Below are 57,177 nucleotides of genomic sequence, written 5' to 3'. Positions count from 1 at the left end.
CGCCGTCCGCCCGCAGCTGGAGGGCTTCCGGCTGTCCAAGGGCACGCTCCGGTTCACCCCGGACCGCCCCGTGCCCCTCGACGCGGTGACGACGCTGGTCCAGCGGCGCATGGAGGAGATCGCCGGCGACTGACCCGGCGTGAAGCTGACCGTGCGTCAGGCCGGGGGAGGGGGCGCCGTGGCGGGCGGTCCCAGCCGATCTCGCCGGCGGCGTCGCGCCACCCGCGACCGGAGCACGAGCGCACCGATGCCGAGGAGCAGGACCGCGCCCATCGCCACCGCGTGGGCGACCCACAGGACCAGCGTCGGCAGCAGGAACCCCACATCGGTCACCTGCCCCCGCGGGCCGACGCACACCATCGTCAGATCGGTCGCGGTGGCGCTGACCACCCGCTCGTGGCGGGCGACCACCAGGGCGTCGGGCCGGTCGTCGGGGCACAGCAGCGGGGCGGTCAGCCGCGCCTCGCCAGGCCACAGGTTCCACGTGAGCGAGCCGGTGAGGAGGACCGACGCGAACAGCAGGATCGCGACCAGCACAAGCGGGTTGGACCGGACGACGGGACCTGGTCCCGGGACCCCGGGCGCCGTCACGGGAGGTCCTCGAAGGCCAGCAGCGCGCCGTCACCGTCGAAGCGCGCCACCGCGTCGGACGGGGTCCCGTCCAGCCGCACCTCCACCGCCGTCGACGACCCCTCCCCCGCGATGACCGCCACACGGGCCACGGCGGCGGTTCCGGCCGGGACGCGGTCGAGGGCGAGGTCGACCATCGCGTCGAGCCGGTCGAGGGGCAGCGCGGCTGGGCGGACGGCGGGACCGGCGCCCGCGGCGGTGGTGGACGACTCGACCGCCCCGTCCCGCACCAGGGTGGTCCGGAGCACCCTGGGGTCCTCGGGGTCCCGGACGACCACCTCGACCCTGCCTGCTGCGGGGTCGGCCACGACGCGGTGGACGAGGGTGGCGGGGTCGTCAACGGCCAGGTCGACGGCCAGGGCCACGACGCTCTGGTCGAAGCCCCCGCCGCGCTCGTGCACGATCGCGTCGAGTCGGGCCGGGCTGATCGTGCCGATCTGGCAGCCGGCCACCGCGACGCACACCAGGATCCACCCCACCCCTGACCGTCCGCCGCGCCGCATCGCGGCAGGCTACTGCTCGTCTGCCACCTCGTGTGAGTGATCGTGCGCGGGATCGCGCGCATCGACGTGGGCCGGGCGGGGGCGTAGGGTGAGCCGCAGGTGGCCGGGCGCCGCTCGGCCGCCGTCGCGCGAGCCCGGGAGGTCCCGATGCCCAGACACCTCGTCGTCGCCAACCTGACCCTCGGCGGGCAGGCGCTCAGGGAGGTCCTCGAGCAGCGCGTGGCCGCCGGTTCGGCGCGCTTCCACCTCCTCGTCCCCGCGACGCCACCGGTCACCGGGTGGGGCGCCCACGACGAGGACACCGACACCGCCGCCGCCCGGGAGCGGCTCGAGAAGGCCATGGCGAGGGTGGAGGAGCTCGGTGCGGAGGAGGTGACGGGGGAGACCCGTCCGGCCCGCCCCGTCGACGTGATCGGCGACGTGCTCCGCGAGCAGGCGGACGACCCCTTCGACGAGATCATCCTGTCGACCCTTCCGGCCGGCCCGTCCCGCTGGTTGGCGATGGACCTGCCCCGTCGCGTGGCGCGCGCCCACGCGATCCCGCTCACCCACGTCGAGGGGCCGCCGGAGTAGCGGACGGGGCCCCGGGCTCTGCCGCCGGGTCCGGCGCCGGCGCCAGGGTCGCCTCGACCGTGATGACGTCGGCGCCCTCGGCCATGCGCACGCGCACGGTCCCCGCGTACCCGTACCCCGTCACCTCCCAGGCCTGGTCGCCGGAGACGGCGGTGCCACCATCCGCCATGACGCCCCCGGACGACCCGCTGACCGACCAGCGACCGGGCACCCCCTGCTGGAGGCCGTCGGCGTAGACGTCCGCCACCGCCTCGTAGCCGCGGTCGGCCGCGACCTCCCAGCGGGCCGACATCCCGCCGACGTCGCGGGTCACCTCGACCAGCTCGGCCCCCTCGGCGACGGGGAGCTCGGGTGGGAAGCCGTCGGGGACGTCGTAGCGCGGGGACGGGCGGAGCGCCGACGCCACCATCGCCAGGGCGGTGAGGCGGACGTAGACGTCCGGGTGGATCGATCCGTCCTCGGCCTCGATGCCGGGGAGCAGCTGCCTCGCCTCGGCGTCCAGCGCGGCGGCAGCCGCCTCGGCGTCGAAGGCCGGGCAGTCCTCGACGGCGGTCAGCGCCGACAGCTGCTCGAGGGTCCCGGGGTCCCGGTCCTCGAAGGCCGCGAGCACGTCGTCGACCTGCTGACGTGCGGCCGCGGCGCAGTCCTCGGTGGCGGCGATCGACGGACCCACGGCGGTCCGGTCGGTCCCGCCCGCGCACGCCGCGGCGACGAGGACGAGGACCAGCCACGCCCCACCCCTGCCGCGCGCACCCCCTCCACCCATGCGGTCGAGCGTACGCCGTCGGGGAGGGCCCTTGACGGCGTCGATCGCCGGAGGGTCATGAGTGTGCGACGCCCAGCCGCACATGGAGGGCTGTCACCTTCGTTCCGACGGGCGCAACGAAGGCGACGGACCTGTGGCCGGGACGGCCCGTCACGACCGAGGTCTGTCAGGTCCGTTCCGCTGTCGAGAACGTTTGAGACAGACCCCCGGTTCGCGGCCCCGGTTCGCGGCCCCGGTCCGCGGCCCCGGTCCGCTGGCCCGGTCAGCCCCTCCGGTCAGCCCCTCCGGTCAGCTCCGCCGTTCGGTCAGGTGGATGTCCACGGTCTCGCCGGCGTCCTTGCCGATCGTGCGACGAACCTCGGCCTTGACGGGCAGCTTGTGCCGGCCGTCGCCGAGGGCCATGAACGACGACTCGAACGGCGTCCCGTCCACCGTCCCGCTGACCTTCACGAGACCGCGGGTGCCGAAGTACTCCGCGGAGCCCTCCATGATGACGTAGGTCCAGCCCCCCGGCGCGGTGCTCCTCTCCAACGTGGCGGTGAACCGCCGGTCGAGGGGGCCGGGACCCGTTGACGTGGGGTCGGTGCTGCCCATCGCGTCTCCTCCTGCGCCTGATCACGAGCGTGCACCCGTCCTGACGATCCCACCACCCCCCGATCATCGGCGCGGTTCGGTGCAGGTGCGCGGTGGGCAGGACCGGGGGATGCGCACCCCCGAACCTCCCGTGGCCGTCATCGGCGCGGGCATCGTCGGCCTGTCCACCGCCCACGCCCTGCGGGAGCGCGGCATCGAGGTCCGGGTCTACGAGCAGGGGGTGCCGGGGAACGGGCAGTCCGGCGGGCAGTCGCGGATCTTCCGGCACGCCCACGACGATCCCCGGATGGTCGCCGCGGCCGCCCGCAGCCGGCAGGTGTACGACGAGTGGGCCGCGCAGCTCGGGATCGAGGCGGTGTCCGACGACGGCGCGGTGGCGATCGGCCCGTCGGTCGAGGAACGCCTCCCGCTCCTCGAGGACGCCGGGATCGACGCCCGCCGGATCGACGCGCGGGAGCTGGCGGCGCGCATCCCCCTGCTGGCCGGCTACGACGGGCCGGCGATGCTCGACGAGCGCGGCGGCTCCATCCGCACCACCGCGGTCATCACGGCCCTCGCGGAGTCCCTGGGCGACCGGCTCGTCGCCGACGAGGTCCTCTCGGTGCGGCACGTCGACGGGGAGGTGGAGGTGCGCAGCGGCGGCCGGACCGACCGCTACCCGCACGTCGTCGTGTGCGCCGGCCGGGACACCCCGCGGCTGGTACGCGACCTGGGCCTGACCCTGCCGGTCGAGCAGGCCGCTCACGTGCGCCTGACGTTCGCCGTCGAGGGTGAGCCCCCGCCGGTCCTGGCCACCCTGCAGGACTCGAGCGGGGCATTCGGCGAGACCGGCGTCTACGCCGCGGCGGTACCCGGCCACGGTGCCTACGCGGTCGGCCTGAGCCAGACCACCGGGGTCCGCGACGACGCGAGCCTGCTCGCCCCCGACGAGCTCGCCGACCTGGCCGACCGCGCCGCTCGCTACGTCGGGCGGGCGCTGCCCGGTCTGGACCCCGACCCGATCGACGTCCGGCACTGCTGGGTGACCCGGCTGCCCTGGGGCGACGACGGGCTGGCCGTGTGGCAGGCCGACGGCGTCCTCGTCCCGGCCGGCCACAACCTCTTCAAGCAGGCACCCGGGCTCGGCCGGGCCCTGGCCGATGCGGTTGCGGGGGAGGGGTTGGCGGACGACCTCCGACCGGAGGCGCGGCTGGGTGCGTCCTGATCCCTGCCACACCCGTCACCCCCACGGCCACGAGCGCGCCGTGGACCCGACGCACCCCTGGGGGTTAGGGTCCGTCCTCGCACCCGGATAAAGGGGGACGCGGTGGTCGAGCGGTGGACGACGGTGGGGACCTACGCCAACCGGGCGATGGCCGAGGTCGGCGCCTCGGTGCTGCGCGGTGCCGACATCCGCTGCCGGGTCGTGTCCGAGGACGCGGCGGGCATCGCGACGGGGCTGGGCGCACCCGGTGCCGAGGTGCAGGTGCCGTCGTCGGAGGCGGCCGACGCGTGGGTCCTCCTCGGGGGTGACGACGTGCCCGAGCCCGACGGGGAGGACCCCGCCGGTGGTCCCGAGTCCTCGACGCTCGCCTGGGCGGCGGTGCTGACCGCGGGCGGGCTGCTGGCCGTCCTGTTCGTGTGGGAGCTCATCGCCTACCTGCGCTGATCGACGGCGTCAGCGGCGTCGACGGCGCGCGCGAACGCGGGGTGGACCCCGCGGAGGTCGATCCAGGTCGCGTCCCGCCGGAGCACCGCGGTGACCAGCAGGCGCCGCCCGCGCCACCAGCGCGGCAGGCCGACCGACACGAGCCAGACCGCGGCGCCGCCGGCCAGCACCGCGCCGGCCAGCCCGAGGACCTGCGCGAGGCTGCTCGCCCCGCCACCCGTCCCGACGCGGACGGCGACCACCGCGACGACCGCGCACGAGCCCGCACCGACGAGCGCGGTGCGCCCGCGGCGCAGGCGCCGGATCAGGTCCTCGTAGACCGCGTCGAGCACCGGCACCTCCCCGTCCACGTGGGACTGCGCGCCGCCGGCCAGCAGGAACGCGAACAGCCCGCCGAGCAGCAGCACCCCCAGCGGGCTCGGCCGCCGGGCCCTGAGCTCCATCGACGTGTCCGCCGGCCTGCCGGTGACGACGCACACCGCCGGCAGCGCCCCGTCCGCGAAGTCCCGTGCGTCGACGACGACCGTTGCCATGGCTCCCCCTGGTGCTCTCTGCCGGGAGCCTACTCCGGCTCCCTGGTCCGCCCCGCCCAGAGCACGGCCACGAAGAACAGCCCGTAGGCGGCGAACCCCACCGCGATCCCGATCAGCACGGCGGTGCCGAAGGGTTCCTCGGCGACCTCGCGCAGGGCCTGGTCCAACCCACCGCCCTGGTCCGGGTCGTGGGTCACCGCGGTCACCAGGAGGAACCACCCGACAAGGGCGAACGCCACGCCCCGCAGGACGTGCCCGACCGCGCCCAGGACCACCAGGGGGCGTCTGACCCGATCGGTGAGGTCGTCGCGCAGCACCCCGGCGAACTCCCGACGTCCGCCGGCGACGGCCAGCGCGACCCCGGTCGCCAGCACGCCGACGCCGACCGCCCCGACGAGCCAGGTCCCCGCCGGCCATGACAGCACCCGCGAGGTCGTCTGCCCGGACCCTCCCGACGACGCACCGCCGATGCCCAGGGCGATCATGACGGCGTACACCGCCAGCAGCCCGTACGCGACCGCGTGCGTCGCGAAGACGAGTCGTCGGCCGACCAGGGCCAGCCCCTCGGCCTCGTCGTCCACAACGACCACGTGCACCGCACGGATGACCGCGTAGGCCGCGAAGCCGAGCGCGACGACGAGCAGCGCGACCGTGCCGAGGGGCGCCTCCGCGACCTCCTGGAGGGCACCCGTGGCACCGGCGTCCTGCCCGCCGCCCCCTCGGGCGACGCCGAGCACCAGGCCGGCCATGACCAGGAACAGGATCCCGCGGCTCGCGTTCCCGAACCTGCCGAGCCCCTCGAGCCACCGCGGCCGCACCCCGTCGGGCAGCCGGTCGTCGACGTCAGCCACCCCTCAGAGCCAGTGGTTGTCGTGCGCGGCGAAGAAGGCCTGGATCTCGTCGTGGCCCATGTCCGCCAGGCGCGCGATGCCCTCGAAGTAGGCCTCGCGACCGGCCCCCGGGGCGAAGTGCAGCAACATGCTCGCCGCCGCGCCCGAGCTGTTCCGGAAGCCGTGGATCCCACCTTCGGGTACGTGGGCGAAGTCACCCGGCCCAGCGGGCACCCAGTCAGCCCCGTCGAAGATCTCCACCGATCCCTCGAGGACGTAGAACGACTCGGTGATCGTCCGGTGGAAGTGGGGTCCCGGCCCGCCGGACTCCGGGCCCATCTCCCAGCGGTACAGGCCGAACAACCCGTTCGTGGAGGCGCCGGTCCGCAGGTAGTGGACGCGCACGCCGGTCGGGTAGGTGAGGTCGGGTTCGGCGTCGGCCCGGCGGATGGTGGCGGAGACCTCGCCGCCGTCGCCGGTGTACACGGGATCGGGGTAGCTCATCGGCAGATCCTCCGGTCTGTCACACCCGGTGTCTACCGTGTGTCCCATGAAGGTCCTGCACACCGCCGACTGGCACGTCGGCCGCACCATCCGCGGGCGGTCCCGTGCCGACGAGCACCGCGCGGTCCTGGCGCAGCTCGTCGCCGTCGCGCGGGACGCCGACGTGGACCTCGTCGTCGTCGCCGGCGACCAGTTCGACGTTCAGGCCCCCTCGCCGGAGGCCGAGCAGATCGTCTGGCAGGCGCTCACGGACCTCGCCGAGGTCGCCCCCGTCGTCACCGTGGCCGGCAACCACGACAACGGCCGGCGGCTCGAGGCGGTCCGCGGTCTGCTGAGCGCCAACGCGATCCACGCCGTCGGGCAGGTCCGCCGTCCCGAGGACGGTGGGGTGGTGCGGATCGAGGCCGCGGACGGCACGCCCGCGAACATCGGCCTGCTGCCGTTCGTCCACCACCGCTCGGCGGTACGGGCGGTCGACCTGCTCGACCCCGACTCCGGCGACGCCGAGTACGGCGCTGCCTACGCGGGCCTCTACGCCCGCTTCGCCGCCGCCCTGACCAAGGCCATGCCGCCGGACGAGCTCAACGTCCTCGTCGGCCACGTGACGTGCTTCGGGGGCACCCGCGGAGGAGGGGAGCGGGAGGCCCACACGATCGAGCGCTACTGCGTCGACGGGCGGGCGTTCCCCCAGCAGCTCGACTACGTCGCGCTCGGGCACCTCCACGTCGCCCAGCAGGTCGGCAGCGCCCCGCCGGTCCACTACTCCGGCGCGCCGCTGATGATGGACTTCGGCGAGAGCGACAAGCCCTGCAGCGCCACGATCGTCGAGCTCCGGCCCGGCCGCCCCGCCGTCGTCGACACCGTCGGACTCGACGCCGGCCGCCCGCTCCGCACCCTCCGCGGGTCCCTCGACCAGGTCATGGCGCTCGAGACCCCCGCTGACGACCCGTGGCTGCGCATCCTCCTGACCGGCACGGTCCCCGCCGGGGTCGCCGACACCGTCCGCGACCACCTGGGGGAGGGGGTCGTCGACGTCCGCCTGGACGACCGCGACACCGCCACCGGCCAGCCGGTCGGCGACCGGGTCGGCCGGCCCCCGCAGGAGCTGTTCGCCACGTTCCTCGCCGAGCGGCAGATCACCGACCAGCGGATCGGCACCCTCTTCGCCGACCTGCTCGAGGAGGAGCTCGCCGCCGAGGGCGGGGTCGAGGAGGTCGTCGATGCGTCCGCGTGAGCTGACCGTCAGCGGCCTGACGTCGTTCACCGACCGGGTGGTGGTCGACTTCACCGACGCATCGCTGTTCGCGCTCGTCGGTCCCACCGGGGCCGGGAAGTCCTCCATCGTCGACGCGCTGACCCTGGCGCTCTACGGTCGGATCCCCCGCCTGCACGCCAACGAGATCGCGCCGGCCATCTCCACGACGGCGTCGGAGTGCACCGTCGGCCTGACCTTCACCGTCCGCCGCCAGCCCTACCGCGCGGTGCGCACGATCCGCCGCACCAAGACCGGGGCGTCGACGCTCGAGGCCGCCCTCGAGCGCCTCGACGACGACGGCCGCGTCCTGACCACGCTGGCCGGCACCGCCGACGACGTGACGCTCGAGGTCGAGGCGCTGCTCGGCCTCTCCTTCGACGAGTTCACCCGCGCCGTCGTCCTCCCCCAGGGCGAGTTCGCGAAGGTGCTGAAGGCCAAGCCGGGCGACCGGCAGAGCCTGCTCGCCCGCCTGCTCGGCACTGGCATCTACGACCGGGTGAAGCAGCGGGCCGGCGCCCACGCCCGCGCGGCGTCCGAGCGGGCCCAGCAGACCGCGCACCAGATCGCTCAGCTCGGCGACGTCAGCGCCGAGCGGATCACCGCCCTCGCCGAGCGGACGGCCGCGCTCGACACGCTGCTCGAGCGCCTCACGGTGGACACCGAGCAGCTCGCCGAGATCCGCGATCGCTCCCGCGAGGCCTCCGCCGCCGCGTCGGCGGCCGCCGACCGCGTCGCCCGGCTGTCCGCGATCGAGGCCCCTCCGGCCGAGGTCGTCGCGCTCGCCGACCAACTGGCCGAGGCCGACCGCGTGCTCGAGAAGGCCCAGGGCGCGGTCGCCGACGCCGACGCCCAGCTGGCTGAGGCCGAGGACGGCGCCCCCGATCCCGAGCGCCTCGACCAGCTGAGCCGGACCATCGCCGCGCACGACCGCACCGCCGAGCTGACCGCGGCGCGGGAGCAGGCAGAGGCGGCGCTGCCCGCCCTGCGGACCCAGATCGAGTCGCTGGCCGCCGCGCTCGCCGAGGCGGAGGGGCGTGTGGCGGAGGCGACCGCCGCGCAGGGACGTGTGCACCGCGAGCACGCCGCCGTGCAGGCCGTCGACGGGCTGGCCCCCGGCGACGACTGCCCCGTGTGCGCGACCGCGCTGACCGATGACGCGCCGGCCTTCGCCACCGACGCCGAGGCGGGGCGCACCGCCGTCGAGCAGGCTGGTCGGGCGGTGACCGAGGCCGTCCAGGCCGTGGCCGCGACCCGGACGCGCCTCGAGCGGGCCCGCACCGACCTGGCCGACGCCACCGCCACCCGCGACCGGGCCGTCGAGCGCCACAGCGCCCACCTCGAGGCCCTCGCCGGCCAGCCCGGGAAGCCCGAGGCCGAGGCGGAGCTCCACGCCGCCCGCCAGCACACCCAGCGGCTGGCCGGCCTGCGACGCGAGGCCCGGCAGGCGCGCGACGACCTCCAGCAGGCCACCAGGGCCAGACAGCGGCTGACCGAGCAGGCCGGCGGGCAGTCCCAGCGGCTCGACCGGATGCGCCTGGCCGTGGCCGAGCTCGACCCGCCGGCGCTGTCCGGCGAGGTGGTCGCGGACTGGGAGCGGCTCCACGGCTGGGCGGCCGAGGCGCTCCCGGCAGCCCGTCGCGGTGCCGAGGAGGCGGCGGCGGCCGTCACCGCCGTCCAGGCGGAGGGCACCGAGCTGCGCAGCCGGATGGAGCAGGCCTGCGCCGCCGCCGACGTCCCCACCGGCGGCGGCGACCCGCGCGACCGCGCCGTCCAGGCCCGGGCCGACGCGAACGCCGAGGTGACCCGGCTGCGGCAGGTCGCCGAGATGGTCGCCGGCCTCCGCACCGAGGAGGAGGACGCACGCGAGCAGGCCGCGGTCGGGGGCGAGCTCGCGAAGCTGCTCCGCGCCGACCAGTTCCAGAAGTGGCTGCTCGACGAGGCGACCCGGACGCTGGTCCTCGGCGCCTCCGCGCAGCTGCAGACGCTGTCGTCCGGTCGCTACGAGCTGTCCCTCGACGGACGCGGGTCGATCCAGGTGGTCGACCTGGCCAGCGCCGGCGCCACGCGCAGCGTCCGCACCCTCTCCGGGGGCGAGACGTTCCTCGCCTCCCTGGCCCTGGCCCTCAGCCTGGCCGAGCAGATCGCGACCGCGGCGACCGGCCCGGTGGCCCTCGAGTCGCTGTTCATCGACGAGGGCTTCGGGGCGCTGGACGCAGAGACCCTCGACATCGCGACCGGTGCGATCGAGACGCTCGGCGCCGGCGAGCGGACGGTCGGGGTCATCACCCACGTCGCCGACATGGCCGACCGGATGCCCATCCGCTACGTGGTCAGCCGGACCGCGGCGGGCAGCCGCGTCGAGCGGGTCGAGGCATGAGGGGGCTGCGGTGAGGTTCCGATTGGACAGCTGGCGCTCGGACTACGCCTTCCCGTACGACCTGCGCGAACCGGACCCCGACGAGCCGGACGTCGACGCCGTCGACGTGACCATCGAGGCGCCCGCCCACGACTGGGCCGCCATCCGCCCCCACCCCGACACCCCACCCTTCGAGGTGGTGCGCTTCGTCGACGGGGTGCAGTGCTCGGACGCGGTCATCTGGATCGACGATCCCGACCGCCCCCACCCCCTCCCCGGCCTCGTGGCCAGCTGGGGCGCGGGGGTCATCACGTCCCGTCCCGGGGGGGCGGAGCTCGAGCGCATCGTGATCGAGCGCGGGGTCTTCTCCGACGCCCGCAGCCTCGGGCCGATCATCGCCGGCAACCTCACCTGGCGGCCGCGGACCCCCGACACCGTCGTCGAGGGGCATGCCCCCCTGCCGTCGATCGGCGACGGCGACCCCGCGGTGCTGCGGGAGCGGCTGGGCCTCGCCCGGCGCCGGCTGGAGGCCGCGGTCGGCCAGATCGCCGAGGACGAGTCCGACTCCCTGGTGGTCCACGACGGGCTGCTGCACGCCTCGGCGCGGCCGCTCACCGCCGTCGGGCTGGCCAAGCGGGCACACCGGATCTACCTGCCCGAGCCGCTCCGTCCGCTGCAGCGCACCCTGCGGCGCGGCGAGCGGACGCCGTTGTTCGGCACCGACGCCCAGCGGCGGAAAGTGTCGTTCTACCTGGCCCTCTCCGACCCGCTGCCGCCCGCCGTCGCCGACCCCGGCTCGTGCGTGGCCCGGATCGAGCTGTCCCTCGGCCCCCGCACGACGATCGGTGCGGCGACCGCCTTCGCGGACCGGGTCGCGGCTACCCTTCCGGCGTATGCGTCCGAACCGCACGTCGACCCGCGCGCGCCGCAGAACCTGATGCCGATCCGCAGCCTCGAGGCCGAGCTCCGGCGCCTGCTGGGCGCCCCGTCCATCATCCGGCCGCTCCTCGCGTCCGAGGCCGCGATCAGCCAACCCGGGAGCACCCGACCGGGCATCAGCCAGCGCGTCGCCGCGGGGTGACCCCCCGGCCCACGGGGGCCGCCGACGACGCGTCGTCTGCGGACCGGCTGGGTCCTCGGGCGCTCGGACGGGGTGCGGTCGTCCGCCCGGGGCAGCCGGCGCCCGACCGACTGGCTGCCGCGCCACGGGTGACGGTCGACCCGCAGGTCCTGGCGGCCCCAGAGGCGACCATCGACGTCCTGCACCGCCACTGGGTGGCCCGCACGCCGGTGGTCGTCGAGCTCGCCGTCGACCCCACCGCGCTGACGGCGCCGGAGCGGTCGACCGAGCCGGTGCACACCCACCCCGCCACGTTCGCGTTCCCCCGCGAGCGGCTCCGCCACCTGGTCTGGGCCAACACCGTCGACTGGCGCGACCGGCCGACCTGGTGGCACGCGGTCAAGGCGGTCCGCGCCGACCCGCGGCTGAGCCTCGGCGGCCCGGCCGACGTGCGCCTCGCCGACGGCACCCCCGCGTGGGTCGACGGGGGTCCGCGGGAGCCCGTCGACACCGAGCTCGCCGTCGTCCACCGCGACGACACCGAACGCGGACGGGCGGCGCCCCAGCGCCGTCGCCGCCCCGCCACCGAGGTCGAGGGGCTCGCCCCCGACCAGGCCGCCGCCGTGAACGCCTCGCTCGGTGCCGTCCGGGTCGCCGCGCCCGCGGGATCGGGGAAGACGCGGGTGCTGACCGCCAGGCTCCGGGAGCTCGTCGTCGGCCGCGGCGTCCCCCCCGACGCCGTCCTGGCGCTCGCCTACAACACCAAGGCCGCTGCTGAGCTCCGCCGGCGCAGCGGCACGGGACGGGCTGGCGCGGCGACGGTGCACTCCCACGCCCTGGCGGTGCTCCGCCGGCACGTCGGCGACGTGGTGGTGCTGGAGGAGCGCGACGTCCGCACCATCCTGTCCCGCCTCGTCGACCCCCCGCGGCGGGCGAACGTCGACCCGCTGCAGCCCTACATCGACGCCCTCGAGCGGATCCGCACCGCCCTGGTGGCCCCCGAGGTGGTCGAGGAGGAGCGCGACGACGTCGCCGACCTGCCCCGCGTGTTCGGCGCGTACCGCGAGCACCTGCGCCGCCGCGGGGCGGTGGACTTCCCCGAGATGGTGTACCGCGCGATCGAGCTGCTGCTCGCCGACCCGGGGGTCCGCGACGCCGAGCAGACCCGGGTCGGCCAGGTGCTCGTGGACGAGTTCCAGGACCTGACGCCGGCCTACCTGCTGTTCATCCGCACGCTCGCGAGCCCGCAGCTGCAGTGCTTCGGCGTCGGCGACGACGACCAGGTGATCTACGGCCACGCCGGTGCGACCCCCCGCTACCTGGTCGACTTCGACCAGCTCTTCCCCGGCGCGGAGGACCACCCGCTGACGGTCAACTACCGCTGCCCCGCGGAGGTGGTGGCAGCCGCCGTCCGGCTCCTCGACCACAACGCGGTCCGCCTGCCCAAGCAGATCCGCCCCGGACCCGGCGCGGCTGACACCCCCATCGCCGTCGAGCGCGTCCACACGACCGAGCAGGCGACGGCCGCGGGGGCCGCGGTCGCGGCAGCGCTCGCCCAGGGCGCGGAACCCGACGACGTGGCGGTCCTGGCCCGCATCCGCGTGGCCCTGCTCGGGACCCAGGCGGACCTCGCAAACCGCGGCATCGCCTGCCGCAGTCCGATCGGCGACTGGTTGCTCGAGCGCACCGGCGTCCGCGCTGCGCTCGCCTACCTGCGCCTCGCGACCGACGAGCGGATGTCCGGGGAGGACCTCGCCGAGGTCCTCCACCGCCCGCTCCGCCCGATCGCCGGCAGGATCCGCGACACCCTGCGGCCCCGGACGTGGACGCCGGACGCGCTCCGCCGGCTGGCTGACCAGACGCTCGACGGCCGTGCGCGACGGGCGTTCGCCGACCTCGCCCGGGACCTCGACTCCCTGCGCGCCCGCGCCCGCCGTCAGCCCACCACCGAGGTGCTGCGCTACATCGCCGACGTGATCGGGCTGGGCGAGGCGGCGGCGTCCCTCGACCACTCCGCCGGCGACCAGATCGCGGCCAGCCACCTCGACGACCTCGACGCCCTCATCCAGGTCGCCGACCACTGCCCCGACCCGGCGGCGTTCGGGCCGTTCCTGACCGGCGTCGTGCGCCAACCCCCCGTCGACGGTCCCGCCGTGACGCTCTCCACGATCCACAGCGTCAAGGGCCTCGAGTGGCCCCACGTGGTGGTCGTCGGCACGGTCGAGGGGGTCAGCCCCCACCGGCTGGCCACGAACGCACCCGCGCTCGAGGAGGAGCGACGCGTGTTCCACGTGGCGATCACCCGCGCCAGCCAGCAGCTGACCGTCGTCGCCCCCCGGACCGGGACCAGCCGGTTCGTCGCCGAGGTCCTCGGCGAGCCGACGCTCGTCGGCACGACCGCCGCCCCCCGCCCCACCGCCGGGCGCCCGACACCCCCGCGCACGGCGACGCCTCCCGCCAGGGGACCGCGTCCGGCCCGGTCGAGTCGTGCCAAGACCCCACCGGCGGCGACCCGGTTCCGCGCGGCGGAGGGGCTGGTCGTCAAGGCCTCCGGCGGCTTGGAGGGGACGATCGAGTCCGTCACCGACGACGGCGCGCTGGTCCGCACCGCCCACGGGTCCCTCCTGCGCCTCCGCTTCGGGTCGGAGGTCCGCGTCGACGGCGACTTCGGCACCCTCGTCAAGCCGTAGGTCTCACCGTCGGCCACCCTCCGCCGCACCTCAGGGGCAACCCTGACGGGGACATGTGCGGGAGGCCCCCGACAGACACCGAGGTGGCCGTTCCGTACCGTCTTGGGTGTCACGGAGGCCGTCCCGATCGGACGGCTCCACCCCACCCGAGTCACACGATGGAGACCCCTGCCATGACCGCCACCGCCGCACCGACCGCGCGCCGCCTGTACCGCTCGACCCGCGACAAGAAGGTCGCCGGCGTCTGCGGCGGCATCGCCGAGGCGATGGGGTGGGACGTGACCGCCGTCCGGCTCGTCGCCGCCCTCTCGATCCTCCTCCCCGGGCCCCAGGCGCTCGCCTACCTCGTCGCCTGGCTCGTCATGCCGACCGATCGGGAGGTCTACGGCTGGGACTCGTTCCGGTACGACTCCTCCTACGACACCGCCGAGGCCCCACCGGCCCCGCCCGTCGAGCCGGTCCCCCCGATGCCGACGCCGCCCCACACCGCCTGATCGTCTCCGTCCCTCCCCCCACGATGCCCGCGCACCGCGCGGGCCTCGTGCGCGTCGGGACGGCGTTCAGGAGGGGACCTGCGACTCCGGTGGGACGCGGCCCTTGAACTCGCGCATCGTGTCGTTGACGCCGAGGGCGTTGACGATCCGGTCGAAGACCCGCACCGGCAGGAAGTGGGCCGGGTACAGGAGGTTCACCGCGCGGGGCAGCGTCACCCGCCGCCGATCGGTGGCCACCGCGTCGATGACCCGGTCCGCCACGTGCTGTGCGTCGAGGATCGGCAGCAGCCAGGGCACCTTCGTCGCGACCCCGTCGAACATCCCGGTGTCGATGTAGAACGGGTTGACGATGGTCGTGCGGACGCCCGGCGCGAGCTCGGCCAGCTCCATCCGCAGCGACTCGTCGAAGCCGATCGCGGCGTGCTTCGACGCCGAGTACTCGACCAGGCGGGACACCCCGACCATCCCCGAGGCGGAGGCGATCGTCACGACGTGGCCCCGGTCCCGCGCGACCATCGCGGGCAGGAACGCCTTCGTGACCCAGAACAGGGCGAGGACGTTGACGCCCATCGTCAGCTCGATCAGCTCGTCCGGCGTCTCGAGCAGCGGCGCGCCGCCGCTGATGATCCCGGCGTTGTTCACGACGACGTCGGGGTCGCCGACCGCCTCGCGGACCTGGTCGGCCACCGCGGCGACGGCGTACCGGTCGGTGATGTCGACCTCGAAGGCGGCGTGCTCGCGACCCGTCGCGGCCTGCATCTCCTTCGCCACGATCCGCGCCCCCTCGAGGTTCACATCCAGGATCGCGACGGTCGCGCCGCGCGCGGCGAAGCCGAGGGCCATCAGCCGGCCGATGCCGGAGGCCCCCCCGGTGATCACGACGGTGCTCGAGCGGATGTCGGTCATGTGCGGCGGCTCCCTGCGACTGCTGGTAACACCGCAGTCTGCCCGACGGTGCCTGGCGCGGACAACCTCGACGCGGAAGAAGGGGTACTAGTCACAAGTGGCTATCGAATATGGTCTGTTCCGGCCATGGCGGCGTACGCCTCGACCGCGCAACCTGCGTAGCACCACCTGCTGGTCGGGGCGTACGCGGGAAGACGCGCAGTCACACGCCACCGGCCCGGTGCCCTGTCGAGCCTCCCGGAAGGTGTGCGGAGAATGAAGAGAGCTGTGTCCCGATCCGTCGTCGCGCTGGTCCTGGCCGCCGTCCTGGTCCTGGCGGCCGTGCCGGCGAGCGCCCAGGACGACGGCGGCCTCCCCATCGAGATCCCCGGCGTGGGGGAGATCACCGAGCTGGGCGACCTCATCGACATCCCCGGGCTCGATCCGCTGGACCCGATCCTCGACCCGGTGACCGGGATCATCGACGAGCTGGTCGCCGTGATCGACGACGTGCTGGCCGAGACGCCGCTGGTCAACCTCCTGGCGCTGCAGGGCGAGGACGCCATCGACGCCGCCGTCGCCTTCAGCCAGGCCACCTACGAGTCGAGCGGCACCGCCCTGATCGCCCGCGACGACCTGTTCGCCGACGCGCTGACGACCGGGGCGCTCCAGGGCATCTTCGACGCGCCGCTGCTGCTCACCGCCTCCGGCGACCTCGACCCGCGGACCGCCGAGGAGCTCGTCCGCCTCGGCGTCGAGCGCTTGGTCATCGTCGGCGGGGAGGACGCGATCAGCCCCCTCGTCCGCCAGAAGCTCGACATCGCCGGGATCGAGGTCGGCCGCGTCGGTGGACCGACCCGCATCGAGACCGCCGCGGACGCCGCGCTGCAGGCCGCGCCGGAGGCGACCACCGCGGTCCTGACCCGCGCCTACTCCACCGACGGCGATGACGCCCAGGCCTACGCCGACCTGCTGGCCGTGAGCCCCTGGGCTGCCCAGAACGGCTGGCCGGTCCTGCTCAGCCAGAGCGACGTCCTGACCGGGAGCACCCGCGACGCGATCGCCGAGTCCGCGCTCGAGGAGATCATCGTCATCGGCGGTGCCGCGGCGATCGCCGACGACGTCGTCGCCGAGCTCGAGGGGATGGGCCTGACCGTCCGGCGGGTCGCCGGCGAGACGCGCTTCGGCACTGCCACGGCCATCGCGGCCGAGCGTGGGTTCGCCGACTCCTCCGACGCCGACCGGCTGATCCTCGCCGAGGGGGCGAGCGTCCGCGACGACATCTGGGCCCCCGGCTTCGCGGCGGCCGCGCACGGCGCCCGCCACGACGCGCCGATCCTGTTGACGAACGACGCGACCCTGCCGGCCGAGACGATGCAGTTCATCACCGACGGCATCGCGGACAACCTGCTCGACGGCGGTCCCGCGGCGCTCTGCGCCAGCTTCGTGAACCCGCTGGCCTGCCAGGCCGCCGGCCTGCTGCTGCTCGGCAACCTCACCGACGCCCTCGACATCCTGGGGCTCGACCTGACCGACCTGGCCAACCTCGAGGAGCTGCTCGACTCCCTCGGCCTGGGTGACCTGGCCGCGGTGCTGGACGCCGCGGACGGCGTCGTCGACGGGGTCATCTCCGGCGTCGCCGCCGGCGACCTCGAGGCCCTCGTCGAGGCGCTGGCCTCCTCGGGCACCGAGATCGAGGGGCTCGTCAGCGGGCTGGTCGGATCGCTGCCCGGCGGCGACGGCGGATCTGGCGTCGAAGACGTCGTCGGCGACATCATCGACGGGGTCGGCGGCCTGGGTGACGTGCTCGGCGGCGCCGAGTCCGGGGACTCCCCGGCCGACATCGTCGACGGACTGCTCGGAGGCCTGGGCGGCGGCTGATCACCCCGCCCACGACCTCGCCCCCACCCGCGACCCGGCGTCCTGCACGCCGGGTCGTGGCGTGTCCGGGGTGTGGCGGGCGTCCGGGGACGATCAGAGGCCGGCCAGCCAGCGCTCCCCGACCCGCAGGCGCCGTTCGAGGTCCTCGACCGTCGCGTCGGCGATCCGCCGGATGCCGGCCTTCTTGTTCAGCTCGGCGTTGACCGCGCGGTGGTCCAGGTTCGCGCGTCGGGCCAGCACCCGCGCCAGGTCGGCGTTGCGCTGGCGCATCTGCGCCTTGGTGACGTGGCGGGCGGGTCGCCCCGCGCCGTCGACCGGGTCCGGTGGCACCGCCCCCGACATCGTCGGCGGCGGGAGCAGCTCCAGGGGCACCCCCTCGACGTCGGCCTGGGGGAACGGGTTGGTGTCGAACCACTCCGGCTCGGCGGTGTCCGTCGTCGCCGTGGAGGCGACCGCCTGGAACAGCGACATCTGCTCGGCGTCGTCGGCGAGCATCGCGGCGAGCGGATCCTCGACGCCGTCGCCCTCCTCCGCGTCCTCCTCCCGGCGCTTGAGGAGGTGCCGCCGGGCCTCGGCGATCCCGAGCGCGTGGGCGCGCAGGCGGGGGTCGTCGGGCAGGAACATGACCGACCGCTGGCCCCGCGTGTCGGTCGTCACCCGCACCAGCCGGCCGACGGCCTGGCGGAAGAACAGCTCGGTCGCGGTCGTCGTGGCGTACACGCCGACCCGCAGGCGGGGGATGTCCACGCCCTCCGACACCATCCGCACCGCCACGATCCAGGGCCGGGAGGACTCGGCGAACGCGGCGATCTTCGCCGACGCCGCCGGGTCCTCGGAGGTGGCGACCACGGCGTCGACGCCGCACCGCTCGCGCAGCAGGCGGGCGACGCCGCGGGCGTGCTCGGTGTCCATCGTGATCGCGAGCCCGCCGGCGGAGGGGTGGGTCCGCCGCACCCGCATGAGCGCCTGGTTGGCGCGGGTCAGCACCGTCGGCAGCCAGTCACCCTCGACGCTGAGGGCGGTCCGGAGGCGCTGGGCGGTGAGCGTCCGGTCGAGCTGGTCGGCGAACGTGGCCTGGTGGTGCGAGCCGTCCGGCGCCACCCACTCCATGTCCCCGTCCACGCGGGGGAAGTAGACCGGCCGCACCACCCCGTCGGCCAGCGCGGTGTCGTAGCCGTACTCGACATCCGGGACGGCCTCGTCCATCTCGTAGCGGACGAACGGGATCGCCTGGGTGTCGGACCTGAACGGCGTCCCGGACAGCGAGATGCGCCGCCGCGCCCCGGCGAAGGCGAGCGCGGTCCCGTCCCCCCACGCGCGCTCGTCGCCCGCGTGGTGGATCTCGTCGAGCACGACGACGCCGTCGGCCACCCGTGTCGCCAGGTCCGCCGCGGCGCTCGCCACCTGCTGGTAGGTCGTCACGATCCCGTGCATGTCCGCCCCGAAGGCGGTGCCCGGGACCCACTCCGGATCGAGGTGGAGGCCGAGGCGCGCCGCCGCCCCCGCCCACTGGACCTTCAGGTGCGCCGTGGGGGCGACCACGACCGCGGGACCGGGGCGGTCGGACAGCTCCGCGGCCAGCGCCGCCAGCGCGAAGGTCGTCTTCCCCGCGCCGGGGGTGGCCACGGCCAGGAAGTCCGGGTGCGGGTGGGCGGACAGCGCGATCAGGGCGCGCTGCTGCCAAGGGCGGAGGAGGAGTGCGGGCACGGAGGCACGCCAGGATGCCAGCCGCCCCGGACACCACCAACCGGCCGTCCACAGCCTCGACGTGGTGGCATGCTCTCGGCTGACGGACGCGGACGACCGCGTGGATGAGGTGGATCCGGAGGCCAGCATGGCGGTGTCGGGACGGGCGGTGTCGGGACGGGCGGTGGCGGTCGCGGTCGTGGTGGCGGTGATCGCGGTGCTGGGGGCGTCGGCGCCGGACGTGCCCACCGAGGGGTGGGGGTTCGGCCCGACCCCGGACGGCATGGTCATGACCGACGACCGGATCGACGACGACATCGACCGCCTGGCCATGTGGATCGACGACGAGACCGAGGCGGCCCTGCGCGACGCCGGCTTCATGCGTCGCGAGTCGCGGTCGTGGTACGCGGAGAAGCTCGGCGGCCTGGACGTCGTCGTCATCGCGGCAGCCGACCCCGAGCGGCTGCACGCGGCCTTGGACGCGGCGTCACCCGCAGGTCCGGGACGGCCCTACGACCTGATCCCCGGCGCGCTGCTCCGACCGCGGACCGGCCCGCTCGGCGACGGGGCGATCAACCACACCTACGAGGTGGCCTACGTCGACGGGCCCTTCCTCGTCCAGGTCGCCGGCTGGGGCTACAACATGCCGACCGCCCGGGTCTACACCGAGCAGGCCATCAGCGCCCAGCTCGAGGCGATGGGGTCCACGATCGCCTACGACCCGATCGAACGGGTGCCGGGCATCGCGACCCTCCCAGCCACCTGACGGCCGCCACCTGCGGCTTAGCGGTACCGCTTGGGCACGCGGCGCATCTGCGGGCCCTTCGGCATCGGCGCGTCGGAGGCGCGGAGCGCATCCAGCTTGCGGTGCAGCGGCCCGACCTCCTTCGCCTTCAGCTGGTTCGGCAACCGCGCCATGTGCATCGCCAGGCGCTGCAGGGACACCTGGTCGTCAGCGGTCCCCACGAACACCGCCTGCACCTCGACCTCGCCGGCCGCCCGCTCGAAGCGGCGCCGCTCCTTGGCCATCAGCTGGCGCAGCCGGGCCGGGGAGTCCCCCTCCGCGACCAGCACCACGCCGGGACGGCCGACGACCAGGTGGATCATGTCCTGGCGGCGGTTGAAGGCCACGGCCGGGGTGACCTGCCACGCACCGCGCATGTTCTGCAGCACCGCCGCGGCCGCACCCGGCTGCCCCTCGATCGAGGACAGCTGGTAGCGCTGCGCCTTCCGCCCGAGGACGATCAGCGCGGTCAGGATCGCGAACAGCACACCGATCGGGATCCACAGCCACATGGGCCCGAGGAGCACCCCGAGCAGCACGAAGGCCACGAGGGTGAGGCCCACCGCGCCCGCCAACGTCGGCACGAGCGAGCGGTCGTTGGCGCGCACGACGTTGAACGTCGTGAACAGCTGTCTGATCTGGTCCATTGGTGACGAACTCCTTACGGGAGCCAGATGCTAGCGGCGTCGCGAAAGGCTACGGACCGCGGCGCGGTTGAGCCGGCCACACCACACCTACCGAGGCGGTCCCCGCACATGAGCACCACAGCCAAGTCCCTCATCGCCGTCGCAGCCGTCGTCGTGCTGGCGGTCGCCTTCTGGCTGATCCGACCGCTGTTCGTCGACACCGTCGTCGACGAGGAGTTCCCCGTCTCCTCGAGCGCGACCGAGGACGGCGACGCCGCCGGCGGCACCGCAGGCGAGGACGAGGCCTTCCCCCTGTCGGCGGGCGCCGAGGTCCCCGACGACATGACCCAGGAGGAGGTCGAGGCGGAGATGGAGGCCGCCGCGGCGGCACCGGACGTCGAGGAGGTCGAGGACATGCCGGAGGGGGAGCCGACCGTCCTCTCGACCGGCAGCTTCGGCGGGGCTGACAGCGCCCACTCCGGCGCCGGCACCGCGACGATCTACGCGCTGGCCGACGGCAGCCACGTGCTCCGCTTCGAGGACTTCGAGGTCACCAACGGCCCGGACCTGCGGGTCTACCTGGCCCCGCTCGACGCCGATGGCCAGCCCCACGTCGGGGAGGGGGCCGTCGAGCTCGGACGGCTCAAGGGCAACATCGGCAACCAGAACTACGACATCCCCGCCGACGTCGACCTGAGCCAGCCCCTGGGCGTCGTCATCTACTGCCAGCCCTTCAGCGTGACCTTCGCGACGGCACCCCTCGCCGCCTGACCCCCGCCGCCCGACCAACGCCGTCTGCTCGGCACCACCTCCCACACCTCGCCGTCGCGCGGGTGCACACTCCCCCCATGACCTCGACGCCCCCCGCCTGTGGCGGGGGGCGTCGCCAACTCCGGCGCTCGGCGATCCCGCGTGCGCTGGCGGTGCTCGTCGTGGTCGCGGCGATCGCGACGGGCTGCACCGCTGCAGAGGAGGAGCTGCCGCGCTGGGCGACCGCGACCGCTCGCCCTGCCCCCGAGCCGAGCGTGGACGCCCCCGCGACGGCGCCGGGCGACGACCTGCGCGTCACCGAGGTGATCGGCACCGAGCCCGTCACCGTCGAGGTCGGCCCAGAGGACGTGTCGTGGAGCATCGGCGTGATCGCCCCCACGGCCGACGAGCTGGTCGGCATCCGGCGGGTGGTGGACCCGGCCGGTGAGGTCCGCTACCTCGCCGACCTCCGCAACGAGCTGCTGCTCGTCGACGAGCTGCACCCGCGCGTGCTCGCGGACGCCGGGGCGGTCGGGTTGTACGTCACCTCCGAGCCGGGCGCTCCGCTCGCCGCCGGCACCTGGACCGTCGACGTGGTCGCGAACGCCGGCACCCCGACGTCGCGGGTGGTGGTCCGCTCCGCCGCGGACGTCGACGCCGCGCCGCAACGCCTGGACGTCGTCGTCTGGGCCACCGCGGAGGTGCCTGAGCCCGCCGCGCTGGCCGCTGCCTGGCGGGCGGCGGCCGACGGGGTGCTGGGCCCGCACGGGATGGCGATCGGCCGCCTCGAGGTCGTGCCGGCGCCGGAGGGGGCCGCTGGCCCGTTCCGGACCCTCGGCGTCGACGGGCTCGCCGCACCGGTCCACGCGGCCTGCGACGCGGCGGCCGAGGCGACCGGCGCCGACCCCCGGACCGCCGTGGTCGTCCTCAGCGAGCGGATCGGGGAGGGGGTGCTGACGGCGGCGGCCGGCGCCGGCCCCGGCGGGGTTGCCTACCGAGCCCCGGACGGCGACATCGAGGGGTACGCCGTCGCCACCCCCGGCACCCCGGTCACCGGTCCGGCCAGCCACGCCTGCGTCGCGGTCAGCGCCGGCGACGACCCGACCGCGGTCGGCCTGGTCGCCCTCCACGAGGTGCTGCACCAGGCCGGCATCACCCGCCACACCACCGAGCGGACCGGTCGGGACTTCGACCGGCTCGCCGACACCCCTGAGTGCCCCCTCGATCCCCATGACGCCGACGGCGACCTCGAGGTCACCCGAGCTGAGTGCACCGGCCTGGACGCGGACAACCTCATGTTCTGGGCCGTCGGGGGGACCGCCCTGACCGACGACCAGGCCTGGCGGATCCGGCGCCACCCCCTCCTCCACCCCGAGGGCTGAGGGCCCGCCCCGGACCCACGGATCGACTCCGACGTCAGCCCGCCCCAAGGCTTCCGGATGACCCCCGGGCACGGATCGACTCCGCAGCAGGCCGGCCTGGAGGTGGTCGATGCACATCCGTGGGAGGAACCCCAGGTCAGGCGCGTTCCCTGACGCGACGCGGAGTCGATCTGTGGGATCACGGAGTCGATCCGTGCCCCAGGGGAGGGTGAGGGGCGCACGCCCCCGGACCGGTCAGTCGAGGGCCGGGATGCCGCCGCCGGTCTGGACCGCCCACAGCGCGGCGTACCGCCCGCCGGCGGCGACCAGCTCGTCGTGGGTGCCGGCCTCGACGATCCGGCCCGCGTCCATCACGTGGATCCGGTCGGCATGGACGATCGTGGACAGCCGGTGGGCGATCACGATGGTGGTGCGGCCCCGTGCCACGGTGGCGAGGGAGCGCTGGATCGCGGCCTCGGTCTCGTTGTCAACTGCGGACGTGGCCTCGTCCAGCAGCAGGATCGCGGGGTCCCGGAGGATCGCGCGGGCGATCGCGAGGCGCTGGCGCTGCCCGCCGGACAGCTTCTGGCCGCGCTCGCCGACAACGGTGTCGTACCCCTCGGCCAGCTGCTCGACGAAGCCGTGGGCCTCCGCGAGCTCCGCCGCCCGCCGGACCGCCGCGTCGTCCGCCGACGGGTTGCCGTAGCGGATGTTCTCCGCGACCGTGCCGTGGAACAGGAACACGTCCTGGCTGACCAGCCCGAAGCGGCTGCGCAGGTCGTGCAGCCGCAGCTCGCGGACGTCGACCCCGTCGATCCGCACCGCCCCGCCCGTGACGTCGTACAGGCGCAGCAGCAGCCGGATGACCGTGGACTTCCCCGCCCCGGTGGCGCCGACGACGGCGTGCAGCTCGCCGTCGGGGACGTGCAGGTCCAACCCCTCCACCACCGGCGCGCTGCCCGGGTAGGCGAAGGTGACATGGTCGAGCTCGACCTCCCCACGGACCGGCTCGGCCAGCGCCCGGTCGCCGTCGGCGATGTCCGGCTGGTGCTCGAGCAGGTCCATGACCCGCCGGGTCGAGGCCATCGCCCGCTGGTACTGGTCGAAGACCTCACCGAGGGCGGTCAGGGGCCACAGCAGCCGCTGGGTGATGAAGATCAGCGTCGAGTAGACCGCCACCTCCATGACCCCGTCGAGGGTCTGGAACGCGCCCAGCACCAGGATGGCGGTGAAGCTGAACAGGATCGCCATCCGGATCAGCGGGATGAACGCCGACGACGGTCGGATGGCCCGGTCGTTGGCGGCGACGTAGTCCGCCGAGGCGGTCCGGACCCGCTCGATCTCGCGGTCCTCGGCGGTGAAGGACTTGATCGTCGCGATGCCGCCGAGCGCGCCGGCCAGGGTGGCGTTCAGCTCCCCGACGTGGCGGCGCACCGACGCGTACAGCGGCTCGAGGAGCCGCTGGAACCGGAAGCTCCCCCACAGGATCACCGGCATCGGGGCGAACGCCCACCAGGCGATGGAGGGGGCGACGACGAACATGTAGCCGCCGATCGCCACGACCGTGACCGCGACCTGCAGGATCTCGTTGGCCCCGCGGTCGAGGAACCGCTCGAGCTGGTTGATGTCGTCGTTGAGCACCGCCATCAGCCCGCCGGTCGACGCCTCGGCGAAGACCGCTTGGTCCTGGCCCATCACGTGGGTGAACGCGTCGACGCGCAGGTCGTGCTGGATCCGCTGGGCGAGCCGGCGCCACGACACGGCGTAGAGGTACTCGAAGATGCTCTCGAGGATCCACACCACCGCGCTCAGCACGGCGAGCGCGACCACCTGGGAGCGGACGTCCTCCACGCCGAACGCCGAGAGGAACGAGTCCTCCCGCCGCACCACCACGTCGACGGCCACGCCGATCAGCAGCGGCGGCGCGATGTCCATCAGCTTGTTGCCGACGCTCATCAGCGACGCGTAGACGATGTAGCCGCGGTGATCGGTCGCATGGCGCCAGAGGCGCATCAGCGGGTGCATGGCGCCAGTCTGCGCCCTGGGTCCCCACCCGGCAGATCCACCGCGGGAACCGTCGATCGACCGGGTCCGTTCACCTCCCGTTCACCCCGGGGGTTTCCAAGGAGCACCCCGACGCCCTAGCTTCCAGCCGTCCCGCAACACCCCCGATCGAACGAGGCAATACGCATGACTGCACGAACGCGCCCACTGGCGCTGGCGGCACTGGTGTCGCTCGTCGCGGCGCTGCTGGCCGCCGCCCCACTGGTCGAGCCCGCAGACGCCGCGAATGACTTCAGCCAGGTCGAGAGCACCCGCGTCGCCGGCGACGACGCCATCGGCACGGCCATCGCGCTGGCCGAGACGGCGTACGAGTCCGCAGAGACCGTCTTCCTGGCCCGCGCCGACGACTACGCCGACGCGCTGACCGGGTCGACGCTGGCCGCCGCCGCGAACGCCCCCATCCTGTTCACCGACTCCGCGTCGCTCTCCGAGGGCCTCCTGCCCGCCGTCCAGCGCCTCGGCGCCGGCGAGGTCGTCATCCTCGGCGGCGTCGCCGCCGTCAGCCAGGACGTCGAGGACGAGCTGACCGGCGCCGGGCTGAGCGTCCGCCGCGTCGCCGGCGACACCCGCTTCCAGACCGCCCTGCAGGTCGCCGGCGAGCTGATCGGCGAGCAGATCCCCTCCACCGTCTTCTTCGTCGAGGGCGAGAACGCCGACGCGACCCGCGGCTGGCCCGACGCGATCAACATCGCCGCCGTCGCCGCCGCCACCGGCCAGCCGATCCTGCCGGTGAACGCCGAGTTCGTGCCCGAGGTCATCCAGGGCGCCTGGGACGCCTGGGCCGCAGAGGGCGCCACCGGCATCATCGTCGGCGGCACCGCCGCCGTCGGCGAGGACGTCGCCACCGCGCTGCAGGGCGAGGCCGAGGACCCGCTCGCCCGACTGGCCGGCGACTCCCGCTTCGGCACCTCCGCCGCGGTCTACAGCTACGCGGTCTCCGAGGCCCTGATGGACCCGTCGGTCCGCTACGTGATCCCCGGCGGCTCGTTCGTCGAGGGTCTCGCCGCCGGCGCGGTCGCCGGTGCCCAGGGCCACCCGACCGTCATGGTCGACTCGGTCGACCCGGCGGGGTCCCCGCAGACCATCGAGCTGCTCGGCTCCGCGCTCGACACCGTCGACAGCCACGTCCTGGTCGGCGACGCCGACGCGATCAGCGAGTCGGTGGCCGACGCCATCGGCGCAGCCGCCACCCCGGCGGAGGTCGACGCCGACGTCTGCCTGACCCTGCTGCACCACAACGACGGCGAGTCCCAACTGCTGGGCACCGGCGCCGACGAGTCCTTCGGCTCGCTCGCACGCCTGGTGACCCTGGCGAACGCCGAGCAGGCCGCGGCCGAGGAAGCCGGCTGCGCTGCCGTGACCGTCACCTCCGGCGACAACTTCCTCGCCGGTCCCGAGCTGAGCGCGTCCGACCCCCTCGCCGAGGAGGGTCAGATCCTGGACGCGATCGGCCTGTCCGAGGTCGGCTACGACGCGCTGGCCCTGGGCAACCACGACTTCGACTTCGGACCGGACTTCGCGGCCCGCTTCATCACCTCCTTCGAGGGCGAGGACGCCCCGCCGTTCCTGTCGGCGAACCTCGACTTCTCCGAGGAGCCGGCGCTCCAGGCGCTGGTCGACGAGGGGCGGATCGCCCCGCGGGTCACCGTCGACGCCGGCGGCACCCCGGTCGGCATCATCGGTCTGGTCACCCCGGGCCTGCGGTCGATCTCCTCGCCGCGCGACGTCGTCGTGCTGCAGAACATCGTCGAGATCGTCCAGGGCGAGATCGACGAGCTCACCGCCGAGGGCGTCGAGCACATCGTCCTGATCAGCCACCTGCAGGGCCTGGGCGAGGACTTCGACCTGATCCCGCAGCTGTCCGGCCTGGACGCGGTCGTCGCTGGTGGCGGTGACGAGGTCCTGGCCGACCCCGCCGACCCGCTGGTCCCCGGGGACACCTTCAGCGTCGCCGACTCCTACCCGGTCGAGCTGACCGACGCCGACGGCGAGGTCGTCCCGACCGTGACCACGGCCGGCGACTACAAGTACCTCGGTCGACTGACCCTGTACTTCGGCGAGGACGGCGAGCTGCTCGCCGACACCCCGTACGACGACGGCACCTCCCGGATGCTGCGCATCGCCGACGAGTCCCTCCCCGGTGGCGTCGCCCGCGACGAGTCGGTCGTGGCGGACGTCGAGGCGCCGGTGCGCGAGTTCGTGGCCGACCTGGCCGAGAACGTGATCGCGATGTCCGAGGTCGCCCTCGACGGCGCCCGTCCGAACATCCGCCAGACCGAGACCAACCTCGGCAACCTGGTCGCCGACGCCCACCGCTTCATCGTCGGCACCTACGGCGGCGAATTCGGCATCGACACCAGCCAGCCGATCGTCGGCCTGCAGAACGGCGGCGGCATCCGGAACAACTCGGTGATCCCCGCCGGGGACATCAGCGAGCTGACGACCTACGACGTGCTGCCGTTCGCGAACTTCATCGCGGCGGTGCCGGACTTCAGCGCCCAGCAGCTGAAGGACGTGCTCGAGCGCGCCTACTCCGACGTGGAGAACGCCAACGGCGCCTTCGCCCACGTCTCCAACCTGGTCATCGAGGTCGACCTGTCCCAGACCGCCCAGGAGGTCGAGACCGACGACGAGGGCACCGTGACCATCACCACCCCGGGTGAGCGGGTCCGGTCGGTCACGCTCGCCGACGGCACCCCGCTGGTCGCCGACGGCGAGGTCGTCGACGGTGCTCCCGCGGTCACGCTCGCGTCGATCGACTTCAGCATCCGCAACGGCGACGCCTACCCCTTCAACCTGGAGGAGGGGGAGTTCACCCCCGTCGGCGTCTCCTACCAGCAGTCGATCGCCGAGTACATCCAGACCCCCGTCGAGGACGGTGGACTGGGCAACCTCGTGAGCGCTGAGGCGTACCCCGAGGGCGGCGAGGGCCGCATCACCATCACCGGCGAGGCTCCCGCGGAGTAGGCAGCCCCACCGATCCAGAGCACGACGGGCCCCGGCGATCGCCGGGGCCCGTCTCGCCTGTGCGGCCCGCATCGCATGTGCGCCCCGTGGCCACTGTGTCGGTACGCCCGCCAGGTCGGCGGGTGGACCGACACACCGTGCGGTGGTCGGACCGGCACCGGGTCGTTCGGCCCTGGCGCCCGTGGCGGGGGAGGGGCAGGGGCGCTGAGCCGCCGGCGCGCGGGCCTCAGCGCCGGACGAGGTCGACGACCCGGACCTCGGTCCCGCGGAGCAGGTCCGCGACGATCACCCCGGGGTCGGCGACGCTGACCTGCTCGAGCAGCACGTGCTCGTGGACGAACTGCTCGACCCGACCGGCGGCCACCCGCTCGGCGATCGCGTCCGGGTCCGGTGTCCCCTCGGCCAGGGCGTCGGCGAGCGCGGCGGCGTGCACCTCTGCCAGGACGTCGGCGGGCACCTCGGCCCGCGACAGCCACCGCGGCCGGCACACCGCCACCTGCAGGGCTAGCGGGGCGATCAGCTCCGCCGCCCACGGGCCGCCCTCGAGGGTGACCAGCCCGGGATCCGGCGCGGGCCAGGACCTCGCCGGTGGCGCGTCGACGCCGCCCACGTCGAGCGGGGAGGACCGGCTGCCGCGGAGGGCCGCCATGCGGAGCGCGCGGTCGCTCGGACGGCGCTCGGCGAGCCGGGCGGCGAGCACCCCGAGCCGACCGCCCGCCCCCCGAGCCCCCTCGATCACGTCCCACGCGGCGGGGACCACCAGCTGGCCGAGCGCGTTCAGGGCGGCCAGGCGGACCCCCTCGTCAGGATCCTGCGCCGCCGCGATCAGTGCCGGCGCCGCGGCGTCCGCCGTGGGCGATCCGATGTAGCCGAGGGTGTCGGCGGCGTGCTGGCGCACCGCGGCCGTGGCCCCGGCTCGCAGCGCGCTGACGAGCGGTGACACGGCCACGTCGCCGAAGTCGGTGAGGGCGACGGTCAGGCTGTTGCGGTGCGCCGACGACCCGCGCGACAGCTCGGCGACGAGGGCGGGGACCACGGCGGGGTCGCCGCACTGCGCGGCGGCCCAGTAGGCGCGGGAAGCGACGACGTCGATGGGGTCCGCCATGAGCGGTACCAGGCGCGCGCCGTCCTCGCGCGCGCCGAGCTTGCTGACCGTGTGCGTGGCTTGCAGCCGCGCGAGCCAGCGCGGGCTGGCGAGCGCCTCGCGGACCAGCGGCATCGCCGCGTCGGCCATGCGCAGCACGGCCCAGGTCAGCGTCTCGCGGATCGAGAAGTCCCGCTCGACGCCGAACCGGGCGACCAGGGCGGGGGCGGCCTCGGCGTGCCGGCTCTCGCCCAGCTCGAGGGCCATCCGCAGCCGGACGTCGGGGTCGGGGTCGCCGAGGAGGGCGATCGCCGTGCGGGTGGTCGGTGATGCGATGTCCACGGTCAGCGGTCCTGGTAGGCGGCGAGGAGGGCGAGCACGGCGGCGGTGTCGGCGGGCGGGCCGACGACCACGACCTTCAGCCGGTGGTGGTCGGGCTCCTGGATGGCATCGAGGCGGAGCCTGGTCCCGGCGCCGCGCTCACGTCCCATCGCGCTCGCCGTGAGCAGGGTCGTGATCCGGTCCGCGCCGTCGCGGTCGATGGGCTGGATGTCGATGACGCAGGTGACGTCCGTGCGCGGCGGCCCGTTCGGCGTCGTGCTGCCCGGCCCGTCGGCCGGCCGGCCGGCAAACGCCTCGAGGTCCTCCGGCGCGATCCGGTACCGGTTGCCGATCCGGACGGCGTCGAGCTTCCCCTCGCGGATGTAGCGGCGGACCGTCCGGACGTGGAGCCCGAGCAGCTCGGCCACGTCCTCCGGCGAGTGGAACCGCTCCGGATCCGTCATCGTGTTCCCTATTGTTACTTCCGATGCCATCGCTACGGCATGGAGAGTAACAGTGAGGAAGTGGCCGCTCTAGACCTCGAACACCGACCAGCAGATGTCGTTCCGCGCCCGCTGGTCGTCGAGGACGAGCTCGCGGACCGCGTCGGGGAGCTGCTCGCGCTGCCAGCGGCACTCCCGTCGACCGGCCGCCGCCCCCTCCCCCTCACCCGCGGCAGCTTGGACCGCCTTGATCGCGTACGCGGCCGCGCCGAGGTCGTGCTCGGCGACGTGGGGGACGCAGGCGGCCTGCCCGGCGGCGTAGGCGGCGAACCGGGGTGCCCCGCGCAGCGGTCGTGCGGCGCCCATCGCGTGGCCGCCGGCGGCGCGTGACCGCATCATGGTGACCTCTCCGCGGGTCCAGCGGCGAGCGTGCTCGATCGCCTCGCGGGGTCGGGGGTCGTCGGGTCGCGCCTCCTCGAACAGGTGCAGCACGTGCTCGGCGCACGTGGCCGCCCACAGGGCCAGGAGGTGGTGGTCGGCATCGGTCAGCGTCCCACCACGGCGGATCGTGATGAGGCGGGGGTCCCGGACCTCCGGCAGGATCACGACCCGGGCGGCCTCAGTCCCAGCAGAGGCAGAACAGGTGACCGGCGGGGTCGGTGAACACCCGCCAGTTGTCGCCCGGCTGCACGTCGTGCTTCCGCGCGCCGAGGGCGAGCACGGCCTGCTCGGCGTCCTCGAGCGCCGACTCCTCCACCGTCACGTCGAGGTGGTACTGCTGCGGGACATCCGGCTCGGGCCACGTCGGTGGCCGGTGGTCCTCGGCCAGCTGGAAGCTGAGGATCACGGTGTCGCCGTCGCGGAGGTTGACCCACTCCTCGTCGGCGTAGGTGATCTCCCCGCCGACCAGCTCGCGGTAGAACGCGGCGAGGGCCTGGGGGTCCGGGCAGTCGAGGACGATCGAGCGCATGGTGGCGATCCGGGGCATCCGCGCATCGTGACAGACTCCGCCCGCCGCCGCCCGCGTGGCCCGTCAGCGGGTCCGGTAGCGGGTGTGGACGAGACCGCTGTCGAAGGCGCGGTGCTCGACGAGGGCGAGGTCGAGGCGCACGCCGTCGGGGAAGAACGGCGTGCCACCGCCGACCGCGGTGGTGGTCGTGAACAGGTGGAACTCGTCCACCAGGCCGGCGGCGATCGCCTGCGCGGCGAGGGTCGGGCCGTCGATCGTGAGGTCGTGGTCGGATGACTCCTTCAGCGCGCGGACCGCGTCGGGGTCGAAGGTCCGCTCGATCCGGGTCCTCGCGCTCGAGACCGAGTCGAGGGTCGTGGAGAACACGACCTTGGCGGCGGCCTGCCAGTCCCGGGCGTACTGCACGATGTGCGGTGGCGCGTCGGGATCCTCGTGGGCCGTCTCCCAGAAGACCATCGTCTCGTACATCCGCCGGCCGTAGAGGTACGTGCCGACGTGGCGGAAGGCGTCGCCGATGTAGGTGTGCACCTCCTCGTCCTCGGCGCCGAAGCCGAGGTCGCCCTCGGCCGCGATGGCGTAGCCGTCGAGTGAGGTGATCATCCCGTAGATGAGCTTGGCCACGTGGGTCTCCTCCGAGCGTGGTGGGGTGGCGGGTCGTCGACTGTCCGACGGGAGCCGCGGGCGGATCTCATCGCCCCTGCAACGCGCCCCACCGGCGCCGCAGACGGCGGTGGCGGTGGCGGAACAGCGCGCGGACGACGGCCAGCAGCACCGCACCGGTGCCGGGCACCCGCGGCTCGAAGGCCACCCGGTCGATGACGGTGCACCGCCCCTCACCCGCGGGGGACACCTCGCGGTCGAGGTGCCACCGCCGCAGCGCCCGCATCTGCGCGCGCTCGCGGACCCCGGCCGCGGGCCCGCTGTCATCGATCGACAGGATGCCGATGTCGTCGGCGTCGATCGGCAGCACACCGAAGAGCAGCAGCCACGAGCGGCCCAGCCGCGCGGGCGGCTCGACCGCGGCAAGGTCGAGTGGACCCCCGCGAGGCGTGGTCATGCGGAGGAGGGGGCGGAGCTCGCCCTCGATCCCCTCCCACGTCGTCGCCGCCCGCCAGACCTCGGCCGCACCGGCCGCCAGCACCGAGCGCTCCTCGACTGCGAACACGCGTGAGATGCTGCCACGCCGGGCCATCTGGTGGGCGGCCGGGCGCTGCCCTGCCGATGACCCCCCCGGGGACGGACGCGTCAACTCGGTGGATCCCAGGGGAGAGGAGGCCCGGGCACGTCGTCCCGTCCACGGTCGAGTGGACTGCGCGTCGTCCGGTCGAGCTGCGTGGGCGACTGCGCGAAGGCCCTGAGGGTCCGCGGTGGCGTGCAGGAGGTGGGTCCGCGTCACCCGACGCCGTGCAGCCGCGCCCGGTTCGGACCCGACATGGTGCAGGTCACGCCCGCGACCCAGACCGACCGGGCCGATCAGTACCGGTCCGGGGTCTCCGCGCAGTCGGCGTCGACGATGGCGCGCATGGCCTCGCCCACGCAGCGGAGCTGCTCGGGCGTGAGGTGGTCGAGGACGAGGGCGCGGACGGACTCGACGTGGCTCGGCGCCGCCTCCTCGATGCGGCGGCGGCCCTCGGGGGTCAGCACGGCGTAGGCGCCGCGGGCGTCGGTCTCGCACGCCTCGCGCTGGACCAGGCCGCGGCTCTCCAGCCGGCGGAACCGGTAGGTCACGTGGGCCTTCGGGACCCGGAGGACCCCGGCCAGCTCACCGAAGCGCAGGCGGTCGTCCGGCGCCTCGGACAGCATCGCGAGGATCGCGTAGTCGTCCACCGAGAGGTCGTGGGCGGCCAGCATGTCCGCGTTCAGGCGGCGGTTCAGGAGCGTGATGGCCGTCACGAGCGCGCGCCAGTGCCGCTGCTCCTCCTCGGAGAGCCACGTGACGTCCTTCTCGGTGGCCTGCATGGACCCACCCTATCCGTTCAATAGTCGGAATTCATACGAGTGGCTCCACCGCCTAGCGGGCCGCGATCCAGAGGAGCGCGAGGGCGGCGGTGAACGCCGTGGCCAGCGCCGCCGCAAGCATGCCACCCAGCAGGGCGAGGGTGGCGAGGCGGGACGGATCCCCTGCCACCGCCACGTCCTCACGTCGCGCCCGCACCGCCAGGACGATCCCCGCGACCGCCACGACGAGCCCCACGACCGGCAGCCCGGTCAGCGCGAGCGCCAGCGCGCAGACCACCACCGCGCGGCGGGCCGAGGGTCGACCGCCGGCCCACATCTCGCGCGCACCGGCGATGACCCCGGCCCGCCCCTCGGGCGCACCCGTCATGGATGTGCCGGGCCCGCGGCGCCCCCGCGCCGGGGGTCGCCCTCGGCCCCGTCGGGCGTCGCCACCGACACGCCGCCGAAGAAGTGGTTGCGGGTCTGCCAGCGGACGACCTCGTAGCCCACGGCGGTGAGCCGGTCGACGTCCTCGTCGGGCAGGTGCGGCTCGACGTGGACGAGGTGGCCGATGCGGTGGGCACGGGGGAGCTCGACCGCCGCCACCGGGTCGAGCCCGCGCAGGATGCCCTCGGCCACGCGCAGGACGGCGCTCGGGATCCGGCTGCCCCCGGCCGCACCCAGGGCTGCCACCACGCCGTCGGGACCCTCGATGACGATCGGCGCCATCATCGAGCCCATCCGCGCCCGGGGCCGCAGCGGGCCGCGCTGCAGATCGACCTCGCCCAGCATCGAGTTCAGCTGCGAGCCGTGGAACCAGTCGCCGGTCCCGAGCCCCAGGCTGGCGGTGACCGCGCACGCCCCGCCGTCGCCGTCCACCACGGCCAGGGACGTCGTGCCGAGGACGTGCTGGGGGAGGGGGCCCTGGACCGCGACGACGGAGAGGAGGGGGTGCTCGTCCAGCGGGCGGCGCGCCAGCGCGTCCAGCCAGTCGGTCAGCGGGGACAGCCCGCGGCGGCTGCGCACGACGTGCCCCCGGACGTCGACCGCCGGCGGGGTGTGGCGCACCGGCCGCATCGCGGCGAGGTCGGCGACGTCGACCCGGGCCCCCGCGGCGGCGCAGCCGCCCGCGCGCGCGCGCCCCAGGCGGCCGGAGTAGAGCACCGACGGCCCGTCATCGGCCAGCTCGTCGAGCACCGGGCCGATGCCGGGGAGCACGACCCGGTCGCCCGTCCCCTTCAGGCGCCCGTCGGCGTGGCGGAACACCGTGCCGCCCACGCCGATGGTCATGACGGGCTCCAGCATCACCAGCAGCGCCTCGTCCTGGGCGCTCAGCTCGACGCCGGAGTCCGCCAGCCGCCGCGCCGGGGCGACGACGTCGGCCCACGGCAGCCGTCCGTGGTCCGCGTGCAGGGCGGCGCAGCCCGCGACCAGGCCGGGCACGCCGAAGGTCGCCCCACCGATCGTGTAGGGCACCCGCTCGTCGGCGAACACGACCTCGGTCTCCGCCGTCCGCCCGCCGTCGGTCACGGCCGGCACGTCGACGAACCCGTCCACGGCGCTGACCCGGCCCTCGGGCGTGGCGTGGATGGCGTGCATCCCGGAGAGGAGCGAGACGACGAGCGGCTCGGCCACGCACGCCGCGAGGGTCATGGCCGCCGCCGCGTCGGCGGCGCTGCCGCCCGCCCGCAGGACGGCCTGGCCGGCCTCGGCCGTGTCAGGGCTGTGCGCGGCGATCCACCCGGTGGCGCTCATGTCAGCTCCGCAGGCTAGACAGCGACGTGCAACGACCACGACATGGGAAGAACTCCCAGACCGTCCGCCACCTCGACCTCGACCAGAGGTCGACGGCACACCTACGTCAGCCGCGCTCGAGGACCAGGCGCGGCCGGGGTGTCTCCTGGCCCAGGTTCGGCCGCACGCCGACGCGGTCGGGGCGGAGCGCCTCACCGCACGCCGAGCAGGCCACCATCGGGGTGGTCTCGGTGTCGCAGCTGCGGCACAGCACCGAGACCGGCGCTGGTCCTCCCAGGTCCTCCCAGCGGTCCCCCCAGGCCATGAGCGCCATCAGGATGCCGAACGCGTCCCGACCCTTCTCGGTGAGGTGGTACTCGTACCGGTCGGGGCCGGTGGCGTACCGGTGGCGCTCGAGGACGCCGTGCTCCACGAGCGAGGAGAGGCGCGTGGACAGGACGTTCCGCGCGATCGGCAGGTCGTCGGCGATCTGGTCGAACCGGGTCAGGCCGTAGACGACGTCCCGCAGGATCAGCGGGGTCCACCACTCGCCGAGCACGTCGAGCGCGCGCGCGATCGAGCACGGGATGTCGTCGAGTCGTCGACGGGTGACCACGCGGACCTCCAGCGGCTGCGTCGGGGTGCGTGACCTCGGCCACGACCTGGGCGAGACTGCAGGTGGTGGATGACCTGCACGGCTGGGTTGCATCATAAGACGCCTCGATGACCTCGTCAGTCCGTTGACGCAACCCTCCGTGGGTCTCATGACGCAACGCCAGAGTGGCCTCACGCAACCCACCGTCCGAGACACCCGTGCCACCCCCACACCCCGAGCCCGAGGACATCGTGGTCCTCTCGTCCGAGCGCGCCGCGCTCGGCGAGGGCATCATCGCGACCGATGCCGGCATCGGGTGGGTGGACATCCCGGCGGCCACCCTGTGGTGGCGTCCGCGTGGGGGAACTCCCCTCGCCCACGTCCTCGACGCCCGTCCCTCGGTGATCCTCGAGGTCCGTGACGACGGGATCCTCGTCGGCGACGAGGAGGGCGTGGCGGTGGTGGACCCGGACGGCCGGGTCACCCGCCTCGCCACCTTCGCCGAGCGCGGCGCCGACGAGCGGGCCAACGACGGCGTCCTGCTCGGCGACGGGACGATCCTCCTCGGCACGATGTCGACCGTCGACCCCGGTGCCCACCCGGGACGCCTGCACCGGCTGGCCGCCGGCGCGTCCGACCTCGAACCGGTCGGCCCGCCCCTCGGGATCCCCAACGCGTTCATCCCCCTCGACGACGGGACCGTGCTGGTCGCCGACTCCCACGTCCCCGCGCTGTGGCGCGTCGACCCCGCCGACGGCACCGCCAGCCCCCACCCCGTGGACGCCCGGCTGCGACCGGGGGCGGCCCCCGACGGCGGCTGCCGCACCGGCGACGCCGCGCTCCTCGCCCTCTGGGATGGCTGGGGCATCGCGGTGCTCGACCTCCCCGCCGGCCGCGTGGCGACCATCCACGACCTACCCGTCCCGCGCCCGACGAACTGCGCCGTCGACCCGGTCACCGGCCGCCTGGTCGTGACGACCGCCAGCGAGGGGCTCGACGCGGCGCAGCTCGCGGACGCCCCGCTGTCGGGTCACGTCCTGTCCATCGCCTGGCCCCCTCCCGGCAGCTGAGGACCCGCACCGCGCGCACAGGCACTGTCCACAGCTGTGGACAACCCTGTGAGCCGTCACCTCACGGCAACCGCACGGCCACCTCGTGACCGGTGAGCGCGCGGCGGCGGCGCCCAACGTCCGCGGCAGTCTGTCACACCCCCTCGCATACTGCACAGCCATGGACCCGAGGAGGTGCGCCGAGCGGTGCTGACGGTCGTCCGCGCGGACAGCGGCGACCGCCTCGCCGACGCCCTGGCGGCCCGGCTGCGCGAGCCGGTCGGCGATCCGCTCGCACCCGAGGAGATCATGGTGCACAGCCGCGGGATGGAGCGGTGGCTCAGCCAGCACCTGTCCCGCCACCTCGGCACCGGTGCGGGCACCACCGGTCCGCGCACCCGTGACGACGGCATCGCGGCCAACCTCCGGTTCCCCTTCCCCGCCGAGGTCGTCCGCCGCGCCGTCCGGGCCGTGGGCGGCCCCGACCCCTCCCACAGCGCCTGGGACCCCGACCGGCTGGTGTGGCAGCTCGTCGCCGTCGGGGAGGACGACGAGGGCCCGTGGACCGATCACGTGCGGGCCCGGATCGCCGACGACCCTGATGCGCGGCTCGCCGTCCTGCGCACCCTCGCCGACCGCTACGACCACTACGCGGTGCACCGTCCCGACCTCGTGCTGCGGTGGCTCGCAGGCGACGACGTCGACGCGGCCGGACAGCCCCTCCCGGCCGCCGACCGCTGGCAGCCGGCGCTCCTCCGCGCCCTCCGCGACCGGGTCGACGAGCCGACCCTCGCGGAGTCCGCGACCGGCGCGGTCGCCGCGCTGGCCACCGCACGCGGACCGCTGCCGGGGCTGCCACCGCGCCTCGCGATGTTCGGCTTCACGGCCCTGCCCGCCACCCACCTCGCGATCCTCGCCGCCACCGCCCGCCTGGTCGACCTGGACCTGTACCTGCTGCACCCCTCGTCGGCCCTGTGGGACCGGTGGGCGGACCTGACCGGGACCCTCGACGCCGCCGGGTTGCCGGTGCTGCCCCTCCGCGCCGACCTGGCCGCCGACACGCCCCGCAACCCGCTGCTGGCCTCCTGGGGACGGGACGCCGCCGAGGTCCAGGTCGTCGTCGCCACCGCCGCGCCGGGGGCGGCCCAGGTCGTGGTCCCGCCGCTCGCCGCTGACCGGCCGGCGTCGGCGCTCCGCCGCCTGCAGCAGTCGATCCGGGACGACGCCGACCCCGGGGAGGGAGGGGCGGTGGCCGTCGACGGCGCCCGCTCGCTGCAGATCCACGCCGCGCCGGGGCGGACCCGCCAGGTCCAGGTGCTGCGTGACGAGCTGCTGCGGCTCCTCGCCGCGGACCCCACCCTCCGGCCTCGCGACGTCATCGTGATGTGCCCGGACGTCGAGGAGTTCGCCCCCCTCGTCAACGCCCACCTCGCCGTCGGCGAGGACGACCCTGACGGCCGTCCTGACCTGCGCGTCCGCCTGGCCGACCGGTCGCTCCGCCAGCTCAACCCGCTGCTGCGGGCCACCGACGACGTCCTCGCGCTGGCCTGCGGCCGGGTCGCCGTGACCGACCTGCTGGACCTGGCCGGCCGCGAGCCGGTCCGCCGCCGCTTCGGCATCGGCCTCGACGACCTCGAGCGGCTGGAGGAGCTGGTCCTCGGGTCCGGGATGCGCTGGGGGCTCGACGCGGCCGACCGGCACCGCGACGGCGTGGTCGAGATGGCCGGCTCCGTCCGAGCGGGGCTCAGCCGGATGCTGCTCGGCGTCGCGATGGCGGACGAGGACCTGCGGACCGTCGGCGCGGTGACGCCGCTCGACGACGTGGACGGTGGCGACGTCGTCCTCGTCGGCCGGTTCGCCGAGCTGTGCGGACGCCTCGCCGACCTGCTGGCGCGGATGCGGACGCCGATGCCGGCGTCGGCCTGGGCGGCCACGCTCGTCGACGTGGCCGACCTCCTGCTGCGCGAACCCGCCGACGAGCCGTGGCAGCGCGCGCAGCTCACCGAGCTGGCCGCACAGGTGGGCGCAGACGCCGGCGACGTCGACGTGCCCGTCACCCTGGCCGAGATCCGCGCGCTGCTGGCCGACCGGCTGAAGGGACAGCCCAGCTGGGCCAACCACCGCACCGGCGACCTGACGGTCTGCACGCTCGTGCCGATGCGGTCGGTCCCGCACCGCGTCGTCTGCCTGCTCGGCATGGACGACGAGGTGTTCCCCCGTCGCACCCGGCCCGCCGCGGACGACCTGCTCGCCCGGCACCCGAGGATCGGCGACCGCGACCCGCGCACCGAGGACCGCCAGCTGCTGCTCGACGCGGTCATGGCCGCCACCGACGCCGTCGTCATCACCTACTCCGGCGTCGACGAGCGCACCGGCGAGCCGCGGCCGCCGTGCGTCCCGGTCGCCGAGCTCGAGCGGGTCCTCGACCGCTGCATCGCCGGTGGCGCGGCCGCCGTCACGACCACCCACCCCCTCAACGCCCACGACCCGCGGGCGTTCACCCCGTCGCGACCCGGCTTCGACCCCCAGGCGCACCGCGCAGCGACCGTCGTCGCGGCCGGCCCGGTCCCCCCGCCCCCGCCGGCGGCGCCGATCGACGTGACCCCACCCGCCGAGGTGGAGCTGGACCGCCTGATCGCGTTCTGCCGCGACCCCGCCGCCCACTTCTACCGGCGCACCGTCGGCGCCTGGGTGCCCGAGGACCCCGAGATCCCCGCGCGCCAGGTGCCGCTGACCGTCAGCGGCCTGGCCGAGTGGGAGCTCGGCGAGGCGCTCCTCTCCCACGACGCGGTGGGGGACGAGGACCTCATCGAGCAGATCGTCAGGGCCATGCGGGGACGGGGCACGCTGCCGCCGACCCCCCTCGACGAGCGGAAGATCGAGAAGGCCGTGGCCAGCGCGGCCGACATCGCCGGCTTCTGCGCCAGGCTCGACGTGCCCGCCCCGGCACACCTCGACGGCGCCGGCCGTCGCGAGATCCGGGCGGTCGTGGGGGACCGCGTGGTGACCGGTGCGGTGGACGACGTCGTCGGGGACCGCCACGTGATGCGGTCCTACTCCAAGGTGAAGGCCAAGCAGATGGTCGCCGCCTGGGTGCGGTTGCTGGCGCTGACCGCCGACGACCCCTCGCGGCCGTGGGAGGTCCTGGTCGTCGGACGCCACGAGCGGGAGAAGCAGGCCTACCGCAACCGCCCCCACGCCGTCCGGTTCCCGCCCCTGGGTGAGGACGAGGGAGCGCGGCGGCGTGCGGCGACGGCGCACCTCGACGACCTCCTGGCCCTCCACGACGCCGGGCTCCGCGAACCGCTCGTCGCGCCGGCTGCCACAGCCGCGGCGTACGCGATCGACCGCGTCATCCGCCGCCGACCGCCCGCCGAGGCCGACGACGCCGCCGCGGCCCGCTGGGACCACCGCGACTTCAGCTTCGACTGCGAATCGGCCAACCCCGCGCACGTCCTCCGCCACGGCGACGTGATCCCCTACGACGCGCTGCGCGGCGAGGCGCCGCGGGACGGCGACGTGCCCCCGGGCCGAGAGCCCGAGCCGCACCGCTTCGGCGCGCTCGCGCTGCGGATCTGGTCGCCGCTGCTCACCCACTGCCGGGCGGTGCGGCCGTAGTGGCGGCACCCACGCCCTTCGACCTCGCCGGCCCGCTGCCGCGCGGGCGGGTGACCCTCGAGGCGTCCGCGGGCACGGGCAAGACCTACGCGATCGTCGGCCTCGCTGCGCGGTACCTGGCCGAGGGGGTGTGCCGGGCGGACGAGCTGCTCGTCGTCACGTTCGCCCGATCGGCGACGCGTGAGCTGCGAACCCGCCTGCTGGCGCGGCTCCACCGCTCCCTCGAGGTGCTGACCGCAGCGGTCGCGGGCGACCTCCCGGACGCCGCCGACCCGGTCGACCGGGTGGTGTGCGACGCCCCCGCCGAGGAGCTGGCCGTCCGCCGCGACCGGCTCGCCCGCGCGGTCGCCGACATCGACCTCGCCACCGTCACCACGATCCACGCCTTCGGCGCCGAGGCGCTCGGCCGCATCGGCGCGGCGGCGACCGGCGAGCTGCTCGAGGACACCGCCGAGCTGGCCGCCGACATCGCCGGCGACCTCTACCTGCGGGCCGTGGCCGAGGACCCCGCCGCGGGCCGGCTGCTTCCCTGGTTCGATCTCAACGGACCGCAGCTGGCGGCGGCGGGGATGGCCGTGGACCCCGTCGACGTGGCCCCCGTCCCGGGCCTCACCAGCCGAGACGGCGTCCGGGCGTGGCTGGCGACAGAGGCCCACCGCGAGGCCGTCGCCCGCACGCGCCGCCAGCGGCTCCACACCCACGACGACCTGCTCGGCGACCTCGCCCGCCGGCTGGCCGACCCCGTGGACGGTCCGGCGGCCGCCCAGCGCGCCGGCGCGCGGTTCCGCGTCGGCCTGGTCGACGAGTTCCAGGACACCGACCCGACCCAGTGGGCGATCCTGTCCGCGCTGTTCGCCGACCCGACCGGCGCCGACGGTCGCGCGCTGGTGCTGGTCGGCGACCCCAAGCAGGCGATCTACGCCTTCCGCGGCGCCGACGTCAACGCCTACCTCACCGCCCGCGGGGATGCCGACGCCACGCAGACGCTCGCCGTGAACCACCGCTCCGACTCGCCGGTCGTGGAGGCCGCGCTGGCGCTCTTCGCCGGCCAGGACCTCGGCCGCGACATCGCCCTGCCACCCGTCACCGCCGCCCACCCGTCCCGCATCGACGGGCTCGACGCGCCCCCGGTCCTGGTCCGCGTCGTCAGCGACGACGCACCCGTCCGACGGACCGACGCGGGGGCCATGCAGGTCACCAGCCTGCGGGCCTTCGTCGCCGCCGACGTCGCAGGCCAGACCGCGGCGCTGCTCGACGCCGGCGCCACCGTCGTCGACCCGGCCCGCGCGGACGGGGCCGACGAGGACGGGCGGCGACCGCTCGGCCCCGACGACATCGCCGTGCTGGTCCGCACCCGGCACCAGGCCGTCCTGGTCCAGCGCGCCCTCGCCAGGGTGGGCATCACGTCGGTGCTCGGCGGCGTCGGGGACGTCCTCGCGTCGCCGGCCGCGCGCGACTGGGTCCACCTCCTGCGGGCCCTCGACCGGCCGTCCTCCGGCGCGGCCGCGCGGTTGGCGGCGCTCAGCCCGCTCATCGGCTGGACGCCGGACCGGGTCGCCACCGCCACCGACGCGGCGTGGGAGTCCCTCCACATCGACCTGCACACCTGGCGGCGGATGCTGCGGACCGACGGCGTGGCCGCGATGTTCCGCCACCTCGCCGGCGCGACCGACCTGTGGGCCCGCCTCCTCGGCCGGCCCGACGGGGAGCGGCGGCTGACCGACCTGACCCACGTCGGCGAGCTGCTCCACGCCCACGCGACCCACGAGGGCAGCGGCCCGACCGGTCTCGTGGCCTGGCTCGAGGCCGGGATGGGCGAGGCCGCCGCCAGCAGCCGCCCGGTGCCGCCGGACCACCTGGCCACACGGCTCGAGCGCGACTCCGGGGCTGTGCGGATCACCACCGTCCACGGCGCGAAGGGTCTCGAGTTCGGCGTCGTCCTGGCCCCGTTCCTGTGGGACGTGGTGGGGCAGCACCCGGTGGCGCTGCGCTACCACGACCACGCGACCGGTCGCCGGCGCCTCTACGTCGGCGACAGCCGCTCGGACGCCTACCACCAGCACAAGGCCATCCACGTCCAGCAGGCCGAGCAGGAGGAGCGGCGCCTCGCCTACGTCGCGGTGACCCGCGCGCGCCACCACCTCCTCACCTGGTGGGCGCCCGCCGAGCGGGCTGCCGAGAGCCCCCTCGGCGCCCTGCTGGGCCGCGACGGCGCGGTGGCCACAGCCGACCAGGCGGTCGCCGCGGTCGAGTCGCTGGCCGCGACCGCGCCGGGGTGCGTCGGGGTCGAGACGGTCGACGCACTGACGCCCGTGGCGGCGGTGGCACCGCCCGCGCCGACCGGGTCGCGACCGGTCCTCGGACGGTTCGACCGGACCATCGACCGCGGCTGGCGGCGGACCTCCTACAGCCGGCTCGTCGGCGACGCGAGCGCCGCCGCCGACGCCGCCGGGGTCCGCGAGGTCGACACGCCGCCAGGGCACGCCCCCGACGACCAGCCCGACGAGGTCGTCGCCCCCGCCGCGGTCGTCGCCGTCCACGCCGACGCCGCACCCGTGCCCCTCAGCGACCTCCGCGGCGGCGCGGACGTCGGGAGCATGGTCCACGCGGTCCTCGAACGGGTCGACTTCGCCGCCGACGACCTCCACGGGGTGCTGCGGCGCGAGGTGGCGCAGCAGGCCGTCGTCCACGCCGTCGACCTCGTCGGCGACGACGGAGACGACGGCGCCGACGTCGTGGCGGCGGCCCTGGCCGCGGCCCTCCGCACCCCCGTCGACGCCGAGGGCGGCTGGTGCCTCGCCGACCTGGATCGCCGCGACCGGATCGACGAGATGGCCTTCGAGCTGCCCCTCCTCGGCGAGGACCGCGCCGAGCAGGTCGACCGCCTGCTCCTCGGCGACATCGCCGACCTGCTGGCCGACCACCTGCCGGCCGGTGACCCGCTGGCCGGCTACCACGTCGCGCTGCGCCGGGCGATGGGCGACGTCGAGCTGCGCGGCTTCCTGGCCGGCTTCGTCGACCTCGTCGCCCGCGTGCCGCGGCAGGACCCGGATGCGGCGCCCACGTTCGTGGTCTGTGACTACAAGACCAACCGCGTCGCCCCGCCCGGCACCGACCCGCTGACCACGGCGCACTTCTCCCCGGCGGCCATGGCGGCGGAGATGCAGGCCGACCACTACCCCCTCCAGGCCCTGCTCTACCAGGTCGCCCTCCACCGCTACCTGCGCTGGCGCCTGACGGGCTACGACCCGGCGGTGCACCTCGACGGGATCGCCTACGCCTTCGTCAGGGGCATGGTCGGCCCGGAGACCCCGGTCACCGACGGCATGCGCCACGGCGTCTTCCGGTGGCGACCACCCGCTGCGCTGATCACCGACCTCGATCGGCTGCTGGCCGAGGGGCGCGACCCGGCCGCGCGGTCCGCCGGCGGGAGGGTCCGATGAGACCGGACGAGCTGGACCCGCACCGCGCCGACGCGTTCGCCGGTCCGCTCCCCGCCTCCCTGCGGGCCTTCAACGACGCCGGCGTCCTGAGCGCCGGGGACATCCACGTCGCGCGCGAGCTCGCCCGGCTGACCGGCACGAGCGACCCCACGGCCCTGCTCGCCGCGGCCTTCGCGGTCAGGGCGCCGCGCTACGGCCACGTCTTCGCCGCGCTCGACCGGCTGGCGGAGACCGTCACCGACGAGGACGGGCGCGCCGTGGACCTCCCGCCGGACGCGTGGCCGAGCGACACCGCCGCGTGGACGCGGGCGGTCGGTGCCTCGCCGCTGGTCACCGGCGGCCCCGAGGGGGTCAGCCCGCTGCACCTGGACGGCACGCACCTGTACCTCGACCGCTACTGGCGCCACGAGCACGCCGTCGCCGACGCGGTCCGCCGGCGGGTGGCCGACGGCGGCTCGGCGGTCGCGCTCGGCCCTGACGGCGTCGGTGCGCTCGAGGGCCTGCTGGGATCGGATCCCGGTCAGCACGCCGCCGCCCGCACGGCGCTCGCCCGCCGCCTCGCGGTGATCTCCGGCGGGCCGGGGACCGGCAAGACCGCGACGGTCGCCGCGCTGGTCGCGGTGGCGCTCAGCCACGGCCGCCGCGCCGACGGCGACCGCCCGCGGGTGGCGATCGCCGCGCCCACGGGGAAGGCCGCCGCGCGGCTGGGCGAAGCGCTCGACCAGGCCGCGACCACCCTCGACCCGGCCCTGGTCGACCCGCAGGTGCTGGCCGAGGTGCGCCCGACCACCCTCCACCGGCTCCTCGGCTGGACGCCCAACCGGACCCGGTTCCGCCACGACGCCCGGTCGCCGCTGCCCCACGACCTGGTCATCGTCGACGAGGTCTCGATGGTGTCCCTCGCGATGCTGGCCCGCCTGCTCGAGGCCGTGCCGCCCACGGCCAACCTCCTGCTGGTCGGCGACCCCGACCAGCTGGCCGCGGTGGAGGCCGGCACCGTCCTCGACGACCTGATCGTCGGGTCGGAGGGGTGGGGGCTCGCCGACGCCGTCGTCCGGCTGGACCGGGGCTACCGCTTCGACGCGGTCATCTCGGGCTTCGCCCAGGCCGTCCGCGCCGGTGACGTGGACGGTGCCATGGCCGCGCTGGACCGGAACCCCGCGGACCTCGCCAGCAGCCGGCTCAGCCTGGTCGTGCCCGACCGGCCGGGGGAGTGGCCGACCCCGACCGGTCCCCTCGCCCCCGTCCAGCAGGTCGTGACCGCGGCGGCCCGCCGGACCGTCGAGCACGCCCTGGCCGGGGACGTCCGCGCCGCGCTCGCGGCCACCCTCGAGGTCGAGGTGCTGTGCGCCCACCGCCGTGGACCCGAGGGGGTGGGGGTGTGGAACGCCGCGATCGAGGGGTGGGTCCACGACCTGCCGTCCTGGCGCCGGCCCGAGTGGTACCCGGGCCGGCCGGTGATGGTCACGTCGAACGACCACGAGCTCGAGGTCTACAACGGCGACATCGGGGTCGTGGTCCGCGGCGGTGATGATCGGCTGCGCATCGCGATCGACCAGCGGCAGGGCCGGCCGATCGAGCACCGGCGCATCTCGGGCATCGAGACCGTGCACGCGATGACGGTGCACAAGAGCCAGGGGTCCGCGTTCGAGCACGTCGTCGTGGTGCTGCCGAGCGACCGCTCACCGGTGATGACCCGCGAGCTGCTGTACACCGCGGTCACCCGCGCCCGGCACGCGGTGACCGTCGTCGCGACCGAGGAGGCCCTCGCACAGGCCATCGCTCGTCCGGTGTCCCGCGCGTCCGCGCTCCCGGAGCGCCTGCGCCGCTGACCCAGCGCCCTCCAAGCGGACGCCAAGCCGTTCCCATGCGGCCGGTCGCACGGTGTCGCCACCACCGACCCGCCCCAGGAGGGACACCGATGCCAGCCACACCCCACCAGCCCGCCGTCGCCGCCGCACACGTCCTCACAGGACGCATCGCCGGCGAGGTCCTGCTCCCCGGCTCCGAGGCCTTCGCCGCCGCCGCGCAGCCGTGGAACACCGCGATCCGCCAGCACCCCGCGCTGATCGTCCGGCCCGCGACCGCGAGCGACGTCGCCCACGCCGTCGTCGCCGCCCGCGACCACCAGCTGCAGGTCGCCGTCATGGCGACCGGGCACGGCGTGGCCCGACCGGCCGACGACTGCCTGCTCGTGGACCTGTCACCCCTCACCGACGTCACCGTGGACGCCGAGGCCCGCACCGCCACCATCGGCGGCGGCACCACGTGGGGACCGGTCCTCGAGGCCGCGCAGCGCCACGGCCTCGCACCGCTCCTCGGCTCCTCACCGGGGGTCGGCGCGGTCGGCTACACCCTCGGCGGCGGCCTCGGCTGGCTGGCCCGCAAGCACGGCCCCAGCGTCGACCGCGTCCGCCGGCTCGAGGTGGTGACCGCCGACGGGGCGGTCGTCGAGGCCTCACCGACCAGCCACCCCGATCTGTTCTGGGCCCTCCGGGGCGGCGGCGGCGCCTTCGGGATCGTCACCGCGATGGAGATCGACCTCGTCGAGGTCACGACGGTCTACGCCGGCAACCTGCTCTACCCCGCCGCGATGGCGCACGACGTGCTCCGCCGCTGGGCGGCGTGGGTGCCCGACCTGCCCGACGAGCTGACGACCTCGGTCGTGCTGATGAACTTCCCGCCCTTCGATGAGGTCCCCGCGCCCCTCCGCGGGCAGTCCTTCGCGATGGTCCGCGGCTGCTGGTGCGGCGACCCGGCCGAGGGGAAGCCGTGGATCGACGCCTGGCGCGCCTGGGCGGAGCCGGCCATGGACCTCTTCGGCCCGATGCCGTTCGCCGAGAGCGCGGCGATCAGCAACGACCCCCTCGACCCGACGCCGGCGGCCTCGACGACCGAGTGGCTCCGCGAACTGTCCGACGAGGTGGTGGACGTGCTCGTCCGCGGGTCGTTCGGCGGGGACGGACCCCCACCGGTCGTGCTCAGCGAGGTCCGACACGTCGGCGGGGTCGTGGCCACGGCGCCTGCGGACGCCGGCGCCTACGGGCACCGCGATGCCGAGCTGCTGCTGTTCGTCCTCGCGGCCGTCCCAGAGCCCGATGCCGCGCGGCACGTCGAGGCGCACCTCCGCGGCCTGCGCGCCCAGCTCGAGCCGTGGGTGACCGGCGGCGCCTACGTGAACTTCACCGAGGGCGCGGCCCGGCGGGACCGGACCCGCCAGGCGTTCGCGGACGACGCCTGGGACCGGTTGCGGCGGGTCAAGGCCGCCTACGACCCGGACGAGGTGTTCCAGCACGCCCTCGACATCCCCCCGGCCCCTCCGTGCGCCACCGGATGAGCCGATCGTGGGGGGTCGGCAGGCAACGCCGACCCCCCACGCCGCTGCGGCGTATCCTCTGCCGGTGCACAGCGGTGGGTGGGACGATCCCACCTTCGAGGTCCTCGGCCCTCTCGTGGTCCGGCGGGGCGGTGATCCGCTCGACGTGGGAGGCCCGAAGCAGCGCGCCCTGCTGCTCGCCCTGCTGATCCGCCCCGGCCAGACCGTCCCCGCCGACCGGCTCGTCGACGACCTGTGGGGCGCGGCGCCGCCGAAGCAGGCGACGGCGTCGCTGCAGGCCTACGTGTCGAACCTCCGGCGGGTCCTCGAACCCCCTCGACCGTCCGGCGCGCCACCCGCCGTCCTGGTCCGTCGCTCCGGCGGCTACGCGCTCGACGTCGACCCCTCCCGGATCGACGCGGTGGCCTTCGCGCGGCTCGTCGACCGGGCACGGGCTGCACGGACCGCTGGGGACGACGAGGCCGCCATCCGCGCGGTCGACGAGGCCCTCGCGCTGTGGCGCGGCGCGCCGCTCGCCGACGTGGCCGACGAGCCGTTCGCGGCCGCCGAGGTCGCGCACCTGTCCGAGCTCCGGCTCCAGGCGATCGAGCTCCGCGCCGAGGCGGCGCTCGCCCGGGGGCGCCACGACCGGGTCGTCGCGGAGCTCGACGTGCTGGTCGCGGCAGATCCGCTCCGCGAACGCCTCCGCGAGCTGCTCGTCGTCGCGCTGTACCGGTCGGGCCGTCAGGCCGATGCGCTGGCCCGCTGCCGCGAGGCGCGCGAGCTGCTGGCCGACGAGCTCGGTCTCGACCCCGGTCCGGAGCTGCGACGCCTGGAGGACCTCGTGCTCCGCCAGGACCCGGCCCTGGACCCACCGCCCCCCGCCACCACGACCACCTCGACGTCCTCCGCCGCCCCGCGTGCGGGAGAGGGGGCCCGCCCCACCGCGCTGGCGGGCAGGGACGACGAGCTGGCCAGGCTCCGCACGGCGTGGACGAGCGCTGCCGGCGGACGAGGCGGCGTGGTCCTCGTCCGCGGCGACGCCGGGATCGGCAAGTCCGGGCTGGTCGAGGCCCTGGCCACGACGGTCCGCGACGGGGGCGGCGACGTCCGCTGGGGGCGATGCTTCGAGACCGAGGGCGCACCCGTCCTGTGGCCCTGGGTGCAGGTCATCCGCAGCCTCGCCGACGACCTGCCCGCGGACGCCCTCCGCACCGCCACCGCAGGCGTCGCGCCCGAGCTCGCGCTCGTCGTCCCGGAGCTGAAGGAGCGGCTGGCCGACCTGCCGCCGCCCGAGCCGGCAGACCCCTCCACCGCCCGGTTCCGCCTCCTGGACGCCATCAGCCGCACCGTCGTCGCGCTCGGCGCGCGCCGTCCGTCGCTCGTGGTGCTCGAGGACCTGCACTGGGCGGACGAATCCTCCCTCGACGCCCTCCGGCTGCTGGCCGGGACGGTGACCTCGGCGGCGGTCCTGGTGGTGGGCACGCACCGGGACGCCACGACCGAGGGCAGCGACGCGCTGGCCACCACCCTCGCGGGACTGGTGCGGGAGCGGGGCGTCACCGTCGTCCCGCTCGACCCGCTCGACCGCGGTGCGCTCGTCGAGCTGGCACGCGACGCACTCGGTCAGGAGCCACCCGCCGACCTGGTGGACGTCCTCCACGCGCGGAGCGAGGGGAACCCGTTCTACGCCCACCAGCTGCTCGCCCTCGGGACCGGCGCGGGCCTGCCGGCGCAGGTGCCCCACGGGGTCCGGGAGATCATCCAACGGCGCGTCGCCGAGCTGCCCGAGCGCACGCGGCAGGTCCTCGAGGCCGCGGCGGTCGTGGGACGTCGCTTCAGCGTCGGCGAGGTGGCCCGTGCCCTCGAGGGGCAGCCCGGTGATGTCCTCGACGCGTTGGATCCGGCTGCCCGCGCGGGACTGGTGTCCCTCGACGAGGGGGTGCTCGGGTACCGCTTCGCCCACGTGCTGGTCCGCGATGCCCTCTACGAGTCGCTGCCCCCCGGTCGGCGCACCCGGCTGCACGCCCGCTTCGGGGAGGTGCTGTCGGACGACGGTGACCGGGTCGTCGAGGTCGCCCACCACTTCGAGCGCGCGGCGGTGCTGGGCTACGCGGACCGGGCCTACGACGCGGCGCTCGAGGCCGCTGACCGCGCCGGCGCCCTGTACGCCTTCACCGACGTCGCGGCGCACCTGGACCCGGCGCTCCGGCTGGCCGGTGACGACCCGCACCGCGAGGTCGAGGTGCGGGCCCGCATGGTGATGCTCCAGGTCATGACCGAGGGGTACACCGGCGAGCGGATCCGCGAGTCGACGCGCCGCGTCCGCGCGCTGGCAGCCCGGACCGGCGAGGCGTCGCAGGCCGACGCGGTCGCCTGGGGCTACTGGGTCGACGCGTGCGTGAGCGCCGACTTCGCCACCGCGCTCGATGCCGCGCGGGAGCACCTGGACCTCGCCCGGCGTGCGGGTGATCCCCGTTCGATCGCCACCGGTGCGCAGATGCTGGGCACGACGTGCTGGCACCAGGGCCGCACCCCGGCGGCCGCCGAGGCGTTCGACGAGTCGATCGCGCAGCTCGACCTGCTCGACGACCGCGAGCTCACCACCTACCCGTTCACCAACGTGGTCCAGACCGCGTTGTGCCACTCCGCGGTCAACCTGTACCTGCTCGACAGGATCCCCGAGGGCCGTGCCCGGCTCGATCGCTGCTACGACCTGGCCCAGCGGTCGAGCCCGTTCGACCGGACCTTCGCCACCCAGGGCATGGCGTACTGGGGGATGCTGACCTGGGACGCGTCGCTGTCACCGCACGCCCCGGCCGCGCAGGAGGTCGCCCGCCACCACGGGTTCCCGCAGCTCGACGCCCTCATCGAGGTGTACCTGGGGTGGTACGAGGCCGGATGGACCGGGATCCCGCCGGGGTCGACCACCTGGTGACGGCCGTCCAGCGGATGTGGGACGTCGGCATGCGCATGCTCCGCGTCCCCTACCAGGGGCACGTCGCCGAGGCGCTCGAAGCCCACGACCGCATCCGCGAGGCGGCGCGCGCGTGCGACGAGGGACTCGCGACGAGCGAGATCACCGGTGAGCGGCTGCACCTGCCCGAGCTCCTCCGCCTCCGCGGCCGGTACGCGGCGTCCCTGGGCGAGGAGTGGCAGCCCTGGCTCGAGCGGGCGATCGCGGTCGCCGACGAGCAGGGCACCACGCGCCTCGCCGCGCTCGCCACCCGCGAGCTGACCGACCTCAGCTGACCGACCTCCAGCTGAACGCCGTCAGCTGACCGGTGTGAAGACCACCACCGCGGCGCCGTGTGCGGCCTCGCGCACGTCGTCGGGGCCGGCGGCGGCGTCCACGCCCAGCTCGGTCCACTCGCCGGGGTACTTCTGCAGGTAGCGGAGGACGGCCTCGTCGAGGGCCTCGCCGCGGGCGAGGACGGCGGTCATCGCCGTCGACCGGCCGGCGAACCGCACCGTCGCCGGGGTCGGCGCGTCGGCCGACAGCCCCCGCCACCACGTCGCGTCCGGGGCGCCGAGCACGATGTGGGCGCCGTCGTGGGTGGCGTAGCGCAGCGTCGTGGGCGGGTCGACCGGCACGTCGCCGAGGGCGGTCAGCAGCATGAACCGCCGCGACATCGTCGGGTGCAGCGGCGTGCGCAGGACGATCGCGATCAGGCGGTGGCGGAGTCGACGCATCGACTGCCGAGCGTAGTCGGATCAGTCCCGTACCAGGTCGATCGCGGTCCCCAGGGCGTCGTCGAACATCGCCTCGGTCAGCCGGCCGGTGAACGTGTTCTGCTGGCTGACGTGGTAGCTCGCCACGAGCGAGAGCCCCGCGACCTCCGCCACCGCGCCGTGCCCGAACGTCGGCTTGGGTGACGGGGCGTCGAGGAACCGCAGCACCGCGTCCCAGCCGATCCGGCCGAGGCACAGGATCGCGCGGGGCGCGAGCAGATCCAGCTCGGCGGCCAGGTAGTCCGCGCAGTTGTGCCGCTCCTCGGCCGTCGGCTTGTTCTTCGGCGGGGCGCAGCGGACCGGCGCGGTGATCCACACGTCGCGCAGGCGGAGCCCGTCGCCGCGGTGGGTCGACGTCGGCTGGTTCGCCAGCCCCGCGCGGTGGAGGGCGGCGTACAGGAAGTCGCCCGAGCGGTCGCCGGTGAACATCCGCCCGGTCCGGTTCGCCCCGTGCGCGGCCGGTGCCAGGCCGACGATCACCAGCGCGGCGTCCGGGTCCCCGAACCCGGGCACCCCGGCCGCCCAGTAGTCCCAGTCCTCGTAGGCGCGCCGCTTGACCCGCCCGACCTCCTCGCGCCAGGCCACCAGCCGCGGGCAGCGCCGACACGTCGACACCGCTCGCGACACCTCGTCGATCGTCGCGTACTCAGGCATCCGCCGCCGCGCGCAGGTAGAGCCAGGCGCCGTAGCCGAGCGCCGCGACGCTGATCAGCCCGCAGACGCCACCCCAGAACCAGTGGGGGAACCAGAGCGCGTCGGCGATGGCGGCGGAGTCCGACCGGCCGACGCCCGCGCCGGTCACCGCGCCGGACGCGAACAGGTACTCGCCGCGGCTGAACACGCTCAAGCCGAGCTGGACGGACAGGAAGACGAGCCACAGCTGCGACCAGCGGTCCTGGGGGACCAGCGCGACCGCGAGCGACACGCCGACAAGGCCGAGGGCCACCAGCCAGCCGACCAGCGAACGGACCCAGAGCGCGGAGGCGACGAGCCCGAGGACGCCGCCGATCAGCAGCGCGAGGCGGGCCGCCCGGGCGGTCCTCCCGAGGGTGAACCCGATGGCGGCGGCGACGGCGGGGCCGACCAGGCCCCCGCCGGCCACCACCGCCCGGTCGATCGCGTCGCCGTCGGTCGCGGTCAGCGCCACGCCGGACGCGTCGCCGAAGACCTGCAGCTGCACGAAGTCGCCGCCGACCAGCAGGGCCGCCAGCCCGTGGCCCATCTCGTGGACGAAGGTCGACACGAGCACCAGGGGGTAGCCGACCAGCTCCCCGCCGGGGATCAGCCACAGCGCCGCGGTCACCACGGCCGACGCCAGCAGCACGCCGCGGGCCTGCTGTGCCCGGACCTGCGCCGGCGTCCGCACGCCGCCCGCGTCCACCACGTCAGCCGTCGTCGACGACGCGGACCACCACGATCGTGATGTTGTCCGGCCCGCCGGCCTCGCGGGCGGCCACGATCACGTCGTCGACGGCGATGTCGAGGGGCCGGTCGTGGACCAGGCGTTCGAGGGTCGCGTCGTCGATGACGCCGTGGACCCCGTCGGAGACCATCACGACCTCGTCGCCGAGTTGGAGGGGGAGGGTCTCGCCGGCCTCCGGTTGGAGGGTCGGCTCGAGGCCGACCGCCTTCAGGATGACCGAGCGCTTCGGGTGGGTCCGCGCCTCCTCCGCCGTGATGTAGCCGGCGTCCACGAGCGCGCCCACGAAGGAGTGGTCAGGCGTCAGCCGGCGCATGGGCTCGTCCCCGCGCTTCAGGTACGCCCGCGTGTCGCCGACCTGGGCGAAGACCATCGTGTGGTCGCACAGGAGGGCGGCTGTGACGGTCGACGCCATCCCCTCCCGCTCGGGCTCGTGGACGGCGCGCTGGTGGATGCGGCTGTTCGCGTCGACGATCGCCGCCATCAGCGCCTCGAGGGCCTGCTCGGGCGCCTCGAAGGTCTGCACGTCGAGGTCGTCGAGGCGCGCCACCAACATGGAGGAGGCGACGTCCCCGGCGTTGTGCCCCCCGACCCCGTCGGCGACGACGAAGAGCCGTTCACCCACCAGGGCACGGTCCTCGTTCCGCTCGCGCACCTTGCCGACGTCCGTGCGCCCAAAGGATTCGATCTTCACGTGGGGACCATCATTACCGGAAACCGCGTGGGGAGGTAGCCACGTCATGAATCCGACCGACTTGGCCGATAGCATCCGGCCGCCACATGCGGGCCTCATCGGACCGGATCTCGGCGCTCGCCAGGATGCCGGTGGCGGATCTGGCGGCGCTCCTCGAGCGGGTGCCCGCCCTGGCGCAGTCCCTCGACGGGGCCGGCCCGCTGGCACCGAGCGCGCACGACCACCGCACGCCGGTCGCACGGACCGACCGGTCCCTGACCCACCTCGGCGTCATGATGGCGTCCTCCAGCGGGATCAGCGCCACCGTGGACGTGCTGAACCGCCTCGAGCGCCAGCTGCTCGTCCTCGCCGCGGTCCACGACGGGGCGGTGTCGCGGGAGGCCGCGGTGGCCGAGGCCGGCGACGCGCGCGAGCTCGACCAGGCCGTGTCGGCGCTCGGCCTGCTGCTGCTGGTCCACGAGCCCTACGACGAGGGGGAGTGGCTCGTCCTGCGACCGGGCGTCATGCGGCACGTGCCGCTGCCGGGCATGCGGATCTACTCCGCGCTGTCGAACCTGTCGATGTCCGACCTCGACGTGCTGCTCCAGCGCCTCGGCGCCGAGGAGATCCCCTACGGCCACGAGGACCGACGTCGGCTGGTCGGGGCGCTCCTGCGCCGCCCGTCGGTGGCCGAGGGGCTGTACGAGCGGCTCGATCCCGACCTGCGCCGGACCCTCGACCTGCTGGTGGACCACGGCAGCCAGCGCGTCGCCGACCTCGGCCTGCCGCCCTTCGACCCCTGGGACCGCCGCGGCGGCCCGTTGCACACCCTGGTGCAGCACGGCCTGGCCGGGGTCGACCTCCACGCCCAGCGGGCCTTCAGCTGGCTGGACCTCCGCGTCGGGCTGCGCGGACGCCTCTTCGACGACTGGCCGCTCCACCCGCCGCGGGTGGAGCCGGCGCCGCTGCACGACCCCGGGCCGGGTACCCCCCGCGTGGTGCGGCGGCTGCACCTGCTCCTCGAGCACTGGGCGACCGAGCCGGTCCCCGCCCTCGCGTCGGGCGGCATCGGCGTCCGCGGGATCCGCGCGGCGGCCAAGGGCTTCGGCGTCGACCCGGGTGACGTCGGGCTGCTGACGCACCTGGCGATCGACCTCGGCCTGCTGGGTGAGACCGACGACGACCGCTGGGCGCCGACCCCGGCTGCCGCCGACTTCGCGGCTGACCCGCCGGCCCGCCAGTGGGCCGCCCTGGTCGCGGCGTGGCGGGACGCCACGACCGTCGACGAGAAGGCCGGGCTGCCGAACCGCTGGGACGGCGACGTGGTCTGGCCGCCGCCGCAGGTGCACCGCGACGCGGTCCTCGACGTCCTCGCCGCGCTCGAGGAGGGGACCGGCGTCGACCCGGGCACGCTGGCCGACCTGTGCGCCTGGCGCTACCCCGAGTCCCTCGGCCCGGACGGCGCGGACGCCATCGTCCAGGCGCTGCGCCTGCTCGACCTGGTGCCGGCCGACGGGGCGGTGGGGCTCACGGCGATGGCCCGCGCCCTGCGCCGCGGCGGGGTGGCCGAGGTGGAGCGGGTCATGGGCCCGGTCGCCGAGGAGGTCGTCGTCCAGGCCGACCACTCCGTCATCGCCCCGCCGGGCCTGGCACCCCGCGTCGCCGCGGAGCTCGCCGCGATCGCCGAGCTCGAGTCCGACGCCGGCGCCCAGATCTGGCGGATCACCGCGGCGAAGGTCGGCGAGGCCATGGCCGACGGCCGGACGCGCGACCAGATCGTCGACTTCCTGACCTCGGCCTCCTCGGTCCCGCCCCCCGCCAACGTGCTGGTCACCGTGGACGACGTGGCCGCCCGCCACGGTCGGCTGCGCGCGGGCACGATCGGGTCGTACCTGCGCGGGGATGACCCGGCGGACCTCACGGCAGCTGCGGCGGTGTCCGGGGCGAAGCTGCGGGTGCTCAGCCCGACGGTCGCGGTCAGCCCGCTGAGCCGCGACGCGTTGATCGCCGCGCTGCGGGGGCGCGGCCTGCTCGCGGTGGCCGAGGACGCCGGCGGCGCGACGCTGCCGCCGCGGCGGTCGGTCGGCCAGGCGCTCGAGGGGACGGGGATCCCCGAGTCGGTCGACGCGGTGCCGCCGGACCCCTTCGAGCTGGCCCAGGAGCTGCAGGCCGAGGGGCTGCGCCGGACGTGACCGACCCCCTGAACCCCCTGATCGTGCAGGCGGACATGACCGTGCTGCTCGAGACGTCGTCGCCGAAGGCGGCCGACGCCCGCGGCGAGCTGTCCCGGTTCGCCGAGCTCGTCCGGGCGCCCGAGCACATCCACACCTACCGGATCACCCCGCTGACGCTGTGGAACGCCGCGGCGGCCGGGCTGTCCGCGGACGAGGCGGTCCGGACGCTCACGTCGCTGGCCAAGTTCGCGCCGCCGCCAGCGGTGATCGCCGAGGTGGGCGAGCAGATCAGCCGCTACGGCCGGCTCCGGCTGGTGCGGGACTTCGACTCCGGCGGGCTGGCGCTGACGACGGACGAGCCGGCGCTGCTCGACACCCTGGCCGAGCCGCTGGGTGACCTGCTCGGCGAACGGCTGGACGGCAACCGCTACGCCGTGCGGATCGGTGACCGGGGGGCGTTGAAGCGGACCCTCGTCGGGCTGGGGTGGCCGCCGGCTGACGAGGCGGGGTACGCCGACGGCGCGGCGCTGCAGATCGACCTGACCGCGACGCCCCGGCCCTACCAGGGCGACGCGGTCCAGGCCTGGTGGGCCGACGGGTCCGCCGCCGGCGGCAACGGCGTGCTGGTCCTGCCCTGCGGGGCCGGCAAGACGGTGATCGGGCTGGCGGCGATGGTGCAGGCGGGCACCCGGACGCTGGTGATCGCCACGTCGGTGTCCGCCGCGCGGCAGTGGATCGCGGAGGCGCTCGACAAGACCGACCTGACCCCGGATGACGTGGGGGAGTACTCCGGGCAGCGCAAGGAGGCCAAGCCGCTGACCGTGGCGACCTACCAGATCCTCACCTGGCGTCAGCCCGGTGTGGCGGAGGACGCCGACGAGGAGCTCGCCCACCCCCACCTGTCCCTGCTCGACCGCGAGCCGTGGGGCCTGATCGTCTACGACGAGGTCCACCTGCTGCCCGCCCCGGTGTTCCGCGCGACGGCCCGGATCCAGGCCATCCGCCGGCTGGGCCTGACCGCGACGCTGGTCCGCGAGGACGGGCGGGAGGAGGACGTGTTCAGCCTGATCGGGCCGAAGCGGTACGACGCGCCGTGGAAGGAGCTCGAGGCCCAGGGCTGGATCGCCCCGGCGGTGTGCACCGAGGTCCGGGTCGACCTGTCCGAGGACCTCCGGATGCAGTACGCCTCGGCCCCCCAGCAGCGGCGGTACCGGCTGGCGTCGACCGCCCCGGCGAAGCTCAAGGCGGTCGACCGGATCATGGACCGCCACCGCGACGACCGGGTGCTGGTCATCGGGCAGTACCTCGACCAGCTCAAGCAGGTCGCCGCGCACCTCGACGCGCCGCTGGTGACCGGGCAGACCTCGCAGGCGGTCAGGGAGGAGCGGTTCGCCGCGTTCCGCGACGGCGACCTCGACGTGCTGGTGGTGTCGAAGATCGCGAACTTCTCCATCGACCTGCCCGAGGCCAACGTCGCCATCCAGCTGTCCGGCGCGTTCGGGTCCCGCCAGGAGGAGGCCCAGCGCCTCGGCCGGATCATCCGCCCCAAGGCGGACGGCGGGCAGGCGCACTTCTACACCGTCGTCGCGCGGGAGACGATCGACGCCACCTTCGCCGCCAACCGCCAGCGCTTCCTCACCGAGCAGGGCTACACCTACGACATCGTGGACGTCACCCAGCTCTGAGCGAGGGTCTGTCGGCTTCGTTGGAGCGCCGGGATAAACCGGCATGGAGGAGGAGATGGAAACGCTCTACACCGAAGGGGTAGCGACCCGCGGTGGCCCCGAGTCATGCGTGGACGTCTGTGAGGGCGTTGGCGAAGCGTTGACAGGGGTAGGTGCAGGCTGGGCTATTGAGCCGCGAAATCGACTTTCGGGTGCCGACGTTGTCAACGAGTGCGGAAGGCCACATCGCCAACAGCGTTATCGCGAGCTGTGGGTGGACCCGGCGCGGTCGGAGATCCTGTGCATGTACCGAGCCTCCATGTGCGAGAACCGGGAGATCCCGTGTCCGCCCGTCGCGAAGGTTGCGGTGGGCCGTCTGGAGAACACTGAGGTGGTACGTCCAGGATGAACGGGCATGGGAAGTCTGACAGCCCCGTAGTACCTGCGAAGCTGCCGAACAACGCCGGGCGACCGGTTGCGGAGGTGGTGGAGGGAAGGGGGCTGCCTGAGGGGAACGTGGACAGGTCAGCACGTCCCGCACACAGCGGCGGAACAGGCGTGTCACAGGGCTTGGATCGCGTACGCCAGGCAGCGCGTAGTGACAAGACGATGCGGTTCACCGCGTTGTTGCATCATGTGGACGTGGCCCGTCTGCGGGCGGCCTATCGGGCGATCAACCCGAGGGCTGCAGTCGGGGTGGATCAGGTCACATGGCAACAGTACGGCCAGGACCTCCAGGCCAACCTGGAAGATCTCCATGGTCGGGTGCATCGGGGAAGTTTCAGGGCGGCACCATCTCGGCGGGTGTACATACCCAAGTCTGACGGGCGGTTGCGGCCGCTTGGTATCGCGTCGTTGGAGGACAAGATCGTCCAGCGTGCGGTCGTTGAGGTGCTCAACGCGGTCTATGAGACGGATTTCGTCGGCTTCTCCTATGGGTTTCGGCCTGGGCGCGGCCCCCATGACGGGTTGGACGCGCTCGCGGTCGGGCTCACACGCACGAAGGTGAACTGGGTGCTTGATGCGGACATCCGTAGCTTCTTCACCGAGATCGATCGGGAGTGGATGTTGCGGTTCGTGGAGCACCGGATCGCTGACAAGAGGGTCCTGCGGCTTCATCCGCAAGTGGTTGGACGCAGGGATCATCGAGGATGGCAACTGGTCAGACGAGGGCAAGGGCACACCGCAAGGAGCGTCACTTTCGCCGCTGCTCGCCAACGTGTACCTACACCACGTCTTCGACTTGTGGGCCAAGGCGTGGCGGAACCAGCATGCGAACGGCGACATGATCATCGTGCGGTATGCCGATGACGTCGTTGTTGGGTTCCAACGCGAACGTGACGCACGACGCTTCCAGGGTGAGCTTCGGCAACGGCTTGCGAAGTTCGGTCTGGAGCTGGCAGAGGACAAGACTCGGCTGATCGAGTTCGGACGGTTCGGTAGCGTTGTCAACCGTTGACCTGTGCAACGCGCAGGTCGAACCCGATGGTGTTGGCGGGGCGTAGGTGGTGGGTCAGGTCGGTCCAGGCGGGATGCCGGAAGAGGCGGGCGGTCAGGACGGTG

General features: G+C 74.7%; 49 protein-coding genes and 1 pseudogene (1 of these 50 only partly in view). 25 read left to right on the top strand and 25 right to left on the bottom strand.

Annotation, left to right across the window (positions count from 1 at the left end):
* Nucleotides 1-133, top strand: the final stretch of a protein-coding gene (locus tag ACEQ2X_RS22040) for an iron chaperone (RefSeq protein ID WP_370328035.1). The gene continues 209 nt to the left of window position 1, outside the view; 133 of the gene's 342 nt are visible here — the last part of the coding sequence; the start codon falls outside the window, past its left edge; the stop codon is at nt 131-133.
* Between the two features lie 23 nt (nt 134-156).
* On the opposite strand, the gene ACEQ2X_RS22035 is transcribed toward ACEQ2X_RS22040, so the two are convergent.
* Together ACEQ2X_RS22035 and ACEQ2X_RS22030 are read right to left on the bottom strand one after the other, a co-directional pair.
* Entirely contained in the window at nt 157-591 is a 435-nt protein-coding gene (locus ACEQ2X_RS22035; protein ID WP_370328034.1) for a hypothetical protein, read from the bottom strand.
* Nucleotides 588-1,133: a hypothetical protein gene (locus ACEQ2X_RS22030; RefSeq protein ID WP_370328033.1), complete on the bottom strand. Its 546-nt coding sequence runs from the start codon at nt 1,131-1,133 to the stop codon at nt 588-590. Before ACEQ2X_RS22030 ends, ACEQ2X_RS22035 begins: the two co-directional genes overlap by 4 nt.
* Nucleotides 1,134-1,280: 147 nt before the next feature.
* Here ACEQ2X_RS22030 and ACEQ2X_RS22025 point away from each other — a divergent pair, with 147 nt between their 5' ends.
* A complete protein-coding gene (locus ACEQ2X_RS22025) occupies nt 1,281-1,706 on the top strand; it encodes a hypothetical protein (RefSeq protein WP_370328032.1) in 426 nt (141 codons plus the stop codon).
* Here ACEQ2X_RS22025 and ACEQ2X_RS22020 read toward each other — a convergent pair.
* Both ACEQ2X_RS22020 and ACEQ2X_RS22015 read right to left on the bottom strand, forming a co-directional pair.
* Complete coding sequence (locus tag ACEQ2X_RS22020; protein WP_370328031.1) at nt 1,678-2,472, bottom strand: hypothetical protein; 795 nt, start codon at nt 2,470-2,472, stop codon at nt 1,678-1,680. The genes ACEQ2X_RS22025 and ACEQ2X_RS22020 overlap by 29 nt on opposite strands.
* 288 nt (nt 2,473-2,760) lie before the next feature.
* Nucleotides 2,761-3,066 (bottom strand): DUF1905 domain-containing protein, encoded by a 306-nt coding sequence (locus ACEQ2X_RS22015; protein ID WP_370328030.1) that lies wholly within the window; start codon nt 3,064-3,066, stop codon nt 2,761-2,763.
* 109 nt (nt 3,067-3,175) lie between these two features.
* Between ACEQ2X_RS22015 and ACEQ2X_RS22010 the strand changes: the two genes are divergently transcribed.
* Together ACEQ2X_RS22010 and ACEQ2X_RS22005 are read left to right on the top strand one after the other, a co-directional pair.
* Nucleotides 3,176-4,270: an NAD(P)/FAD-dependent oxidoreductase gene (locus ACEQ2X_RS22010; protein WP_370328029.1), complete on the top strand. Its 1,095-nt coding sequence runs from the start codon at nt 3,176-3,178 to the stop codon at nt 4,268-4,270.
* Nucleotides 4,271-4,372: 102 nt separating this feature from the next.
* A complete protein-coding gene (locus tag ACEQ2X_RS22005; RefSeq protein ID WP_370328028.1) occupies nt 4,373-4,714 on the top strand; it encodes a hypothetical protein in 342 nt (113 codons plus the stop codon).
* On the opposite strand, the gene ACEQ2X_RS22000 is transcribed toward ACEQ2X_RS22005, so the two are convergent.
* From ACEQ2X_RS22000 to ACEQ2X_RS21990, 3 genes are read right to left on the bottom strand one after another with little or no spacing between them, the layout of a single operon-like run.
* Nucleotides 4,702-5,247 carry a hypothetical protein gene (locus ACEQ2X_RS22000; protein WP_370328027.1) on the bottom strand — a complete coding sequence of 182 codons (546 nt, stop codon included), beginning with the start codon at nt 5,245-5,247 and terminating at the stop codon, nt 4,702-4,704. The genes ACEQ2X_RS22005 and ACEQ2X_RS22000 overlap by 13 nt on opposite strands.
* Nucleotides 5,248-5,276: 29 nt before the next feature.
* Nucleotides 5,277-6,098: a DUF1206 domain-containing protein gene (locus ACEQ2X_RS21995; RefSeq protein WP_370328026.1), complete on the bottom strand. Its 822-nt coding sequence runs from the start codon at nt 6,096-6,098 to the stop codon at nt 5,277-5,279.
* Between the two features lie 3 nt (nt 6,099-6,101).
* Complete coding sequence (locus ACEQ2X_RS21990) at nt 6,102-6,581, bottom strand: cupin domain-containing protein (RefSeq protein ID WP_370328025.1); 480 nt, start codon at nt 6,579-6,581, stop codon at nt 6,102-6,104.
* A 46-nt stretch (nt 6,582-6,627) separates the two neighbouring features.
* Between ACEQ2X_RS21990 and ACEQ2X_RS21985 the strand changes: the two genes are divergently transcribed.
* The 5 genes from ACEQ2X_RS21985 to ACEQ2X_RS21965 all read left to right on the top strand — a co-directional run bounded on the left by ACEQ2X_RS21985 (nt 6,628) and on the right by ACEQ2X_RS21965 (nt 14,436).
* Nucleotides 6,628-7,815 (top strand): exonuclease SbcCD subunit D, encoded by a 1,188-nt coding sequence (locus ACEQ2X_RS21985; RefSeq protein ID WP_370328024.1) that lies wholly within the window; start codon nt 6,628-6,630, stop codon nt 7,813-7,815.
* A complete protein-coding gene (locus ACEQ2X_RS21980; RefSeq protein WP_370328023.1) occupies nt 7,802-10,213 on the top strand; it encodes an AAA family ATPase in 2,412 nt (803 codons plus the stop codon). Before ACEQ2X_RS21985 ends, ACEQ2X_RS21980 begins: the two co-directional genes overlap by 14 nt.
* Nucleotides 10,214-10,223: 10 nt before the next feature.
* On the top strand, nt 10,224-11,273 hold the full coding sequence (locus ACEQ2X_RS21975; protein WP_370328022.1) for a hypothetical protein: 1,050 nt from the start codon (nt 10,224-10,226) through the stop codon (nt 11,271-11,273).
* Nucleotides 11,274-11,401: 128 nt separating this feature from the next.
* Nucleotides 11,402-13,942, top strand: a complete 2,541-nt coding sequence (locus ACEQ2X_RS21970; RefSeq protein ID WP_370328021.1) for an ATP-dependent helicase — start codon at nt 11,402-11,404, stop codon at nt 13,940-13,942.
* A 173-nt stretch (nt 13,943-14,115) separates the two neighbouring features.
* Entirely contained in the window at nt 14,116-14,436 is a 321-nt protein-coding gene (locus tag ACEQ2X_RS21965; RefSeq protein WP_370328020.1) for a PspC domain-containing protein, read from the top strand.
* A gap of 66 nt (nt 14,437-14,502) precedes the next feature.
* Here the strand turns inward: ACEQ2X_RS21965 and ACEQ2X_RS21960 are convergent, their stop codons facing one another.
* Complete coding sequence (locus tag ACEQ2X_RS21960; RefSeq protein WP_370328019.1) at nt 14,503-15,342, bottom strand: SDR family oxidoreductase; 840 nt, start codon at nt 15,340-15,342, stop codon at nt 14,503-14,505.
* 255 nt (nt 15,343-15,597) lie between these two features.
* Between ACEQ2X_RS21960 and ACEQ2X_RS21955 the strand changes: the two genes are divergently transcribed.
* Nucleotides 15,598-17,202 carry a cell wall-binding repeat-containing protein gene (locus tag ACEQ2X_RS21955; protein ID WP_370328018.1) on the top strand — a complete coding sequence of 535 codons (1,605 nt, stop codon included), beginning with the start codon at nt 15,598-15,600 and terminating at the stop codon, nt 17,200-17,202.
* A 93-nt stretch (nt 17,203-17,295) separates the two neighbouring features.
* On the opposite strand, the gene ACEQ2X_RS21950 is transcribed toward ACEQ2X_RS21955, so the two are convergent.
* Nucleotides 17,296-18,909: a DEAD/DEAH box helicase family protein gene (locus tag ACEQ2X_RS21950; protein ID WP_370328017.1), complete on the bottom strand. Its 1,614-nt coding sequence runs from the start codon at nt 18,907-18,909 to the stop codon at nt 17,296-17,298.
* 100 nt (nt 18,910-19,009) lie between these two features.
* On the opposite strand from ACEQ2X_RS21950, the gene ACEQ2X_RS21945 reads away from it, so the two are divergent.
* Nucleotides 19,010-19,654 carry a hypothetical protein gene (locus ACEQ2X_RS21945; protein ID WP_370328016.1) on the top strand — a complete coding sequence of 215 codons (645 nt, stop codon included), beginning with the start codon at nt 19,010-19,012 and terminating at the stop codon, nt 19,652-19,654.
* Between the two features lie 17 nt (nt 19,655-19,671).
* On the opposite strand, the gene ACEQ2X_RS21940 is transcribed toward ACEQ2X_RS21945, so the two are convergent.
* Nucleotides 19,672-20,319: a DUF4191 domain-containing protein gene (locus ACEQ2X_RS21940; RefSeq protein WP_370328015.1), complete on the bottom strand. Its 648-nt coding sequence runs from the start codon at nt 20,317-20,319 to the stop codon at nt 19,672-19,674.
* A gap of 108 nt (nt 20,320-20,427) precedes the next feature.
* Between ACEQ2X_RS21940 and ACEQ2X_RS21935 the strand changes: the two genes are divergently transcribed.
* Both ACEQ2X_RS21935 and ACEQ2X_RS21930 read left to right on the top strand, forming a co-directional pair.
* Nucleotides 20,428-21,069: a DM13 domain-containing protein gene (locus ACEQ2X_RS21935; RefSeq protein ID WP_370328014.1), complete on the top strand. Its 642-nt coding sequence runs from the start codon at nt 20,428-20,430 to the stop codon at nt 21,067-21,069.
* Between the two features lie 77 nt (nt 21,070-21,146).
* Nucleotides 21,147-22,430: a hypothetical protein gene (locus ACEQ2X_RS21930; RefSeq protein ID WP_370328013.1), complete on the top strand. Its 1,284-nt coding sequence runs from the start codon at nt 21,147-21,149 to the stop codon at nt 22,428-22,430.
* 234 nt (nt 22,431-22,664) lie between these two features.
* Here the strand turns inward: ACEQ2X_RS21930 and ACEQ2X_RS21925 are convergent, their stop codons facing one another.
* The gene (locus ACEQ2X_RS21925; protein WP_370328012.1) at nt 22,665-24,434 is read right to left on the bottom strand and encodes an ABC transporter ATP-binding protein; all 1,770 of its coding nucleotides are present in this window, start codon (nt 24,432-24,434) and stop codon (nt 22,665-22,667) included.
* 165 nt (nt 24,435-24,599) lie between these two features.
* Here ACEQ2X_RS21925 and ACEQ2X_RS21920 point away from each other — a divergent pair, with 165 nt between their 5' ends.
* The gene (locus tag ACEQ2X_RS21920) at nt 24,600-27,440 is read left to right on the top strand and encodes a cell wall-binding repeat-containing protein (protein ID WP_370328011.1); all 2,841 of its coding nucleotides are present in this window, start codon (nt 24,600-24,602) and stop codon (nt 27,438-27,440) included.
* Nucleotides 27,441-27,666: 226 nt separating this feature from the next.
* On the opposite strand, the gene ACEQ2X_RS21915 is transcribed toward ACEQ2X_RS21920, so the two are convergent.
* The 10 genes from ACEQ2X_RS21915 to ACEQ2X_RS21870 form a co-directional block, all read right to left on the bottom strand.
* Complete coding sequence (locus ACEQ2X_RS21915; protein WP_370328010.1) at nt 27,667-28,866, bottom strand: HEAT repeat domain-containing protein; 1,200 nt, start codon at nt 28,864-28,866, stop codon at nt 27,667-27,669.
* A gap of 2 nt (nt 28,867-28,868) precedes the next feature.
* Nucleotides 28,869-29,309 (bottom strand): helix-turn-helix domain-containing protein, encoded by a 441-nt coding sequence (locus ACEQ2X_RS21910; RefSeq protein ID WP_370328009.1) that lies wholly within the window; start codon nt 29,307-29,309, stop codon nt 28,869-28,871.
* Nucleotides 29,310-29,378: 69 nt separating this feature from the next.
* On the bottom strand, nt 29,379-29,894 hold the full coding sequence (locus tag ACEQ2X_RS21905) for a putative immunity protein (RefSeq protein ID WP_370328008.1): 516 nt from the start codon (nt 29,892-29,894) through the stop codon (nt 29,379-29,381).
* A 13-nt stretch (nt 29,895-29,907) separates the two neighbouring features.
* Entirely contained in the window at nt 29,908-30,276 is a 369-nt protein-coding gene (locus ACEQ2X_RS21900) for a VOC family protein (protein ID WP_370328007.1), read from the bottom strand.
* Between the two features lie 45 nt (nt 30,277-30,321).
* Nucleotides 30,322-30,879, bottom strand: coding sequence for a dihydrofolate reductase family protein (locus ACEQ2X_RS21895; RefSeq protein WP_370328006.1), 558 nt, complete (start codon nt 30,877-30,879; stop codon nt 30,322-30,324).
* A gap of 67 nt (nt 30,880-30,946) precedes the next feature.
* Entirely contained in the window at nt 30,947-31,423 is a 477-nt protein-coding gene (locus ACEQ2X_RS21890) for a hypothetical protein (protein WP_370328005.1), read from the bottom strand.
* A gap of 308 nt (nt 31,424-31,731) precedes the next feature.
* Complete coding sequence (locus tag ACEQ2X_RS21885; protein WP_370328004.1) at nt 31,732-32,217, bottom strand: MarR family winged helix-turn-helix transcriptional regulator; 486 nt, start codon at nt 32,215-32,217, stop codon at nt 31,732-31,734.
* A gap of 52 nt (nt 32,218-32,269) precedes the next feature.
* Nucleotides 32,270-32,584 (bottom strand): hypothetical protein, encoded by a 315-nt coding sequence (locus ACEQ2X_RS21880; RefSeq protein WP_370328003.1) that lies wholly within the window; start codon nt 32,582-32,584, stop codon nt 32,270-32,272.
* A complete protein-coding gene (locus tag ACEQ2X_RS21875; RefSeq protein WP_370328002.1) occupies nt 32,581-33,951 on the bottom strand; it encodes a gamma-glutamyltransferase in 1,371 nt (456 codons plus the stop codon). Before ACEQ2X_RS21875 ends, ACEQ2X_RS21880 begins: the two co-directional genes overlap by 4 nt.
* 106 nt (nt 33,952-34,057) lie before the next feature.
* Nucleotides 34,058-34,546: a winged helix-turn-helix transcriptional regulator gene (locus ACEQ2X_RS21870; protein WP_370328001.1), complete on the bottom strand. Its 489-nt coding sequence runs from the start codon at nt 34,544-34,546 to the stop codon at nt 34,058-34,060.
* A gap of 197 nt (nt 34,547-34,743) precedes the next feature.
* Here ACEQ2X_RS21870 and ACEQ2X_RS21865 point away from each other — a divergent pair, with 197 nt between their 5' ends.
* From ACEQ2X_RS21865 to ACEQ2X_RS21835, 7 genes are all read left to right on the top strand, one after another.
* Nucleotides 34,744-35,595: an SMP-30/gluconolactonase/LRE family protein gene (locus tag ACEQ2X_RS21865; RefSeq protein ID WP_370328000.1), complete on the top strand. Its 852-nt coding sequence runs from the start codon at nt 34,744-34,746 to the stop codon at nt 35,593-35,595.
* A gap of 186 nt (nt 35,596-35,781) precedes the next feature.
* The gene (recC, locus tag ACEQ2X_RS21860) at nt 35,782-39,192 is read left to right on the top strand and encodes an exodeoxyribonuclease V subunit gamma (protein ID WP_372530583.1); all 3,411 of its coding nucleotides are present in this window, start codon (nt 35,782-35,784) and stop codon (nt 39,190-39,192) included.
* A complete protein-coding gene (locus ACEQ2X_RS21855) occupies nt 39,192-42,635 on the top strand; it encodes a UvrD-helicase domain-containing protein (protein WP_370327998.1) in 3,444 nt (1,147 codons plus the stop codon). Before recC ends, ACEQ2X_RS21855 begins: the two co-directional genes overlap by 1 nt.
* Nucleotides 42,632-44,467, top strand: coding sequence for an exodeoxyribonuclease V subunit alpha (gene recD / locus ACEQ2X_RS21850; protein WP_370327997.1), 1,836 nt, complete (start codon nt 42,632-42,634; stop codon nt 44,465-44,467). Before ACEQ2X_RS21855 ends, recD begins: the two co-directional genes overlap by 4 nt.
* Before the next feature lie 89 nt (nt 44,468-44,556).
* Entirely contained in the window at nt 44,557-45,972 is a 1,416-nt protein-coding gene (locus ACEQ2X_RS21845) for an FAD-binding oxidoreductase (protein WP_370327996.1), read from the top strand.
* 64 nt (nt 45,973-46,036) lie between these two features.
* Complete coding sequence (locus tag ACEQ2X_RS21840) at nt 46,037-48,889, top strand: BTAD domain-containing putative transcriptional regulator (RefSeq protein ID WP_370327995.1); 2,853 nt, start codon at nt 46,037-46,039, stop codon at nt 48,887-48,889.
* On the top strand, nt 48,853-49,203 hold the full coding sequence (locus ACEQ2X_RS21835; protein ID WP_370327994.1) for a hypothetical protein: 351 nt from the start codon (nt 48,853-48,855) through the stop codon (nt 49,201-49,203). The genes ACEQ2X_RS21840 and ACEQ2X_RS21835 overlap by 37 nt, the downstream gene beginning before the upstream one ends.
* A gap of 21 nt (nt 49,204-49,224) precedes the next feature.
* Here the strand turns inward: ACEQ2X_RS21835 and ACEQ2X_RS21830 are convergent, their stop codons facing one another.
* From ACEQ2X_RS21830 to ACEQ2X_RS21815, 4 genes are read right to left on the bottom strand one after another with little or no spacing between them, the layout of a single operon-like run.
* Nucleotides 49,225-49,644 carry a hypothetical protein gene (locus tag ACEQ2X_RS21830; protein WP_370327993.1) on the bottom strand — a complete coding sequence of 140 codons (420 nt, stop codon included), beginning with the start codon at nt 49,642-49,644 and terminating at the stop codon, nt 49,225-49,227.
* Nucleotides 49,645-49,665: 21 nt separating this feature from the next.
* Nucleotides 49,666-50,337, bottom strand: coding sequence for a uracil-DNA glycosylase (locus ACEQ2X_RS21825; RefSeq protein WP_370327992.1), 672 nt, complete (start codon nt 50,335-50,337; stop codon nt 49,666-49,668).
* Complete coding sequence (locus ACEQ2X_RS21820; RefSeq protein WP_370327991.1) at nt 50,330-51,067, bottom strand: M50 family metallopeptidase; 738 nt, start codon at nt 51,065-51,067, stop codon at nt 50,330-50,332. Before ACEQ2X_RS21820 ends, ACEQ2X_RS21825 begins: the two co-directional genes overlap by 8 nt.
* 1 nt (nt 51,068) lies before the next feature.
* Nucleotides 51,069-51,797 (bottom strand): PP2C family serine/threonine-protein phosphatase, encoded by a 729-nt coding sequence (locus tag ACEQ2X_RS21815; RefSeq protein ID WP_370327990.1) that lies wholly within the window; start codon nt 51,795-51,797, stop codon nt 51,069-51,071.
* Between the two features lie 86 nt (nt 51,798-51,883).
* Here ACEQ2X_RS21815 and ACEQ2X_RS21810 point away from each other — a divergent pair, with 86 nt between their 5' ends.
* The 4 genes and pseudogenes from ACEQ2X_RS21810 to ACEQ2X_RS21795 all read left to right on the top strand — a co-directional run bounded on the left by ACEQ2X_RS21810 (nt 51,884) and on the right by ACEQ2X_RS21795 (nt 57,073).
* The gene (locus ACEQ2X_RS21810; protein WP_370327989.1) at nt 51,884-53,968 is read left to right on the top strand and encodes a helicase-associated domain-containing protein; all 2,085 of its coding nucleotides are present in this window, start codon (nt 51,884-51,886) and stop codon (nt 53,966-53,968) included.
* 35 nt (nt 53,969-54,003) lie between these two features.
* Nucleotides 54,004-55,635 carry a DNA repair helicase XPB gene (locus tag ACEQ2X_RS21805; RefSeq protein ID WP_370328038.1) on the top strand — a complete coding sequence of 544 codons (1,632 nt, stop codon included), beginning with the start codon at nt 54,004-54,006 and terminating at the stop codon, nt 55,633-55,635.
* A gap of 384 nt (nt 55,636-56,019) precedes the next feature.
* Nucleotides 56,020-56,658 (top strand): annotated as a pseudogene (locus ACEQ2X_RS21800) (reverse transcriptase domain-containing protein); the annotation flags it as partial.
* An 85-nt stretch (nt 56,659-56,743) separates the two neighbouring features.
* Entirely contained in the window at nt 56,744-57,073 is a 330-nt protein-coding gene (locus tag ACEQ2X_RS21795) for a reverse transcriptase/maturase family protein (RefSeq protein WP_370327988.1), read from the top strand.
* Nucleotides 57,074-57,177: the final 104 nt, after the last annotated feature.

This window comes from Euzebya sp. (assembly GCF_964222135.1).
Taxonomy (GTDB): Bacteria; Actinomycetota; Nitriliruptoria; order Euzebyales; family Euzebyaceae; genus Euzebya.
The sequence above is the reverse complement of the archived record's forward strand: the minus strand, read 5'-3'. Positions and strand labels throughout refer to the sequence as shown.

Bases quoted from the DNA above. Each gene is read 5' to 3' on its own strand.
- ACEQ2X_RS22030 (WP_370328033.1), bottom strand. From the start codon at position 1,133: ATGCGGCGCGGCGGACGGTCAGGGGTGGGGTGGATCCTGGTGTGCGTC.
- ACEQ2X_RS22025 (WP_370328032.1), top strand. From the start codon at position 1,281: ATGCCCAGACACCTCGTCGTCGCCAACCTGACCCTCGGCGGGCAGGCG.
- ACEQ2X_RS22020 (WP_370328031.1), bottom strand. From the start codon at position 2,472: ATGGGTGGAGGGGGTGCGCGCGGCAGGGGTGGGGCGTGGCTGGTCCTC.
- ACEQ2X_RS22015 (WP_370328030.1), bottom strand. From the start codon at position 3,066: ATGGGCAGCACCGACCCCACGTCAACGGGTCCCGGCCCCCTCGACCGG.
- ACEQ2X_RS22010 (WP_370328029.1), top strand. From the start codon at position 3,176: ATGCGCACCCCCGAACCTCCCGTGGCCGTCATCGGCGCGGGCATCGTC.
- ACEQ2X_RS22000 (WP_370328027.1), bottom strand. From the start codon at position 5,247: ATGGCAACGGTCGTCGTCGACGCACGGGACTTCGCGGACGGGGCGCTG.
- ACEQ2X_RS21990 (WP_370328025.1), bottom strand. From the start codon at position 6,581: ATGAGCTACCCCGATCCCGTGTACACCGGCGACGGCGGCGAGGTCTCC.
- ACEQ2X_RS21985 (WP_370328024.1), top strand. From the start codon at position 6,628: ATGAAGGTCCTGCACACCGCCGACTGGCACGTCGGCCGCACCATCCGC.
- ACEQ2X_RS21980 (WP_370328023.1), top strand. From the start codon at position 7,802: ATGCGTCCGCGTGAGCTGACCGTCAGCGGCCTGACGTCGTTCACCGAC.
- ACEQ2X_RS21965 (WP_370328020.1), top strand. From the start codon at position 14,116: ATGACCGCCACCGCCGCACCGACCGCGCGCCGCCTGTACCGCTCGACC.
- ACEQ2X_RS21960 (WP_370328019.1), bottom strand. From the start codon at position 15,342: ATGACCGACATCCGCTCGAGCACCGTCGTGATCACCGGGGGGGCCTCC.
- ACEQ2X_RS21955 (WP_370328018.1), top strand. From the start codon at position 15,598: ATGAAGAGAGCTGTGTCCCGATCCGTCGTCGCGCTGGTCCTGGCCGCC.
- ACEQ2X_RS21940 (WP_370328015.1), bottom strand. From the start codon at position 20,319: ATGGACCAGATCAGACAGCTGTTCACGACGTTCAACGTCGTGCGCGCC.
- ACEQ2X_RS21935 (WP_370328014.1), top strand. From the start codon at position 20,428: ATGAGCACCACAGCCAAGTCCCTCATCGCCGTCGCAGCCGTCGTCGTG.
- ACEQ2X_RS21930 (WP_370328013.1), top strand. From the start codon at position 21,147: ATGACCTCGACGCCCCCCGCCTGTGGCGGGGGGCGTCGCCAACTCCGG.
- ACEQ2X_RS21925 (WP_370328012.1), bottom strand. From the start codon at position 24,434: ATGCACCCGCTGATGCGCCTCTGGCGCCATGCGACCGATCACCGCGGC.
- ACEQ2X_RS21920 (WP_370328011.1), top strand. From the start codon at position 24,600: ATGACTGCACGAACGCGCCCACTGGCGCTGGCGGCACTGGTGTCGCTC.
- ACEQ2X_RS21910 (WP_370328009.1), bottom strand. From the start codon at position 29,309: ATGACGGATCCGGAGCGGTTCCACTCGCCGGAGGACGTGGCCGAGCTG.
- ACEQ2X_RS21900 (WP_370328007.1), bottom strand. From the start codon at position 30,276: ATGCCCCGGATCGCCACCATGCGCTCGATCGTCCTCGACTGCCCGGAC.
- ACEQ2X_RS21885 (WP_370328004.1), bottom strand. From the start codon at position 32,217: ATGCAGGCCACCGAGAAGGACGTCACGTGGCTCTCCGAGGAGGAGCAG.
- ACEQ2X_RS21880 (WP_370328003.1), bottom strand. From the start codon at position 32,584: ATGACGGGTGCGCCCGAGGGGCGGGCCGGGGTCATCGCCGGTGCGCGC.
- ACEQ2X_RS21875 (WP_370328002.1), bottom strand. From the start codon at position 33,951: ATGAGCGCCACCGGGTGGATCGCCGCGCACAGCCCTGACACGGCCGAG.
- recD (WP_370327997.1), top strand. From the start codon at position 42,632: ATGAGACCGGACGAGCTGGACCCGCACCGCGCCGACGCGTTCGCCGGT.
- ACEQ2X_RS21845 (WP_370327996.1), top strand. From the start codon at position 44,557: ATGCCAGCCACACCCCACCAGCCCGCCGTCGCCGCCGCACACGTCCTC.
- ACEQ2X_RS21835 (WP_370327994.1), top strand. From the start codon at position 48,853: ATGGACCGGGATCCCGCCGGGGTCGACCACCTGGTGACGGCCGTCCAG.
- ACEQ2X_RS21830 (WP_370327993.1), bottom strand. From the start codon at position 49,644: ATGCGTCGACTCCGCCACCGCCTGATCGCGATCGTCCTGCGCACGCCG.
- ACEQ2X_RS21825 (WP_370327992.1), bottom strand. From the start codon at position 50,337: ATGCCTGAGTACGCGACGATCGACGAGGTGTCGCGAGCGGTGTCGACG.
- ACEQ2X_RS21810 (WP_370327989.1), top strand. From the start codon at position 51,884: ATGCGGGCCTCATCGGACCGGATCTCGGCGCTCGCCAGGATGCCGGTG.
- ACEQ2X_RS21805 (WP_370328038.1), top strand. From the start codon at position 54,004: ATGACCGTGCTGCTCGAGACGTCGTCGCCGAAGGCGGCCGACGCCCGC.